The sequence below is a fragment of the Pseudomonas sp. Irchel s3f19 genome, assembly GCF_900187555.1.
GTDB classification, from domain to species: domain Bacteria; phylum Pseudomonadota; class Gammaproteobacteria; order Pseudomonadales; family Pseudomonadaceae; genus Aquipseudomonas; species Aquipseudomonas capeferrum.
The window spans coordinates 57,158-112,092 of the sequence record NZ_FYDW01000016.1 but is presented as its reverse complement, the minus strand read 5'-3'; the positions used below and the strand labels follow the sequence as shown (position 1 = coordinate 112,092).

Here is a 54,935-nt window from a genome sequence, read left to right as displayed (position 1 = left end):
CCGCAGCCAGGCCGAAATCCAGGCCCAGGCCGAGCGCCTGGCACCGGAACTCAAGGCCCGCCTCGACGCACAGTGGGCCGTCAGCGTGGAGCCAGCATTGGGCATGATCGGCAGTGGCAGCCAGCCGGTTGCACGCCTGCCCAGCGCCGCGCTGTGCCTGCGCCCGCGGGTGTCGAAGAAGCTGCGCGGGCGTAGCCTGCATGTGTTGGAGCGGGCCTTGCGCAACCTTCCGGTACCGGTGCTCGGGCGCATCGACGACGATGCACTGTGGCTCGACCTGCGCCAGCTGGACGACGAAGCCCAGTGGTTGGCGCAACTGCCGGCCCTGCAGTTGGGGCCGGTGCAGTGATCGTTGGCACCGCCGGCCATATCGACCACGGCAAGACCGCGCTGCTGCAGGCCCTGACCGGGCAGGCGGGTGACCATCGCCAGGAAGAGCGCGAGCGCGGCATGACCATCGATCTCGGCTACCGCTATGCAGCCCTGGCCGAAGGTGCGCCGCTGACCGGCTTCATCGACGTGCCCGGCCACGAGCGTTTTATCCACAACATGCTCGCCGGTGCCCACGGCATCGACCTGGTGTTGCTGGTGGTGGCCGCGGACGACGGCGTCATGCCGCAGACCCGCGAGCACCTGGCGATCATTCAATTGCTGGGCATCCCCCAGGCACTGGTGGCGGTCAGCAAGTGCGACCGGGTAGCGCCCGCGCGGGTGGCGGAGGTGCAAGCGCAGGTTGCCGCGCTGCTGGCGCCGGGGCCGTATGCGGGCGCGCCGCAATTTGCCCTTTCCAGCGTCACGGGCGAGGGGGTAGCGGCGTTGCGCCAGGCGCTGCTGCAGGCTCAAGGGCGCGTGCGGCAGCGCAGTGTGCGCGGTGGTTTTCGCCTGGCCATCGACCGTGCCTTCGCCGTCTCCGGTGCCGGCGTGGTGGTCACCGGCACGGCATTGGCCGGCCAGGTCCGTGCCGGCGATACCTTGCTGTTGGGCAAAGCGGGCAAACCCGTGCGCGTGCGTGGCCTGCATGCGCAGAGCCAAGCGGCGCTGGTGGCCGAAGCGGGCCAGCGGGTGGCGTTGAACATCGCGGCCGAGCGGCTGGCGGTCGAGCAGGTACACCGGGGTGACTGGCTGGTGCCCGAGTGGCTGCATGCGCCCAGTGTCCGGGTGGATATCGAGCTCACGCTGCTTGCCGGCGAGCCCCGCCCGTTCGAGCATTTCAGCGCCGTGCACGTCCACTTGGGCACCCAGGATGTGACTGCCCGCGTGGCATTGCTCGAAGGCGAAGTACTGCAGGCAGGCCAGCGCATGTTTGCCCAGTTGCTACTCAACGCGCCGCTGCAGGCTGTGCATGGCGATCGGCTGGTGCTGCGCGATCAGCGCGCCCAGCGCACGCTAGGGGGCGGGTGGGTACTCGACCCGTTTGCGCCCAGCCGGCAGCGTCGCAGCGAGCCCCGGCTGCGCCAGTTGCAGGTGCTGCGTGATACCGAGGATCTGGAGCAGGCGTTACCGGCCTTGCTTGCCACCGCTGCCGGAGGGCTTGACCCGCAGCGGCTGGAGCGGCAGTTCAACCGCCTGCGGGCCAGCTGGCAGTTGCCGGCGGAGGTGCAGGTGATTGCCACGCGCCAGGGGCAGTTGTTGTTTGCCGATGCCCAGTGGTGCGCCCTCAAGCAGCAACTGCTGGCGCAGCTGGCGCTGTTTCACCAGCAGGAGCCCGACCAGCTCGGCCCGGACCGCGACCGCTTGCGACGCTTTGCGGCCTTGCCGCTGGAGCGCCCGGCGTTTGTGAGCATGCTGGATGAACTGCTCGATGAGGGGCAGGTTTCCAGCAGCGGGCCTTGGTTGCATCTGCCCGATCACAAGGTGCAGTTGAGCGAGGCCGACAACGCATTGTGGGCAAGGCTGGAGCCATGTTTGCTGAAGGGGCAATTCGACCCACCGTGGGTCAGGGCCTTGGCCAATGAAGCGGGCTGCGCCGAAGCGGATGTACGCCTGCTGTTGCGCAAGCTGGCAAGGCTCGGGCTGGTGCACCAGGTGGTACGCGACCTGTTCTACCCGGCGGCGACGATCCAGCGCATGGCCGCGTTGCTGCTTGGCCAGGCGAATGAAGCGCCGATAGTGCAGGTGGCGGCGTTTCGCGATATGTTGGGCATCGGTCGCAAACGCAGTGTCCAGATTCTGGAATATTTCGACCGCATCGGCCTGACCCGCAGGGTGGCCGACCAGCGTTACATCCGCGCCGACAGCGCCCTGGCCCAGCAGCAGGCCAGGCACTGAGTTCAAGGAAGGCAATCGCGCCCGGTGGCGCGGCCGGGCTTCAAACCCGGTTGGGGACGGCAGCCGTTCCCGGGCAGGTTCGACTCCCGCTGCCTTCCGCCACTTTATTCTGACTGTTCGGGGCTCTTCGCGGAGCAACCCCTCTCGCCGCACAGATCCAGCGCAAACCACTGCTCTGCCGCTGCAGCATCCAGCCCCGCCCCCAGCAGCGCAAACATCTTGCCCAACGCCGCTTCACGGGTCATGCCGCCGCCGCTTACCAGGCCTGCGCCACGCAGGCGGTTGCCCGCCGCATAGGTATCGAACACCACCGACCCTTCCGGGCACTGGCTTATCGCAACCAGCATCACACCCCGCTGACGGGCCGCCTGCAGCGCATCAAGCAAGGCTTGGTCATCCGATGGCCCCGTGCCGCTGCCATAGCACTCCAGCAACAGCCCCTGCACGCCGCTGTCGAGCAGCGCCCGCAAATGCCCGGCCTGCAAGCCAGGAAACACCGGCATCAGCGCCAGGTTGACCGGCTGACGTGGGTGCTTGTAGCCAAGCTCGGCAGGCAGGGCAGTGGCACGCTCACCGTCGCGATGACGCGGCAGCGCGGCAAAGGCATCAAAGGCCTCGCTGCGCAGCTTCGACGCCCGGCAGCCATGCAGCAACTGGCCGTGGAAGTACAGCTGCACGCCCTCTTCAAGGCCTTGCTCGCACTGGCGCAGCGCGCCGCACAGGTTGTCCCAGGCATCACTGCCCGGCACGCCGGCTGGCAGCATCGAGCCGGTCAGCAATACCGGCACCGGCAAGCCAAGCAGCAGGAACGACAACGCCGCCGCGCTGTAGGCCAGGGTGTCGGTGCCATGCAGCACCAGCACGCCATCGTGGCCGGCAACGTCCACCGCTTCGACGATGGCATCGCGCATGGCCAGCCAGTTTTGCTGCTGCATGTTGGCGCTGTCGAGCAGCGGGTTCATTTCCTGCAATGTCCACTGCAGCTGGGGGGCATCGGCCATTTGCGCGAAGTGCTCGCGCATCCGCGCATCGAAGCCGCCCGCTGGCGCCAGGCCTTCAGGGGTTTCGAGCATGCCGATGGTGCCGCCGGTGTACAGGACGAGAAGATTCTTTACTGCGCGCATGGAGAACATCCGTAGCGGTGAGCGGAGAAAGAAGAGCCGCCCGCGGGTGGGGCGGCTGGGCAGGGGAGAGTATCAGCGCTGCGGCTGGGCTTGGCCAACGGCTTTGTCAGTGGCTGTTTCCACCTGCGGGTTGGCAGGCCAGGCGTCGCGGTCCAGGTCCAGGTCGGCGAACTTGGCAGAATCGAACACCGGCTGCTTGATGCCCGCTTTGCGCTGGTCGTCGTAGTCGCGCATCACCCGCAGGCCGACCTTGAACAGCAGGGCCAGGGCCACCAGGTTGACGAAGGCCAGGCACGTCATGGTGATGTCGGCGAAGGCGAACACGGTCGACAGGTCCTGCACCGAACCCCACACCACCAACGCCAGTACCAAGGCACGGAACACCAGCAGTACCACGCGGTTGCGGCTGAGGAACTGCAGGCTGTTCTCGCCCAGGTAGTAGTTGTAGAGGATGCAGGTGAACACGAACAGCGACAGCGCCACGCTGACGAACAGGCGGCCCCAGTCACCAACCACGGCGGCCAGCGAGTTCTGGGTCAGGACGATGCCATCACCTTCGAAGCCCGGTGTGTAGAAGCCCGACAGCAGAATCAGCAGCGCGGTGCAGGTGCAGATCACGAAGGTGTCGAGGAACACGCTGAACGCCTGGACCACGCCCTGGGCGCCAGGGTGTTTAACGGCGGCCACTGCGGCAACGTTCGGTGCACTGCCCAGGCCCGCTTCGTTGGCGAATACGCCACGCTTCACGCCCATGACGATGGCGCTGCCGAGCAGGCCGGCGAATGCGGGGTCAAGGCCGAAGGCGCTCTTGAAGATGGTTTCCAGCATGGCAGGCACGTGTTCGATCTGGGTGCCGATCACGTACAGGGTCACGCCGATGTAGGCCAGGGTCTTGATCGGTACCAGCAGGTCCGACACAGCGGCGATACGCTTGATGCCGCCGATGAACACCACGGCCAGCAGCACCGCCAGGGCGATACCGGTGTGGCTCGGCGCGAAGCCGAAGGCGTTTTCCAGCGAGTGGGTCACGGTGTACGACTGCAAGCCCATGAAGGCGAAGCCATAAGTGACCAGCAGCAGGATGGAGAACACCACGGCCATGCTTTTCAGTTTCAGGCCGTGCTGAATGTAGTAAGCCGGGCCACCACGGTACAGGCCATCGCCATCGGCGCGCTTGTACACCTGGGCCAGGGTACATTCGAAGAAGCTGCTGGACATGCCCACCAGTGCGGTGACCCACATCCAGAACACGGCACCCGGGCCGCCAAGGGTCACGGCGATACCGACACCGGCGATGTTACCGGCGCCAACGCGGCCGGCCAGGCTCAGCATCAGGGCCTGGAACGAACTCAGCTGGCCTGCCTGGCCGCGCAGCGATTCCTTGAACACACTGAACATGTGCACGAAATGACGGAACTGCACGAACCGCGAACGGATGGTGAAGTAGCTGCCGAGTCCGACGATCAGCACGATGAGTAGTTTCCCCGAGAGGAAATCGTTGAGTGCTTCGAGCATTGTGAAATGACCTCGATTCTTATTCTTCGTGTGGAAAGACAGCGGGCGGCAGGCGCGCCGCTATGCGTTGGGGCGCATGGTTGGCTATGACAAGAGTGGTTACAATTTCGCATTTTGTTCTGAGTTGATGCGACTTGATGCTACACTTGCGCCATTCGCGTCACCTGGAAGCCCCTGCATGAGCGAGCATTTCGCTACCAACCTCAAACTGGCCTGCAGCCACTACCGCTCTATCTCGGAAGTTTGCCGGCAGCTGTCGATCAACCGTGCCCAGTTCAACAAGTACCTGAGCGGCCAGAGCCGTCCGACGGCGTTCAACCTCAAGCGCATCGGCGATTTCTTCGGCGTCGAGGATTACGAACTGAACGTACCCCCCGAGCAGTTCTCCCGGCTGATCGGTGCGCGGGTGTCGGCCGTGGCCGACCAGCCCAGCGACCCTATCAGTGAATTGTTCCGGCCCTTGCACGAGCACGCCGGCAACCTGTCGCGCTACTGCGGTTACTACTTCGAGTACTCCAACTGCATGTCGGTACCGGGCTCGGTGCTGCTGTCGCTGGTGCACCTGCGCGAAGAGCGCGGCCGCTTCCTGTTCGAGCGCCAGGAGCGTCAGGAGCGCAGCAGCGCCACCGACCTGCACGCCGAGGTACGTTGCCGCTACCTGGGCGCGGCGTTTCAGTTGCAAGACCGAATGTTCCTGATCGACTACGAGTCGTTGACCCTCAACGAGATGAGCCAGACCATCCTCATCCCCAGTTTCAAGAGCCGCATCACCCGCCTGAACGGCCTCAAGACCGGTGTCTCCAGCGGCGACCGGCGCAACCCGGCCTGCACCCGCGTGGTGTGGGAGTACCTGGGCGAAGAGATCAACCGCATCAATGCCTATCGCCAGGTCAAGCTGTACCGGCCGGATGACCCGCGCATCGATGACGACGTGCGCGAACGGTTGAGCGTGGGGCCGTTGAGTAATGGGTTGTTCGAGATCGAATAGGTTTTGGCAAGGGCAGGGGATGGCGTCAGGGCAGCCACCCACCCGTGTTGGACTTCCCGGGCAGGAAACCGCAAAATGACCCCTTTCCCTCAATCAACCTCTCCGGATCTGCTGACTCTATGCGTATGCGCCTAATGCTGTTGGGTGGTGGCAATGCCCTCGGGCAAGCGCTGATTCGTCTCGGGGCTGAAGAGGACATCGCATTCCTGGCACCGCGCCCGCCGGAAAACGGCTGGGACCCGGCCAGCCTCACTCAGCTGCTCGACGATCACCGCCCCAATGCCTTGGTCAACCTGGCCTATTACTTCGACTGGTTCCAGGCCGAGTCGGTCAGCGAACAGCGCCTGGCCCAGCAGGAGCGGGCGGTGGAGCGGCTGGCAGAGTTGTGCCAGCACCACCAGATCACCTTGGTGCAGCCTTCGAGCTACCGGGTTTTCGATGGCTCGCGGGCCACGGCCTACAGCGAGAAGGACGAGCCGGTGCCGCTGGGCCTGCGTGGCCAGGCACTCTGGCGTATCGAGCAGAGCGTGCGTGCGGCGTGCCCGCAACATGTGCTGCTGCGCTTTGGCTGGCTGCTCGACGAGAGCGTCGACGGTACGCTCGGGCGCTTCCTGACCCGTGCCGAGCAACCCCAGGAGTTGCTGCTGGCCGATGACCGGCGCGGCAACCCGACGCCGGTCGACGATGCGGCCCGGGTGATCCTGTCGGTGCTCAAGCAGCTCGATTGCAGTGCACCGCTGTGGGGCACCTACCATTACGCTGGCAACGAGGCGACCACGCCGCTGGCGCTTGGGCAGGCAATTCTTGCCGAGGCCGGCCAGTACCGTCAGCTGGCGGTGCAGGCCCCCACGCCGCAGGCCCATGCCGCACGGCCGGATGCCAGCGAAGAGCCACAGCACGCAGTGCTGGCCTGCAAGAAAATCCTTCACACCTTCGGTATCAAGCCGCGCGCCTGGCGCGCTGGCCTGCCACCTCTACTGGACCGTTTCTACCGCCATGGCTGACGCCCCCATCCTGATCACCGGCGGTGCCGGCTTCATAGGCTCTCACCTGTGCGATGCGCTGTTGGACAAGGGTTACGCCGTACGCATTCTCGACGACCTGTCCACCGGCAGGCGGGACAACCTGCAGATCGCGCACCCGCGCCTGGAACTGATCGAAGGCGATGTCGCCGATGCCGGCCTGGTCACGCGTGCGGCCGCGGGCTGCAGCGCAGTGGTGCACCTGGCGGCAGTGGCGTCGGTGCAGGCCTCGGTCGAAGACCCGGTAAAGACGCATCAGAGCAATTTCATTGGCACCCTCAATGTCTGCGAAGCCATGCGCGTGCACGGTGTGCGCCGGGTACTGTTCGCGTCCAGTGCTGCGGTGTACGGCAACAACGGCGAAGGCGAGTCGATAGCCGAAGACACGCCCAAGGCACCGCTGACGCCTTATGCTGTGGATAAGCTGGCCAGTGAGCAGTACCTGGATTTCTACCGCCGTCAGCACGGCCTGGAGCCGGTGGTTTTCCGCTTCTTCAATATTTTCGGCCCGCGCCAGGACCCTTCCTCGCCGTATTCCGGCGTGATCAGCATCTTCAGCGAGCGCGCCACCCAAGGGCTGCCGATCACGGTGTTCGGTGATGGCGAGCAGACCCGCGATTTCCTCTATGTCGGGGACCTGGTGCAAGTGATGATCCAGGCGCTGGAGCAGCAGCAGGTCGAGGAGGGGGCGGTGAATATCGGGCTGAACCAGGCCACGTCGCTCAACCAACTGCTGGCGGCGCTGGAGAAGGTGATCGGCAGCCTGCCTGCGATCAGCTATGGCGCGGCGCGCTCGGGCGATATCCGCCACTCACGGGCGGATAATCAGCGCTTGCTGGCGCGCTTCGACTTCCCGCAGGCAACGCCGTTGGTCGAAGGTTTGTCCCGGCTGCTCGGCAAGGCCTGAAAGCCGCCTGACGCTGTGGGAAGGTGGTCACGGAGTTATCCGTGGCGCACCAACCTGCGCTGGCAATCTTCCGGCCGCAACACCCGGCCATCCTCAGTGCGCACTTGCAGCGGGGCGATCGCCTGCCCTGTGGCCTGCTCCAGCAGTGCTGAGCGCGCCTCACCCGCTTCGAACAAAAAGCGCTCACCCCACTGGCGCAAGGCAATCACCAGCGGAAACACCGAACGGCCCTTCTCGGTCAGCACGTATTCCTTGTAGGCACTCCCATCCGATGCCGGCTGCAGCTGCAGCAAGCCACTCTCGACCAGCAACTTCAGGCGTGACGCCAGGATGTTCTTGGCCAGCCCCAGGTTCTTCTGAAACTCGCTGAAGCGGCCTAAACCATCGAAGGCATCGCGCAAGATCATCAGCGCCCAGCGGTCACCGAGCACTTCGAGGGCTCGGGCTACCGGGCATTGTGCGTTTGTTTCGTTAAGCATCAGCGAAGACTCTTCGGTTGTTCTGGTTGCAGATTAAAACCACATTTGCTAGAAAGCCACATGTGGTTTTAATTTGAAACCAGTTCGTAGGGATACGCCATGCACGCCTCAAGCACTTCACCCCCTCGTCTGACCCAAGCGATGACCCTGTTGCTGGCGCTCACCTGTGCCATGGCCGTGGCCACCGTGTACGTCGCCCAGCCACTGCTTGAGTCGATGGCATTGGACCTTGGGGTAGGGCAGCAGCGCATCGGCTGGGTGGTGGGTGCTACCCAGGCGGGTTATGCGCTGGGCTTGCTGCTGATCGTGCCGTTAGGCGACCTCATCGACCGCAAGCGCCTGATCATCGGCCAATTGCTGGTTTCGGCGCTGGCGTTGGTGGCGGTCGGCATGGCTTGGGGCTGGGCGGTGCTGCTGGTGGCGCTGGCCATGGTCGGGCTGATGGCGGTCATGGTGCAGGTGATGGTGGCGCATGCCGCGACCCTGGCCACCCCCGCGCAACAGGGGCAGGCGGTGGGCACCGTCACCAGCGGGGTGGTGCTGGGCATTCTGTTGGCGCGCCTGGTGTCTGGCGTGGTCGCCGACGTGGCCGGCTGGCGCGTCGTCTATTTTGCCGCAGCCGGGGTGCTGGTGCTGATGGCCGGGCTGCTCTGGAACGGCATGCCTGGCACCCGGCCTGCGGCGCAGCGGTCCAGTTACCTGGCGCTGATCGGCTCGCTGTTTGCTTTGTTCAGACAAGACCCGCTGCTGCGCCAGCGAGGGTTGTATGGATTATTGATCTTCGCCGCCTTCAGCGTGCTGTGGAGCGCCATGGTGCTGCCGCTGAGTGCGTCACCCCTGGCGCTCAACCATACCCAGATCGGGCTGTTTGGCCTGGCGGGTGTGGCGGGGGCCTTGGCCGCTGCCCGGGCCGGTCGCCTGGCCGACCAAGGGCGGGGCGATCGCACCACCGGTCTGGCCTTGGGCGTGCTGACGCTGTCGTGGCTGCCGACGGCGTTCGTCGAGCACTCGCTAGTGGCGTTTCTGCTGGGCGTGGTATTGCTCGATTTCGCTGTGCAGGCGGTGCATGTCACCAACCAGAGCCTGTTGTTGGCCGGGCGCAGCGCCCTGGCGAGCCGGCTGATTGGCGCCTACATGTGCTGTTATTCGCTGGGTAGCGGCCTGGGTGCGGTACTGGCGACCTGGGTCTATGCCCGTTGGGGATGGGCTGCGGTGTGCGGGTTGGGGGCGGGGATCAGTGCCACAGCGCTGGGCTGCTGGCTGGTGTCGAGCACCGGGAGCGCGGCCGTGGCCGCCCTCCCGGCCCGGGATCAGAACTTGTAGCCAAGGCCGACCATGTACACCCACGGGTCAACGTCGACGTCGACCTTGGTCTTGCTGTAGCCCAGTGCGGTCGGGCCGTTGACACTGGCCTTGGTGTCGATGTCGACGTACCAGACAGAGGCGTTGACCAGCAGGTTGTCGGTCAGCATGTAGTCCATGCCCAACTGGCCAGCGATGCCCACCGAATCCTGCAGTTTCAGGTTGCTGAAGCCCTGTTGCTTGCGTGCGCTGCTCAGGTCTTCATCGAAGAACAGGGTGTAGTTGATGCCCACGCCGGCATACGGCTGGAACCTGGAGTTGGGTTCCATCGGGTAGTACTGCAGCGACAGAGTCGGTGGCAGTTGCTTGATGTCGGCCAGCTTGCCGTCCAGGCCGCCGCCCAGGCCCTTGACGCCGACGGTGTGCTTGAACGGGGTGGCCGCCAGCAACTCCAGGCCGATGTGGTCGGTGAGCATGTAGGCGAAGGTCAGGCCCAGCTGGGTGTCGCTGTCCAGGGTCGCCTTGGTGCCCGACACCTTGTTGCCATCGAACTTCAGGTCGCCGCTGCTTTCGTTCGGCGCGGTAGTGATGGCGCCGGCGCGCAGAATCATATCGCCCGCCTGGTAGGCGTGGGCGGCAGGGGCGGCAAGGGCGAGGGCCACAAGCGAGGCGCCAAGCAAGGACTTGTTCATGGAAGCTCCCAGAGGACATTAATAATCGAGTAGTCCAATGGTACGGAGGCGTCTAAACAGAAAGTTTGATCCAGCTCAAAGAAGCGTCGTAACGAATTCGAAACAGTTCTCACTTCAGCTCATAAGCGTATATTTTCTCGGCTTCCATCTGGTATCCGGCGTCGGCCAGCTCGCTGCTGGAGGCTCTGACCTGCAGTTTTCCCTCGATCCAGTAGGGCTGATAGAGGTCTTCGACGCGCACGCCCATCTCGCTGAAAATATGCACGATCTGATTCGACGGCGGCGGGGGCACGTGGATGCAGGCGCCGTAGTAGGGCACTAGCAGAAACTCGGTGGTGCGGCCTTCCTCGCTGACTTCCAGCGGCACGATGTAGCCGGGCAGTTTGATCTGCTGGCCGTCCAGGCTTTGCACCACCGGTGCATTCGGCGCCTGCTGGTGGGCGGCGGGGGCCGACTCGGCAGACAGGGCGTCGCTCAGTTGTGACAGGTCGTGCAGTGGCGCCAGCTGCGGCGGGATGACGGGTGCGCCTTCGGGGATCAATGCGGGCCAGTCGAGTTCGCGAGGGTCGGTGGCCCAGGCAGGTAACGCCAGCGTGAGCAGCACAAGCAGGACGATCTGCACGGCGTGCACTGGCCGCTTCGCGGGTATACCCGCGAAGCAGGCGGTGAGGTTTGAGGTCATGACGGTTCTCAAAGGTGAATCGACAAGCCATCGGCCAGCGACTGCCGGTAGGCACGCCAGGCCGGCACGCTGCCCATCAGCAATGCTGCGCCGAGGATGATAGCCAACAGCGTCCACTCGTGCGCACTGGGCATGGCCAGTGGCAGGAACAAGCCGTAGTTGGCCTGCACATAGCCCTGCGCCCCGGCGATGCCAGCGTACAACAGCCCCAGCCCGGCCACGGTCCCCACCACTGCCAGCGACAGCGCCTCGAGTACCAGCAGCCCTGCGATATGCCAGGGGCGGGCACCTACCGAACGCAAGATCGCCATCTCCCGACGGCGTTCGTTGAGGCTGGTAAGAATGGCCGTGAGCATGCCGATCAACCCGGTCAGCACCACGAACAGCGAAACCACGAACAGCGCCTGCTCTGCGGTACCCATCAGGCTCCACAGTTCTTGCAGGGCAACCCCGGGCAAAATCGCCAGCAAGGGTTCGTTGCGGTACTCGTTGATTTCCCGTTGCAGGCTGAAGGTGGCGATCTTGCTGTTCAGGCCGAGCATGAATGCGGTGATGGCGGCGGGTTGCAGGTCCATGGTACGGGCCTGTTCGGCGCTGATGCGCCCCGCGCCACGGGCCGGCACGCCGTTGTGCCAGTCGATGTGAATGGCCTCCATGCCGCCCAGGCTGATGTGCAGGGTGCGGTCGACCGGGGTGCCGGTGCGTTTCAGCACACCGACCACGGTGAAGGGTTTGTCGTCGTGTTTGACCAGGCTGATGGCCGCCACGCCATGCGCCAGCACCAGCTTGTCGCCGAGCCGGTAGTGCAGCGCCTCGGCCACCTCGGCGCCGAGCACCACTTCGAACGGGTCATCGGCGAACGCACGGCCCTGGCTCAGTTCCAGGTGCTGCCTGCGGCCATACTGGTAATGGCTGAAATAGTCGCCGGTGGTGCCCATCACGCGATAGCCGCGGTGCGAGTCGCCGAGCGAAATGGGGATCGCCCACTTTACCCGTGGGTCTTGGGCATAGTGCTGGTAGCTGTCCCAACGGATGTTGTTGGTGGCGTTGCCGATACGAAACACCGAATACAACAGCAGGTTCACCGACCCCGAGCGGGCGCCGACAATCAAGTCGGTGCCGCTGATGGTGCTGGCGAAGCTGGCGCGGGCCTCGGTGCGCACCCGCTCCACGGCCAACAGCAGGCACACCGATAAGGCGATGGCGAAGGCGGTAAGGAAGGCGGTGAAACGGCGGTTGGCCAGGCTGGCCAGGGCAAGACGAAGCAGGTACATCAGGCCTCCCGGGGCTTGGCGGCGCGGTTGAGTTCGGCCAGGGACAGGTGCCGGTCGAACAGGGGGGCCAGGCTCTGGTCATGGCTGACGAACAACAGGCTGGCGCCGGCCGCGCGGCACTCGTCGAACAACAGGCGGATGAACGCTTCGCGGGTGTCGGCATCGAGGGCCGAGGTCGGTTCGTCGGCGATCACCAGTTCGGGCTGGCCGATCAGCGCCCGTGCGGCGGCAACCCGTTGCTGCTGGCCGATCGACAGGCTGTCGGCGCGGCGGGCTATAAGGGCCGGGTCACCCAGGCCCAGGTGGGCAAGCAGCGTGGCGGCAGCGTTATCGACGCTGCCATGGCGCTCGGCCGCCCGTGTGGCTCGGCTACGCGAGAAGCGGCAGGGCAATTCGACGTTCTCGCGCACCGAAAGAAACGGCAGCAGGTTGAACTGCTGGAAGATGTAACCGGTGTGGTCGACCCGGAAGCGATCGCGCGCGCCCTGGCCGAGGCTGCCGAGGTCGTGGCCAAGCAGGCGAATGCTGCCCTGGTTAGGCAGGTTCACCCCGCCCAGCAGGCCCAGCAGGGTGGTCTTGCCACTGCCGCTTGGGCCTTTGAGAAACAGCGCCTCGCCGGCCGCCAGATGAAAGGCGGGAATATCCAGCAGGGCCGGCTGACCTGGCCAGGCGAAGACCAGGTCATGCAGTTCGATCAGCGGCTGGCCCATTCAGAACGCGACCGCAGCCTTGGCAGGCGTTGCTTCCACGCCTTTCTGGCCTGTTGGGCCGATCAGTTGTACGTTGATCTTCTGGGTTGCCGGGAAGGCTTTGAACAGGGGGGCGAGGTCGATCTGGGTGAGCGTGTCCGGGTTCGCGCAGGTCAGTTGATAATGCGCACCGATGTCGCTGTGTTGGTGGCCGTGCTCATGTTCGTCGCCATCGTCGTCGGCTTTCGGCGCGTCGCCGAACAGGGGGCTTTCCAGCGCTTGTGCATCGTCCTTGCAGCCGGCAGCCGCGGCCAGCCCGAACAGTTGCAAGGGGTGTTCGAGTTGCTGGCGCACGGCGGCCACCTTGGCCTTGTCGGCATCGCTGCTGGCGGCATGTTCAAAGCCGACCAGGTTCATGGCCGGGCTGTCCAGCTCCAGCTCCAGGGTACTGCCATCCAGCACGGCATTGAGCTTGGCCACGCCGTGCTCGTGGGCGCCGAGGGTGCCATGGGCGTGATCATGGTCATGGTCATCGTGGGCATGCGCTATGGAAAGGGGCAGCAGGGCGAAGGGCAAGGCGAGCAGCAGGCGACGCATGGAAGGCTCCAGGAGCAGGCTGGGAATGATTTGGTAATGTTATAACAACTTTTCTCTGCGCCGCCAGCCTGTGTGGTGCAGGTTTCATGTTGCTGTAGCATGGCCACATTGACCTGTGCTCAAGGAAAAGATCGTGCGAATTCGCGGAAAGATTGGAGATTGGCCGGTGGATTTGTCCATCGAGTTGGAGCCGGCAGAATGGGCGCAGTTGGGCGGACAGCTCGCAGTGCCAGCGGTGCCCCGAGAAACGCCTGACGAAGTGACGGGCGCGCCGCGCCAGGACGACCGCATCTGGGCCGCAGCGCAAGCGTTGCTGCGCCAGGCGGGGCAACTCAATGGCCCGCAACTGCTGGACCGTCTTGAAGCACTGGGCGAAAGCCCGGCGCAGGCCAAACGGCTGTTGGTCCGTCTGCGCCATTGCGCGCAGGTCAAGGTGACGAGTGGTGCAGATGCCCCCGTGTTTACCTGGCTTGGTTAGCCCGCAGCTCGACCCGCCTCGGACCTGGTAAATCTGCCAGTAGTTGCATCGCTGCTTGTGTTCTTAGAATAGGCCTCGCCCGTTCAGGAGCATCGGCAGATGAGCGATGAAATGCGGTCTCAGTACGATTTGTTCGGCTGGAAAGTACGGCTTGATTTCTACTCCAGGCCAGTCAATTACAGTTATGCGGTGTGGCATCAAGGCGTGGGTGACACGCGCCCTGAAGACACCGAAGCCTTTGACTTCGAGCGCGTCATCAGCCCGGGTACAAGCTGGGAGCATTGCACGGGATTGCTCGGCCTGCCTTGGCTCGAGTTTCAACCCTATCCTCATGAACGGCCCATCCTCATTCGCCGGAGGCTGGCCAGGTTCGTGCGTACTTCCATACGCAGGGATCTTGGCGAAGTCATCCGCAAAGTCAGCGAGCTCATAGCCGTAGAGGCGGGCGAACCCTACTATTTGCATCAGCAGTTCCACTTCGATGCGTTTGTCGGCACGCTGGATGCCGAGAAGGTCCTCAGGCTCCAGGTGGCCAAGGGATCGACTTTTGCTTTGGGTTATCTCGACTCCTTGAAGCGCGACGAAGAAGCCGCAGAGGGTTTTCGCGCGCGATTTGAAGCGTTACCGGACGAGCGTCGGGTCATCAGGATGCGCCGGCTGTCCATCGAACCTGGGAGTGACTGGCTGATCAAGCCACTGTATTTTGCCATTCGCATGGTGCCTGAACGGAGCCGATGGGACCCCTTCACCATGGCCTGCAACCTCTATATGACCTACCAGGCAGAGCCTGGCGGCCGCATTCCGGTGGACGGTGCCTGGGTGCTCGGCGAAGAGGGTCATGTTGCCCAGGCACTCGTGGATGACCGTATCATCCCCAGCGTCGCACCGCCCAGCCGGCACTTCATGGGGCTTGCCAGCCTGCTCTACCCGGAAGGCGGGATCAGAAGTCTCAGCGTTGGCAGGTCCGCGCCCGTGAGCTTCGTTTGGTACAAGGACCGGTTTTTCAGTCCACCAGCGGCCGTCAACTCGGAGGGCATGTATCACGCCGAGCCGTTGATCAAAGTCGTGGATGGTGTGCGCAGCCGGACCCATGTGGCGCTGACGCCGCAAACGCTGCCCGGTGTGTCATGGCAGCTTGGCGAATCTTCCAAGGGGCGTTACGAGCCTGATCGTTCGGGCTGCTGGTACTGCCCGCCGGCAGATCCTCAACCTGAATACGATCAGGATGGCAAGACGCAGAAACCCTGTGCACTCAAAGCCAGTCTTGGCGAGCTATTGACCATCGATGTGCTGGAAAGCCGTTACTACGGGCGTGTTTTTCAATCCACCTTCGTGATTGTCAACGCGTTCCCTACGCATTTTTTCAGGGTGCGCAACCACAACGGGCGTGTATCGCTAAGGTTGTACTACATCGGCATCGGGGGCGCTCAGGTAGAGGTCGACCCCCAGGTGATAGAGTGGCAAGTGGTCGCCGGGGATGGTCGCATGGCCCAGGATGGGACGTTCACCCCAGGCCACAGCAGTACATTCTCGGTGGTTCAGGCCATTGAGCCGGATGAACGACAGCGTTACTGGTATTGGGCTTTCATCGTGATCCCTGTCCCACTGATGGATGTCGACACCTTCGTCGCCATGAGCGACTCACGATAGCAGTGGCTTGTCGCTTCAATACATCGCGGCGAAAAGCTTGCGCCGATACGCACCGACCAAGGGGTGATCACCGCCCAGTAATTCGAAGACCTGCAGCAGCGTCTTGTGTGGCAGACCATTCTCGTACCCGCGGTTGCGCTGGAACAGCTTGAGCAGGCTTTCCAATGCTGGCTCGTACTGCTGACGCGCCAGCTGTTGAATGCACAGTTGGTAAGTGGCTTCATCATCCAGCGGATTCTGCGCCAGGCGGCTCTTGAGGTCGGCAACTTCCGGCAGGCTGGCGGCCTGGCGCAGGAAGGTCAGTTGCGCCTTGGCACCGGCCAGGGCAGCCTTGTGCTCGTCGGTCTTGACCGCATCCAGCACGACCTCGGCTTCACCCAACTCACCGCGTTCGGCCAGGCAACGGGCGTACAGGATCAGCGCCTCGGCATTGCTGTTGTCTTCGCCAAGCAGCGCCTGCAGCAGCGCTTCGGCTTCGGCAAAACGGCTCTCGGCGAACAGCGCCTTGGCCTGTTCCAGTGGCGAAGCGGTAGGGGCGGCCGGCATTTGCACGTGCGGTTCGAGCAGTGCGCGGATCGCCGACTCCGGCTGCGCACCGGCAAAACCATCGACCGGCTGGCCGTCCTTGAACAGCACCACGGTCGGCAGGCTGCGGATGCCGAACTGGGCGACCACCTGCTGTTCTACGTCGCAGTTGATCTTGGCCAGCAGCAGCTCGCCCTGGTAACCCTCGGCGATCTTCGCCAGCAAGGGCATCAGCGCCTTGCACGGGGCGCACCACTCGGCCCAGAAGTCCACCAGCACCGGCTTGTGGAAAGAGTTCTCGATGACCAGTTGCTGGAAGGTGGCATCGGTGGCGTCGAAAATGTACGGCGTGTCTTGGCTCATCGCGACTCTCGCAAACTCGTGAATGGCACCACTATAAAGGCTCGCGGCTAGCGTGGTACAGGCTGACCCGGCGGAATTCGTGGGGCTCGGCCAGGTCTGGGAGGGTCAGTGCGTCGAGCACGCCCAATTGCCGGTACAGCGGGTGGCAGAAGTCGCGAACCCGTGAGTCCGCCACCAGGGCCTGGCGACCACGGCCGAGGAAGGCGTCGAGCAGGGGCAGGTTGGCGCGGTCATACAGCACATCGGCGACCAGGATCAAGTCGAAGCGGTCGTCCTCGGCGAAGAAATCGCTGCTGTAACCCAGCGCCACCCCGTTCAGCGCGGCGTTGGCGCAGCAGGCGTCGAGGGCCAGCGGGTCGAGGTCGCAGGCCACCACTTCCAGGGCGCCAGCGCGGGCTGCGGCAATGCCGGCGATACCGCTGCCGGCGCCAAAATCGAGCACGCGCTTGCCGGCCACCCAGTGCGGGTGTGCAGCCAAGTAACGGGCCATGGCCAGGCCGCTGGCCCAGCAGAAGCTCCAGTAGGGTGGCTCTTCGAGGATGCGCCGGGTTTCTTCGCTGCTGAATGCGCGGTCCATGTTCTGGTCGTCGATCAGCCAGAGCTTCAGTTCGCATTCAGGCAGCTCGCTGGCCACCAGGCGCGCTTCGCCGATCAGGCCGCTGAGGGCCTGTTGCAGTGCCAGGGGTGCCACTTACGGTGCCTTCTCGAAGCGCAGCGGCCCGGTGGCCTGGGTCTGTGCCTGGGTAATGCGTACCGGCGGAAGGTGCATGATCAGCTGGCCAGAGCGGCTGGCACGGCCACGCAGCTCTACCCGGGCACCGGCCGGAAAAGCCTCGGGGTTGAAGCGCAACTGGTAAGGCAGCGCCTGCCCGGTGCCGCTCAGGTTGCTGCTGGCCAGCAGGCGTTGCGGGCGGTCGCGTTCGTCGATGACCAGCAGGGCCAGCTCCACATCGGCCCCGGCCGGGACTTCCAGCAAGGTACCGCTCAGTTCGCGCTGGTAGGCGGGCAGCGGGCCAAGGGGCTGGGTTTTCTTGGCCGATTTTGCTGGCGCGGGCGCCTGGGCCTGTTCGGGCTTGGGCCGGTCGCTACCGCAAGCGGCAAGCAAGGCGGCGCAGCACAGCACGACGAGCGCTCGATGGTGCATTGGGTCATCCTTCAGGGGCAGATTTCCCTGGATGTTAACCCCTTTGGCTTGTCTTGCCAGTGGGATGCGCTACCATGGCCCTCCCTTTTTTTGTTGCCTGCCACCATGCACTGTCCCTTTTGCGGTGCCAACGACACCAAGGTCATCGACTCTCGTCTTGTCGCCGAGGGCGAGCAAGTGCGCCGCCGTCGCGAGTGCGTCGCCTGCGGCGAACGTTTCACCACCTTCGAAACTGCCGAACTGGTGCTGCCGCGGCTGATCAAGCAAGACGGCACGCGCCAGCCCTTCGACGAAGACAAGTTGCGTGCAGGCATGCAACGGGCACTGGAAAAACGCCCGGTCAGCGTCGAACGCCTGGAAGCGGCGCTGGCGCACATCAAGAGCCGCCTGCGCGCCACCGGCGAGCGCGAGGTCAAGTCGCTGGTGGTGGGTGAACTGGTGATGGCCGAGCTGCGCAAACTCGACGAAGTGGCGTATATCCGCTTTGCCTCGGTGTACCGACGCTTCCAGGACCTCGACGAATTCCGCGAAGAAATCGACCGCCTGGCCCGTGAGCCAGCCAAAGAGTGAGCATGCCCAGCCAGACCGCGATTCTCGACGCCCACTACATGGCCCGTGCCCTGGAACTGGCTCGCAAGGGTGTCTACAGCACCCACCCCAACCCGCGCGTGGGCTGTGTGATCGTGCGCGATGGCGAGGTGGTGGGCGAGGGCTGGCACGTGCGCGCCGGTGAGCCGCATGCCGAGGTGCATGCCCTGCGCCAGGCCGGTGAGCGTGCCCGCGGCGCCTGCGCCTATGTCACCCTCGAACCCTGCAGCCACCATGGCCGCACGCCGCCGTGCGCCGAAGCTCTGGTCAAGGCCGGCGTGGCCCGCGTGGTGGCGGCGATGCAGGACCCCAACCCACAGGTAGCGGGGCAGGGGCTGCGGCGCCTGGCAGCGGTGGGTATCGAGGTCCACAGCGGCGTGCTGGAAGCCGAGGCTCGGGCCCTCAACCCAGGCTTTCTCAAGCGCATGGAGCACGGCCTGCCGTTCGTCAGGGCCAAGCTGGCCATGAGCCTGGACGGCCGCACCGCCATGGCCAGCGGCGAAAGCCAATGGATCACCGGCCCCGCCGCCCGTGCTGCGGTGCAGCGCCTGCGCGCCCGTTCAAGTGTGGTGCTCACCAGCGCCGCCAGCGTGCTGACCGATAACGCACGCATGACCGTGCGTGGCGCAGAGCTTGGCCTGGATGATGAAACCCGTGCCCTGGCATTGAGCCGCCCACCGCTGCGCGTGCTGATCGATGGCCGCCTGCGGTTGGCGCTGGATGCGCCGTTCTTCCTGGCTGGCCCGGCCCTGGTGGTGACGGCTGCCGCAGCAGATGCGCGGTACGCCGAGGCGGGCCACGAGCTGCTGAGCCTGCCAGGCGCCGATGGCCAGGTCGACCTGCCCGCGTTGATGCGTGTGCTGGCCCAGCGTGGCGTCAACGAGATTCTGCTGGAAGCCGGCGCAGGCCTTGCCGGTGCGTTCGCCCGGCAAGGCCTGATCGACGAGTACCAGTTGTTCGTCGCCGGTACCTTCCTGGGCTCCCAGGCCCGCCCGCTGCTGGAGTGGCCCCTGGCAACGATGAGCGAAGCGCCGCGACTGAAAATTACCGAAATGCGCGCGGTGGGCGATGACTGGCGGGTCACGGCCATCCCCCTGCCGGCGCCCGGCGTATAATGCCAGGCTTGCCCTGCGCAACCCGTTCTTGAGGAAGACCCCATGTTCACCGGCATCATCGAATCCATCGGCACTGTCCGCAGCCTGACCCCCAAAGGTGGCGACGTGCGCGTCTACGTCGAGACCGGCAAGCTCGACCTGGGTGACGTCAAGCTCGGCGACAGCATCGCCGTCAACGGCGTATGCCTGACCGCCGTCGAACTGCCGGGCGATGGCTTCTGGGCCGACGTCAGCGTCGAAACCCTCAAGCGCACCGCCTTCATCGACCTCAAGAGCGGCAGCAAGGTCAACCTGGAAAAGGCCCTGACCCCCACCACCCGCCTGGGCGGCCACCTGGTCAGCGGCCACGTCGACGGTGTCGGCGAAATCATCTCGCGCAGCGATAACGCCCGCGCTATCCAGTTCTGCGTGCGTGCACCCAAGGAGCTGGCCAAGTACATCGCCCACAAGGGTTCGATCACCGTCGACGGCACCAGCCTGACGGTCAATGAGGTCAATGGCGCCGAGTTCGAGCTGACCATTGTCCCGCACACCCTGTCCGAAACCATCATGGCCGACTACCGCGCAGGGCGTCGGGTAAACCTTGAGGTCGACCTGCTGGCCCGTTACCTGGAGCGTCTGCTGCTGGGCGACAAGGCTGGCGAACCGAGCAAGGGCAGTGGCATTACCGAAAGCTTCCTGGCCGCCAACGGCTTCTTGAAATCCTGATTGAGAAGGGGGTGCCGAGTGGCGCTCAACAGCATCGAAGAACTGGTCGAAGACATCCGCCAGGGCAAAATGGTCATCCTCATGGATGACGAAGACCGCGAGAACGAAGGCGACATCATCATGGCGGCCGAGTGCTGCCTGCCTGAGCACATCAACTTCATGGCCAAGCATGCCCGTGGCCTGATCTGCATGCCGATGACCCGCGAGCGCTGCGAAACGCTCAAGCTGCCGCTGATGGCGCCGCGTAACGGGTCCGGCTTCGGCACCAAGTTCACCGTGTCGATCGAGGCTGCCGAAGGTGTCACCACCGGCATTTCCGCTGCCGACCGCGCACGTACCGTGCAAGCTGCCGCTGCCAAGGACGCCAAGGCCGAGGACATCGTCAGCCCGGGCCACATCTTCCCGCTGATGGCCCAGCCGGGCGGCACCCTGGCCCGCGCCGGCCACACCGAGGCCGCTTGCGACCTGGCGCGCATGGCCGGCTTCGAGCCGAGCGGCGTGATCTGCGAAGTGATGAACGATGACGGCACCATGTCGCGCCGCGCCGAGCTGGAAGTGTTCGCCGCCGAGCACGGCCTGAAGATCGGCACCATCGCCGACCTGATCCACTACCGCATGATCCACGAGCGCACCGTACAACGCGTCTCCGAGCAGCCGGTGGAGAGCGAGCTGGGCGAGTTCAACCTGGTCACCTACCGCGATGCGGTGGAAGGCGACGTGCACATGGCCCTGACCCTGGGCAATATCTGCGCCGAAGAGCCGACCCTGGTGCGCGTGCACAACATGGACCCGCTGCGCGACCTGCTGCTGGTCAAGCAACCGGGCCGCTGGAGCCTGCGCGCCGCCATGGCTGCCGTGGCCGAAGCTGGCAGCGGCGTGGTACTGCTGCTGGGCCACCCGCTGGACGGCGACGTGCTGCTGGCGCACATCCGCGAAAGCGCGGGCGATGCACCGACCAAGGTACCGACCACCTACAGCACCGTGGGTGCCGGTTCGCAGATCCTACGCGACCTCGGTGTGCGCAAGATGCGCCTGATGAGTTCGCCGATGAAGTTCAATGCGATATCCGGATTCGATCTGGAAGTTGTAGAATACGTGCCCTCCGAGTGACTTGAGGCGGCATTGACGCCCTCTACTCGAGTCCAGACCCCTGCCGAGGCCGCTTGTATGCGGCCTCGCTCTTGAACATGAGAACATCGGAATGACCCTGAAGACCATCGAAGGTACCTTCATCGCCCCCAAAGGTCGCTATGCTTTGGTGGTTGGCCGCTTCAACAGCTTCGTCGTCGAAAGCCTGGTAAGCGGTGCCGTTGATGCCCTGGTACGCCACGGTGTCAGCGAAAGCGACATCACCATCATCCGTGCCCCGGGCGCGTTCGAAATCCCGCTGGTAGCACAGAAGGTCGCCCAGCAAGGCGCGTACGACGCGATCATCGCCCTGGGCGCCGTGATCCGCGGTGGTACCCCGCACTTCGAGTACGTGGCGGGCGAATGCACCAAGGGCCTGGCCCAGGTGTCCATGGAGTTCGGTGTTCCGGTGGCCTTCGGCGTTCTGACCGTCGACTCCATCGAACAGGCCATCGAGCGTTCCGGCACCAAGGCTGGCAACAAAGGTGCTGAAGCTGCCCTGTCCGCTCTGGAAATGGTCAGCCTGCTGGCGCAGTTGGAGGCCAAGTGATTAGCGACGAAAGCGATCGTTTCAACCCGCGCGATCCAAAACCTGCGGATGCCGGCAAGCCCTCGAAAAGCGCCAAGCGCCGCGAAGCCCGTAAGCTCGCGACTCAGGCGCTGTACCAGTGGCACATGGCGCGTCAGTCGGTAAACGAGATCGAAGCGCAGTTCCGGGTCGATAACGATTTCACCGATGTCGATGGCGCCTACTTCCGCGAGATCCTGCATGGGGTCCCGGCCAAGAAGGACGAGATCGACGCGGCCCTGAAGCCTTGCCTGGCGCTGGCGCTGGAAGAGCTCGACCCTGTCGAACTGGCTGTGCTGCGGTTGTCCACCTGGGAACTGATGATGCGCGTCGATGTACCGTATCGCGTGGTGATCAACGAAGGTATCGAGCTGGCCAAGGTCTTCGGTGCCACCGACGGCCACAAGTTCGTCAACGGCGTGCTGGACAAGCTCGCCCCTTCGCTGCGCGAAGCGGAAGCCAAGGCGAACAAGCGCTGATCCCGGCGCTGGCCGACCATGGGTGAGTTCGAGCTGATCAGCCATTACTTCGCCGCCGCGCCCTGTGCGCAAGATGGTGAAGGTGTGGCCCTGGGCATCGGTGACGATTGCGCGCTGCTGGATTTGCCTGCGGGCGAGCAACTGGCGGTGTCCACCGACACCCTGGTGGCCGGCGTGCACTTCCCTGCGGTCTGCGACCCCTTGTTGCTTGGCCAGCGCTCGCTGGCCGTGGCCGCCAGTGACCTGGCGGCGATGGGCGCCACCCCCATCGGCTTCACCCTTGCCCTGACCTTGCCCGATGTCAGCGCCGACTGGCTGCAAGCCTACGCTGACGGCCTTAACCGTATGGCCCGGCGTTGCCAGCTGAGCCTGATTGGCGGTGACACCACCCGCGGCCCCTTGAGTATCACCATGACCGTGTTTGGCCGCGTGCCGGCCGGGCAGGCGTTGCGCCGTGGTGGTGCTCGCCCGGGTGACCTTCTGTGCGTGGGGGGTGAGCTGGGCAACGCCGCCGGCGCCTTGCCGTTGGTCCTGGGCCAGCGCCAGGCCGAGGCCGCACTCGCCCAGCCGCTGATCGATCACTACTGGTCGCCTTCGCCGCAGTTCGCCCTGGGGCAGCTGTTGCGCGGGCGAGCCAGCGCGGCACTGGACATCTCCGACGGCCTGCTGGCCGACTGCGGGCATATTGCCAAGGCTTCCCGCGTGGCGCTCGAGGTGAACCTGGAGCAGGTGCCGATGTCATCCGCTCTGCAGGGTTTGCTCGGCCATGAGGCCGCCGTGCAGGCGGCCCTGACCGGTGGCGACGACTATGTGCTGGCGTTCACTTTGCCGCCGGCGCAGCTTTTATCCCTGCAGGCGCAAGGCCTGGCGGCGTTTCATGTCATCGGGCGCGTGCTCGAGGGCCAAGGCGTCAGCCTGCGTGACCGGCAGGGCCAGGACATCACCCCGCGGCAACGCGGCTATCAACATTTTAGGGAGACACCGTGACCGATCACCCCAATCAGGTGCCTGCGGAGTTCGTTCCGCCCTCGGTCTGGCGCAACCCCTGGCACTTCATCGCCTTCGGCTTCGGCTCCGGCACCTTGCCCAAGGCGCCGGGCACCTGGGGCTCGCTGGTGGCCATACCGTTCATCCCGCTGTGGCAGATGCTGCCAGACTGGGGTTACTGGCTGCTGCTGGGCGTGACCATGCTGTTCGGTTTCTGGTTGTGCGGCAAAGTCGCCAATGACTTGCGCGTGCATGACCATGAGGGCATTGTCTGGGACGAGATGGTGGGCATGTGGATCACCCTCTGGCTGGTGCCGGAAGGCTGGCAATGGTTGCTGGCGGGGTTCCTGATGTTCCGCTTCTTCGACATCCTCAAACCATGGCCGATTCGCTGGATCGACCGCCATGTGCATGGCGGGGTCGGGATCATGCTCGACGATGTCCTGGCCGGCGTGTTCGCCTGGCTGGGTATGCAGGTTCTGGTGTGGGCGGTTGCCTGAGACAGGGAGCGCGTAGATGGCCATAAGGACTGTGCTGTTGGCAATGCTGCTGGGCTTTGCTCCCTGGGTGGGGGCGGCCGAAGGTGTGCTGAAGCAGGTCCATCTGGTCAGCGAAGAATGGCTCGACTACACCAACGCCGACGGTAGCGGGGTTGCCTGGGATGTACTGCGCAAGGTGTTCGAGCCTGCCGGGGTCAAGGTCGTTACCCAGAGCGCGCCTTACAGCCGTGCGGTGGGGCTGGTCAAACGGGGCGAGGCCGATGCCTGGGTCGGCTCCTACAAGGACGAGGCTGACGACAACCTCTACCCGCGTTGGCACTTCGACATGGACCATATCTACGCCCTGGGGCTGGTCGCCAAGCCTGTGCCCACACCCAGCACGGTCGGCCGGTATCGCCTGGCCTGGGTGCGCGGCTACGACTACGCCAGCTATCTGCCCAATGCGCACAACTTCCGCGAAATCCAGCGCCGCGAGGGCATTCTGCCGATGCTCGAACATGACCGAGTGGACTTCTACATCGATGCGCTGACCGAAGTCGACTACGTGCTGGGCCAGGCTTCCGAGCCTGCGCGTTTTCGTAAAACCCATGTCGCCGAGCTACCGCTGTACCTGGCATTTGCCCACAACGAAAAGTCCAAGGCGCTGCGCGACCTGTTCGACAAGCGCATGGCCGAGCTGGTGCGCAGCGGTGAATTGAAGCCGATTTTCGAGCACTGGAAACAGCCGTATCCGTTCACCACCGACAGCCAGCCGCAGTGAGCGCTACCCGCTCCCATACAGGTTCGGCGTCTTGAGGGCGGGCCTCTGCTAAGCATCGAACTTTTCGATCTTAAGCGACGGTATTCAGCCAGCGCACAGGTGCCGACCTGCTGATACAATCGCCGCAACAGAAATTTCCTACTTATGCCAGGAGCACAACGTGCCCGTCGTCTTTGTTGCCGCCTCTAAACTCCCGACGCCCTTTGCGACCTTCACCATGCATGGCTTTCTCGACGAAGCCACCGGCCGTGAGCATGTGGTGCTCAGCCTGGGTGATATCGCGGACGGCGAGCCGGTGCTGGGGCGCCTGCATTCCGAGTGCCTGACCGGCGATGCCCTGTTCAGCCAGCGCTGTGACTGCGGCTCGCAACTGGAAGCTGCCCTGCAGGCTATCGCCCGTGAAGGCCGTGGCGTGCTGCTGTACCTGCGCCAGGAAGGCCGCGGCATTGGCCTGTTGAACAAGATCCGCGCCTACGAACTGCAGGACGGCGGCGCCGATACCGTCGAAGCCAACGAACGCCTGGGCTTTGCCGCCGACCAGCGCGACTATGCCATCTGCCTGCCGATGCTCGAGCACCTGGGGGTGAAGGCCCTGCGCCTGATGACCAACAACCCGCGCAAGGTCAAGGCCCTGACCGACATGAACATCGTCGTCGCTGAACGTGTGCCGCTGCATACCGGGCACAACCCGCACAACCGTTACTACCTGGCCACCAAGGCCGGCAAGCTCGGCCACATGCTGGGCAACGAACACCAGGGCGAGGTGCCCCAGGCGTGACCCGCGCCGAGGTCAAGCGGCGCCTGGCCCTGGCCTGGTGGCAATACCTGGCGATAGGCCTAATGCCGCTGCCGGTGATGGCCTGGGCTTTTGGTGGCGGTGATCCATTGATCCCGGTGCTGGCCATGCCGTTGTTCATCGCCGGTGCGGCGACCATGTTCCTCAGCCTGCCGCGCTTTGGCGCTTACAAGCGTGCCTTGATCAGTACCGCCAAGGTGCTCGGCAGCAGCGAGGAGCCGGCAGCCTGGATCGAGCTGGCGCGGGTGCGGCGCCTGGCCATGCTGTATGCCTGCTTCCCTGCCTGGGTCGCCGCGCTGTCGGTGCTGGTGGGGCTGGAGGCGGTGCCGCAGATTCTTCTGGCACTGTCCACGGTGGTCGTGCTCTACCTGTACCGCATTCCTCGTCAGCTGGGCTGATGCGCGTCTTCCTCTGGCTGCTGGCGCTGTGCGCCTGTGCCGCCAGCGCGGCTGAGCCGCTGCGGGTGGTCAGCCTGGCGCCTTCGATGAGCGAGATCATGCTCGAGCTGCAGGCCGATGACCTGTTGGTCGGCATGCTCGACGGCGGCGAGCGCCCGCCAGCGCTGCAGGATGTGCCTTCTGTGGGCCGTCTGGGGCAACTGAACATGGAGCGCCTGCTCAGCTTGAAGCCTGACTTGCTGCTGCTGTGGCCGGGCAGTGTCGCGCCAGCGCAGCGTGATCAGCTCAAGCGCCTGGGCATCGCCGCGTTCAGCGCCGAGCCCCATAGCATTGACCAATTGATCGATCAGATCGAAGCCATCGCCCAGCGCGTCGGCCGTGACCAGCAGGGCCGGCATTATGCGCAAACCTTGCGCGACAGGCTGCGGCACCTGCGTCAGCAGTATCGGCGTGAGCAGCCGCTGCGGGTGTTCTATCAAGTCTGGGACAAGCCGTTGTACACCCTGGGTGGCCGGCAGGTGGTCAGCGATGCCCTGGCCGTGTGCGGCGCACGCAATGTTTTCGCCGATCTGAGCCAGCCGGCGCCCCAGGTGAGCGTGGAATCTGTATTGCAGCAGGACCCCCAGGTGATTCTGGCGGGTGACCAGGCGCAGCTGGCAAGTTGGGAGGCTTGGCCACGTCTGAGTGCTGTGGCTGGGGATCGTCTGTTGGTGGTGCCGGACAAGGGCTTGGAGCGGCCCAGCGGGCAGATGATCGAGGCCACCGCGCGCCTGTGTGCGTTGCTCGACGCTAGAGCGCCGGCGTCCAGGTGACGCTCAGCAACACGGTGCGGCCTTCCTCGCGGTAACCGTGGCTGGCGCCCTCGTAGCTGTACCGGGCACGGCTGTGGCTGTGGTCCAGCAGGTTGTCCAGCTTCGCTTCCAGTTTCAGCTCATCCGTTGCTGCCCAGCTACCCCGCAGGCCGAGCAGGCCGAAGCCGGCGAGCTGGTTGCGGTTGGCTTCGTCATCGTAGCTGCTGCTGACGGCTTGCCAGCTCCCGCCCACGCTGAACGGCCCGAATGCGCGGTCCAGGTCCAGGCTCACGGTACGGCGGGCACGGCGGGCGAGGGTATGGCCGCTGTCGCGGTCACGTGGGTCGATCAGCGCCAGCCCCAGCTGGCTGCGCCACGCGCCCCATTGCTGATCGAGTGACAGTTCAAACCCGTTGACCCGCGCCGAGGCGACATTGCGTGGGATCGAGTCCTGGCCAAAGATGATCGCATCGCGCAGGTCGGTGCGGTACAGCGAGGTCTCCAGCCGGCTGTCGGCGGCAAGCTGGCTGCGCCATTGCAACTCGTAGCTTCGGGAATGCTCCGGGTTCAGGTCGGGGTTGCTGAACTGTGGGTAATACAGGTCATTGAATGTCGGTGCCCGGAAGCCTTCGCTGTAGGACAGCAGCACATCATTGTGCGCGTTCAAGGGCACGGTAAGGCTACCGCTCCAGGTGGTCTGGCCGCCGAACTGCTGGTTCTGGTCGCGGCGCACCCCCAGTTCGGTGGAGAACCGCTCGCCCTTGTACCGATGCTGAATGAAGGCGGCGCGGTTCCAGCGACTGTCCTTGTTGAAATCGGTGTTGGCGTGCACGCGGTCTTCGTACCAATCGCCGCCGATCAACAGGTTGTGCTGCTCACCCAGGGCCAGGTCGTTTTGCCAGGTAACCTGATCGCGATAGGTGTTGAACACGGAGTGCTCATCGCTGAGCTTGTCGCGTTTGTCGTCACGGTTTTCGCTGTGGGCAAGCTCCAGGCGTGAATGCCAGGTGTTGTTGAGCTGGGCGTCGAAGTAAGTGCCCAGGCTGCTGACGCTGAAGTCGGTGTAGGGTTTTTGCTCATAAGAGAGGTTAGTGGTTTGATCAAAGCGTCCGTACGGATTGTCGTATTCACTGCGCCCGCGGCTGTCGAGCAGGTTCAGGCCGGCCTCGAAGCGTTCGCCGAAGGTGTGGCTGAGGCTCAGGTTGAGTGACTTGTTGCGGTACGCATCATGATCGCCGTCGCTGGCAAAGGAGGGGCCGGTGGCGTCAATGCCGGCAGTCTCGTCCAGGCTGGCGCCCAGGTTGAAACGGGTGGCGTCGTCGCCACCGGACAGGCCCAGGCTGCGCTGCCAGGTCTGGTTGCTGCCGGCGGCCAGGCGCAGGCGTGGCTGCAGCCCGGGGCCGCTACTGCGGCGGGTGAAGATCTGGATCACGCCACCCATGGCGTCGCTGCCGTATACCGCCGAGCGGGAGCCGCGCAGCACCTCGACACGCTCTATCTGGTCAACGTCGAGAAACTGTAGGCCACTGTCGCCAGAGGTGGCGTTGGCGATGCGCACGCCATCCACCAGTACCAGGCTCTGCGCCGCCTTGGTGCCGCGGATGAAAATGCCGGGCACGCTGCCGCGCCCGCCGGTGGGGGCCACTTGCACGCCTGGGACACGGGCCAGCAGGTCGGTGACGCTGGTGGGTTGCAGGCGGTCGATGTCGGCGCGGGTGAAGATGGTATTGGCGGCGCTGGTGGCGGTGCGAGACTCGACCTGGCGGTTGGCGCTGATCAGGACGTCGGGCAGTTTCAGGGCGTTGTCGCGTTCAGCGGCCAGGAGCGGAAGTGGCAGGCACAGGAGGGTGGCGGTGAAGCTCGGGATTTTCATGGGCAGTTCCAGACTATTCGCGGGACAAGCCCGCTCCCACAGGTTTGTCACTGTTCTCGAGAAGAGTGATGTACTTGTGGGAGCGGGCTTGTCCCGCGAATGGGCCGCAAAGCGGCCCCAAGGATTACAGCCCGAGCTTGGCCATCCGAGCCTTGACCGAAGCCTCGATCCCAGCCACATCCAGCCCACACTCAGCCAGCATCTGCGCAGGCTTGGCATGCTCGACATAAAGGTCTGGCAGCCCCAGGTGCAGCAGCGGCTTGGTCACCGCCTGGCTGGCCAGGAACTCGCCCACGGCAGCCCCCGCACCGCCCATGATGGCGTTCTCTTCGATGGTTACCAGCAGCTCATGGTTGGCAGCCAGTTCGAGTACCAGTGCCTCGTCCAGCGGCTTGACGAAGCGCATGTCGACCACTGTGGCATTGATCTGCTCGGCAGCCTGCAAGGCCTCGCTCAGTTGCACGCCGAACACCAGCAAGGCGACCTTCTCACCCTGGCGGCGGATGACGCCCTTGCCGATCTCCAAGGGTTCAAGGTCGCTGCTGATCGGCGCGTTGGGGCCCGTACCGCGTGGGTAGCGCACCGCCGCCGGGCCGTTGTACAGATGGCCGGTGGTGAGCATCTTGCGCAGCTCGTTCTCGTCGCTCGGGGTCATCACCAGCATGCCGGGGATGCAGCGCAGGTACGACAGGTCGTAGCTGCCGGCGTGGGTCGGGCCGTCTTCGCCGACCAGGCCGGCGCGGTCGATGGCGAACAGCACATCGAGGTTCTGCACCGCCACGTCGTGGATCAACTGGTCATAGGCGCGCTGCAGGAACGTCGAATAGATCGCTACCACCGGCTTGCTGCCTTCGCAGGCCATGCCTGCAGCCAGGGTCACCGCGTGCTGCTCGGCAATTGCCACGTCGAAGTAGCGCTCCGGGTAGCGTTCGCTGAAGTCGACCAGGTCAGAGCCTTCCTTCATCGCCGGGGTGATGCCGACCAGGCGCTTGTCGCTGGCGGCCATGTCGCACAGCCACTGGCCGAACACAGCGGAATACTTGGGCCCGCTGGGCTTCTTCGGCGCGGCGGGCTTGTCGGCAGGTTCGAGCTTGGTGATGGCGTGGTAGCCGATCGGGTCGACTTCGGCCGGGGCGAAGCCCTTGCCCTTTTTGGTCACCACGTGCAGGAACTGCGGGCCCTTGAGGTCACGCATGTTGCGCAGGGTGGCGATCATGGTCGGCAGGTCGTGGCCGTCGATCGGGCCGATGTAGTTCCAGCCCAGTTCTTCGAACAGGGTGCCTGGGACCAGCATGCCTTTGGCGTATTCCTCGGTGCGGCGGGCGATTTCCCAGGCGCCAGGCAGGCGCGAGAGCACCTTCTTGCTGCCCTCGCGCATGCTTGCGTAGGTGCGGCTGGAGAGGATCTTGGCCAGGTAGTTGGACAGGCCGCCGACATTGCGCGAAATCGACATGTCGTTGTCGTTGAGGATCACCAGCATGTCGGCGTTGACTTCCTGGGCGTGGTTCAACGCCTCGAAAGCCATGCCGGCGGTCAGGGCGCCGTCGCCGATCACCGCGATCGACTTGCGTGCACTGTTCTGCAGGCGGGCGGCGATGGCCATGCCCAGCGCTGCGCTGATCGAGGTGCTGGAGTGGCCGACGCCGAAGGTGTCGTATTCACTCTCGCTGCGACGCGGGAAGGCGGCGATGCCGTCCTTCTGGCGCAGGCTGAGCATGCGCTGGCGGCGGCCGGTGAGGATCTTGTGCGGGTAGGCCTGGTGGCCGACGTCCCATACCAGCCGGTCGTCCGGGGTGTCGAAGACGTAGTGCAGGGCGATCGTCAGCTCGATGACGCCCAGGCCGGCGCCAAAATGCCCACCGGTCTGACCCACGGTGTAGAGCAGTTCCTGGCGCAACTCGTCGGCCAGGGTCTCCAGGTCGGCTTCGGCCAGCCGGCGCAGGCCGGCAGGCGTGTCAGCGCGGTCGAGCAACGGCGTGACCGGGCGTTCGCGGGGGATCTCTTGAAACGTCGTGGGCATCAGGCGAGTCGTTATAGGTGTGAAGACGCGGCAGTTTACCCCATTGTGGGAAAAGTGCCCATTCGACCACGGGTTGTGCGGGATTGGCGTCGGTGTTTAGTTGCGGCGTTCGACGATATAGCGTGCCAGCGCCCGCAGGGGCTCGGCATTTTCCCCAAACCCTTGCAATGCGACCAGCGCCTGGTCGCGCAGTTCGATGGCATAGGCCTTGGCGGCTTCCAGGCCCAACAGGGCCGGGTAGGTCGGTTTGTCACGTGCGATGTCGGCGCCCTGGCGCTTGCCCAGGGTGGCGGTGTCGCTTTCTACGTCGAGGATGTCGTCCTGCACCTGGAACGCCAGGCCGATGGCCTGTGCGTAGGTCTGCAAGGCATCCAGTTGCGCCTGTTCGGCGCGGGCGCTGGCCAGGGCGCCGAGGCGCACGCTGGCTTCGATCAGCGCACCGGTCTTGTGCCGGTGCATGAATTCCAGGGCTTGCTGGTCCAGTTTGATACCCACCGACCCCAGGTCGATGGCCTGGCCGCCGACCATGCCCGCCGGGCCGGCAGCCTTGGCCAGGGCCTGGACCATGGCCAGGCGCAGGGTGTCGGACTGCGGGCTGAGGCGCGTGTCGAGCAGGGCGCTGAAGGCCAGGCTCTGCAGGCCATCACCGGCCAGGATGGCGCAGGCTTCGTCGAAGGCTTTGTGGGTGGTGGGCTGGCCGCGGCGCAGGTCGTCGTCGTCCATCGCCGGCAGGTCGTCATGCACCAGCGAGTACGCGTGAATCAGCTCGACCGCGCAGGCCGCGCCATTGGCCTGTTCGGCAGGCGCACCCAACGCTTCGCAGGCCGCGTAGGCGAGCAGCGGGCGCACACGCTTGCCGCCGTTCATCACGCTGTAGCGCATGGCGGCATAGAGCCGCTCGAGCTCTTTGGTTGGCGCTTCGAACAGGGGTTCGAGGGCGGCGTCGACGCGGGCCTGGCAGTTGGCCTGGTAGCTGTTGATCATGCTTGCGGCTCGGCGTCGAAGGGTTGGGCTGCCAGCTCGCCGTCGCGTTCCAGAAGAATCTGCACCTTCTGTTCGGCCTGGGCCAGTGCGCCCTGGCAATCGCGGGTCAGGGCGATACCTTGCTCGAAGGCGGCCAGCGAATCTTCCAGCGACAACTCGCCGTTCTCCAGGCGCTCGACCAGGGCTTGCAGGTCTGCGAGGGATTGCTCGAAATCGAGGGAGGCTTTTTTGCGGGCCATGGCGGCTGTCTCGGTGGCGTTCTTAACGGCGCGACACTAGCAGAGCAGGGCAAGGGGAGCAAACTTGTGAACGTCAGTCAGGCTTTGGGGCCGCAGCGCGGCCCCGCCGGTTTATCAGGCAATCTCGGCTTCGCGGGCCACCATCGCCTCGCGATACTGCGCCAGCTCTTCAATGGTCAGCACCGGCAAATTGTACTGCCGCGCATACACCGCCACCTGCTCCCCGCGGGCCATGCTGCCATCGGGGTTCATCAGCTCGCACAGCACCGCTGCCGGCCGCAGCCCGGCCAGGCGCGCCAGGTCTACCGAACCCTCGGTATGGCCACGACGGGTCAGCACCCCGCCGTTGCGCGCACGCAGCGGGAACACGTGCCCAGGGCTGACGATATGGCGTTGCTCGGCTGTCGAGCTCAGCGCCGCCGCGATGGTGGTAATCCGGTCGTGCGCCGAAACGCCGGTGGTGATGCCTTCGGCCGCTTCGATGGTGACGGTGAAGCCGGTGCCGTGGCGCGCCTGGTTGTTCTGCACCATCGGCGCCAGCTGCAGTGCGTCCACGGTGGCTTCGTCCAGGCACAGGCAGACGATGCCGCTGCAGTCGCGAATCATCATGGCCATGGTTTGCAACGAGATGTTTTCGGCGGCGGCGATGATGTCCGCTTCGTCCTCGCGGTCGTCGTCGTCCAGCAGCAGCACGGGGCGCCCGGCCTGGAAGGCGGCGATGGCGGCAGAAAGGTTGGGGAATTGCTTTTGCAGCATAGGTGACATGAAACGCTCCTCGTGAATGATCGATGAACGTCTCGGGGCGAACAAAACGCGCGCGCAGAGGCGCCCGAATGGCCCCTGCCTGACGCCTTCTTTCATCCGGACTATGACCGTCGGCTCTGGAGTCTCACCAGATCTGCTGACCCCCGGCATGGCCGGGGCGCTCGCGGGCTCATCTTTCGATTTACCGCCGGTGGGGACTTGCACCCCGCCCTGAAGACCGGCCAAGCATACAGCACAGTGCCACCCTGCTGGCAACCCGCGCGACTAAGACCTTAGGCGACCTTCGGCGGTGAAACTGAAGCAACAGAAGGGCTCCATTGCCCTCAGAGCCCGTGGTGATCCTCTAGGCGAGGGCTTGCCCCGCGAAGGAGGCCGGAACAAGTTTACCGAGACATCTCGTCGATCAATTTCTTCAGCGAGGCCGGCAACATCGGCCCATGCCCCAATCCGTCAAACCGTTCGAACCGCACCTGCAAACCCTGCACGTCGGCCAGGTCCGCTGCCAGCGCCTGCGCCGGCTGCTCCCCATCGCTTTTCATAGATGCACGCGGGCTCGAAGGCTCGTCGCCACCACGCATCAGCAGCAACCTCGGGCGGTGATCACCCAAGCGCTGTTGCAGCCCCTGGGCTTCGCCAACAATCACCCCATCACGCCACCACAACGACGGGCTGGCCGCTGCATAGTCACTGAACTCGGCCGGCCGGGTAAACAGCGCATGCAGCACCGCCAGGCCACCATAGGAATGCCCCCACAATGTTTGCCGCTGCAGGTCGATCGGCGCCACGGCGGCCACCCTCGGCCGCATGCGCTGGCTCAGCAGGTCGAAGAATGCATCCACGCCGCCGCTGGGCTGGCCGGTCAGCGGGTCACGCTGCTGCACCTGCCCGGGTACCGACGGGGTGTAGTCATAGGTCCGCCCAGCTCGGTCGATACGCTGATCGGTCTGGTAACCCACGGCCACCAGCAACGGCGCCTGGCCGGCGGCGAGCTTGCTCAGCTGTGCGCTGTCCAGCGCGCCCAGCGCGGCATTGCCGTCGAGCATCCACAGCACCGGGTAGCCTGCGGCGGGGGCTGGGCGGTCCGGTTTGCCGACCCACAGGCGGTAATGGCGCTGGCCGTCGGCCGAGTCCAGGTCCAGCTGGCTGAAGCGGTAGGCCAGGTCCTGGCGCTGCAGCAGTGAAGTGTCCATCTTCTGCTCGCGTTCCGGCTTCGCCAAAGCGGCGGGCGCAGCCAGGGCCAGCGCCATGGCCAGGTACAGGGGCATCTTGCTCATCGGGGAATCTCGCTCGGTCGTATAGGGTGGTCAACGGCTGATAAACACCTGCCGGCCGGTCTGGCGAACCTGCAGCATGTAGGTTTGCGCCAGCATGGCCAAGGCCAGTGGCAAGTCATCGACCGGGAACGTGCCAGACACCCGCAGCTCGCCCAGGGCAGGGTCGCATTCAAGGTGCTGGTCGGTGTAGCGCGTCAGTTCTTGCGTCCACTGGCGCAGCGGCATGTCGTCGGCCACCAGCAGCCCGTTACGCCAAGCCAGGGTGGTTTCCCGCACCGCCTCGATGCTGCCCAGGTGCTCACGGCTGAAGCGCACTTGTTGCCCGGCCTGGATGATGTGCTCGCCTGGCGCCACGCTGGCGCGCTCAGGGCGTACCTGCACAGCACCTTCATAAACGGCGACCACGGTTTCATCGGCCAGTTGGCGCACGCTGAACCGCGTGCCCAGGGCAAGCAACTGGCCCTGTTGGGTTCGCGCCAGGAGTGGGCGGGGGTCGGCAGCGGTAACGATGTACAGCTCGCCCCGGCGCAGGTGCAGCAAGCGTTGCGCGCTATCGAACAGCACGTCCACCGCGCTGTCGCTGTTGAGGGTGATCTGCGTGCCGTCGGCCAGCCGTGCGTGCTGGCGCTCGCCCAGCGACGTCCGGTAGTCGCCGGCCTGCGAGCGCCATGCCCACCAACTGAGGGGGGCGGCGCCCATCAGCAGGAGCAGCCCGCGCAGCACGGCGCGCCTGCCCGTCGGGCGGTCCAAGGTCTGCTTGGCCAGCGTGGGCGGCACGCTGCCCAGGCGCGTGAGCAGGTGCTGCGCCCGTTTCCACGCGCGCTCGTGGTCGGCACTGGCAAGCCGCCAGCGCTCCAGCTCGCGCTGTTGGGCCGGCAGCAACGGCCCCTCCTGCATCAGCATCAGCCAGGAGGCCGCCTGGGCAAGCACCTGCTGGGGGATGGCAGCGTCAAGCGTGGTAGTGCCGCTATTCATCGGGCATCTGCGTCAGGCAGGTGAGGTAGGCCTCGTGGATGTACTTCTTGACGGTCGGCAATGCGATGTTCAGGGCTACGGCGATGTCCTTCTGCTTCATGCCGTCCAGCGTCGCCATCAGAAACGCCTGCCTGACCCGTGGGCGCAAGGTGTCGAGCAGCGCATCGATCTCGTGCAAGGTTTCCAGGATCACGCTTTGCAGCTCAGGCGAAGGGTGCTCGGGTTCTGGCAGCAGCAGCAGGGCTTCGAGCCAGGCGCGTTCCAGCGACTGCCGGCGGCGCCAACTGACCAGTACGCAATTGGCGATGCGGGTCAGGTAGGCGCGTGGCTGGCGGATCGGTTCGGCCCGCGCGCCCTCTCGGCTGGTCAGCACCCGCAAGAAGATATCGTGCGCCAGATCATCGGCCACGCCGCGCCCCCACGACCTCAGCCGGTAGGCGAGCCAGTTGCGTAACCAGGCGTGATTCTCGATGTACAGCGTCTCGACGCTGCACGGCTCGGTACTGTTCGGCGGGGAAAAGGGCGCATTCATCGTCGGTTGAATCGGTACATGACGGTCGCAAATGAAAACCATTATCACTAGAATTGCTCAGATCACAAGGCCGAATCGGTAAATTCAGCCGGTGCTCATGCCCCCATATCCTTTTTTCGATCTCGTGCGACAGAGGAGGTAACAGCCCGCAGCCAGTGGTGGGCGCAAACCCTACGAGCGAGATAAGCATGCTCCCAGTACGTTGTCCTTCACCTGCTCCGCGCCCTCGACTTTGCCTGGCGCCCATCACGTTTGCCCTGCGTTGCACGATGATCGGCTGCTGCGGCGCCGGCCTGTTGAACAGCAGCCTGGCCCTGGCACAGAACACCGGCACGGCTGCGCTCGCCGCCACCCGCCTGGACGATGCCACACCGCGTGATTACAACATTGCCCCGGGCCCGCTGGGCGCAGCCCTGGGCAGCTTCACCAGCCAGTCCGGGCTACTGCTGTCCTACGACCCTGAGTTGACCCGTGGGCGTACGGCGCCGGCCTTGAAGGGCCGGTATACAGTCAGCGAGGGTATCCAGCGGTTGCTGGCCAACGCCGGGTTGCAACTGGTGCCGAGCTCGACCGGGAGCTACGTGCTGATCGCCCAGCGTGCTGCGCCGAATGCGGCGGCCGAGTTATCGCCGACGATGGTCGAGGCCGCCGCCCAGGGGCTAGAGGCGGATACCTACAGGGCGCCACGCTCTTCGGTGCACCTGAACAGCGAACAGATCGACCGCTTCGGCCGTGTTTCCGCAGGCGATCTGCTCAACGGCGTGCCCGGCGTGCAGGTCGGTGATACGCGCAATGGCGGTGCCCTGGACGTCAACATCCGCGGTATCCAGGGGCAGAGCCGGGTGGCAGTCAAGGTCGATGGTTCGGAGCAGGCCCTGGACGTCTATCGCGGTTATGGCGGCACCCAGCAACGCAGTTACATCGACCCCGACCTGATCAGCAGCCTGACCGTGAACAAAGGCCCGTCGACCAAGTCTGGGGCGATTGGCGGCACGGTTGAAATGCAGACCATCGGCGTGCAGGACATTCTGGTCGACGGCAACCAGGTCGGCGTGCGCCTCAAGGGCGACCTCTGGGACAACGGCGTAGCCCCCGCTCATCGCAGCGCCAGCGCCAAGGATGAAAACCTCACCGCGCCACCCCGCGACAACCGCGCCAGCCTGTTCGGCTCCGAGGCTGAATCTGGCAGTGCCGCGTTTGCCTTCACCAGCGAGCGCCTGGACGTGGTGGCGGCATATGCGCACCGCAATCAAGGTAACTATTTCTCCGGCAAGAAGGGCCAGGATCGCTACCGCATCTATAACCAGTACGGCAGTGAACAGCCCAGCGTGGCGAGCACCTACAACGCGGGCGAGGAAGTGCTCAACTCTTCCTCGAAAACCGACTCGTACCTGCTCAAGGCCACCTGGCGCATCGCCGACGATCACACCTTGGACTTGGGCTACCGCCGCTACGATGGGCGCAGCGCCGAAATCATGCCTTCTGACATCTACCGCTACGGTACTGCGGGTATCTACCAGTTCCCCCTGGGCGAGGTGAAGATCGATACCTACACCACGCGCTATCACTACCTGCCTGCCGGCAACCCGTGGGTCGACCTGACCAGCAACCTGTGGATGACCGACGCCAAGACCAGCACGTTGAGTTCGTCATGGACTGCACCGGTTTCCCAGCTGTTTCGTACGGACCGCAGCTGGACACGCCAGGACAACCGCCGTATCGGCGGCGACCTGAACAACGTCTCCAAATTCCAGACCGCCCATGGCGACTTCACACTGGACCTGGGCGGCGCGTTCCAGCTTGAAGACCTGCAACCGCAGAAGAATGTGCTGATCACCCAGCACGACATCGATGCCAACCGCACCCTGCGCGATGCATCCAGGCAGGAGTTCAGCTTCAACGGCAAGCTCGAGTACCAGCCGATCGAGCAACTGACCCTGTGGGGTGGTGGCCGGTACAGCCACTTCCGCACCAAGGACAACACCGTGCTGGCCAGCGCCCGGCGTGAGGATCGCGAGGTGCGCTATATCTCGGCGAGCGGCCCCAAGGGCTGGGGCAGCATGACCTGGTTCCCCGACCAGAACGGCCAGTACACCGACGCCACCGACCCGCGCCTGAACAACGGCATCGTCTTCGGCAACAGCAACGAGCCGTTCAACGGCGTGCGCTTCAACGACTTCGGTGCGACCCGCGTGGAGGTCAACCCAGAAGGCATCAGCAGCGTGGTCACAGGCTACGACCACACCCCGCAGGGCAGCAGTAGCGGCGGCGGCTTCGCGCCGGCTTTCGGCATCAATGTCGAGCTGATACCCGACACGTTCTTCTACGTCACCTACACCCAAGGCCTGCGCCTGCCTTCACTGTTCGAGACCAGCCAGGGCACCCAGCAAGTCACCCCCGGCAAAAGCCTCAAGCCCGAGCGCTCGCAGAGCTGGGAAATCGGCGTCAGCGCCTTGCGCGACAACCTCTTTACCGCGCACGACTCGGCGGCGATCAAACTGGCCTTCTTCGACAACCACATCAAGAATTACATCACCCGCTACTACGACCCAAGCCCAGGTTTGTGGGGCCAGATGACCTTCAGCAACACCGACAGCTTCAGCACCCGTGGCCTTGAGCTGCAATCGCACTACGATGCCGGCCGCGTGTTCACCGACCTGTCGGCCACTTACTACCTCAAGACCGAAACCTGCGACGCGGCGTTTGCCAGCAAATTGCGCGCCACGGCCAACCCCTACCAGAAGACCCAGGACACGCCCAACTGCACCCCGGGCAGCTTCATGGGCTCCTACACCAACACCCAAAACCCGCCGCGCTTCTCAGGCAACCTGACCACCGGCCTGCGCTTCTTCGACGAGGCGTTGACGCTGGGCGGGCGCGTGACCTACACCTCCGGCCCCACCAGCACCCTCGACAAACCCTGGCAGTCCGGCGCCACCACGCCGCAGGTCGAGTACCGCTCGGTGGCACTGTTCGATCTGTTCCTCAAGTACAAGTTGCTGGAGAACACCGAGGTGAATGTTTCGCTGCAGAACCTGACCGATCGCTATTACCTGGATCCGCTGGCGCAGAGCTTCATGCCGGCACCGGGGCGCACGGTGCGGATGGGGATGGTGGCGCGGTTCTGAAGGAAGGTGAGGGCGATGGCGCAGCGGGTTTTGCCATCGTCCTGCATTTTCTGCAGGCATTAAAAAGCCGGCTTGTGGCCGGCTTCTCGGGGACGCTTCCGACTAATTTATGGTAAGCCGCAACCGCCTTAACTGTGTGGTCACAAGGACCTGATAGAGATGGCAAACGCCCGTATGGGGTGTCGCCGAGCCCTCTGGACCGCGGCTTGCGCCGGTCGGGGCTAAATGTGCCGCGTAGCATACAAGGGCTCGCGCAGGATGCCCAGCAAAAAATGGCACAGTCTGTTTCAGCCGGGGCGCTGCCGGCGGAAATGCGACCAGTGGAAGACCCAGCCGATAATCTCCAGGCCCTGTGCCTGGCGTTGGGCGCGGGTGTAGCGCTCGACGGCGTAGTTGCGCCGGTCGTGGCTGTGCAGGTACAGGGTGCCATGCTGGCCGAGGCTGAGGTTGTTTACCCTGAGCGTGCCATTGTGCAGCAGGGCGTAGGTTTCGCCCTCGATCACCTTGGTCATGCCCAGGTCCACAGCCAAGGTAGCCTCCTGCGGGATCAGCGGGGCCATGTTGGCGGCAGGCATGGCCAGGCAGATCGCCTGGTCTGCAGCAACGCCCAAGGTCTTCAGTGCCTTGCAGGGCAGGCGCAGGTGTTTGCTGGCAACCGGGGCAAGCCGGCCGTTATGCAATTCATGCAGGGGCACTTGCAGCATCCGGCCGCCGTGGGCCGACAGCGGGGAGGGCGGGGTGTCGTGGGTGGGCGGTGGTGGGCCGCTGCGCAAGATCGGGTTGGGGTGCTTGGGGCCTTCACCACTGCGCAGCCAGCGGCGGTGTACACAAAACAGGTCGGCCATTTCGTCGAGACGCGCCAACGGAACACCGCGCTTGAACCAGTTGTTGACGTGCTGGGGTGTGACGCTGCGCTGGGCGGCGAAATCGGAAGGGGTCAAGCCACATTCGTGAAGCAGGGCTTTGAGGCGGTCACCGGATGTGTTCATGGCCGCGAGTGTAGCGGCCGTGTGCCAGTGCGGATATGAACCGGGTGTTGATGCGCTTTGTGCGAAAAGTGCTTGGTTGTAGGGCGTTGGAGTAGGGCGGCGTAGGACTTTTTACTGGTCGGGCCATCGTGAGCGCATAAAAAAACCCCGCCTGGGCGGGGTTTTTCAGCAATCGGTATCAGCCCTTGTAGGCAGCAACCGATTTGGTGATTGCGGCGCGGGCGGCGTCGGCGCCATCCCAGCCTTCGATCTTGACCCACTTGCCCTTCTCGAGATCTTTGTAGTTCGCGAAGAAGTGCTCGATCTGCTGGATCAGCAGGGCCGGCAGGTCGGTGTATTCCTTGACGTCGACATACAGCTGGGACAGCTTGTCGTGCGGAACAGCGATGACCTTGGCGTCGCCGCCGCCGTCGTCGGTCATGTTCAGGATGCCGACCGGGCGGGCGCGGATGACCGAACCTGGGGCAACCGGGTACGGGGTCACGACCAGCACGTCCAGCGGATCACCGTCGTCGGCCAGGGTGTTCGGGATAAAGCCATAGTTGGCTGGGTAGAACATCGGGGTAGCCATGAAACGGTCGACGAACAGGGTGTCGCTGTCCTTGTCGATTTCGTATTTGATCGGCGCGTGGTTGGCCGGGATCTCGATGGCGACGTAGATGTCGTTCGGCAGGTCTTTGCCCGCCGGAATCTTGCTGTAGCTCATTGGGCAGTGCCCCCGTGTTTGACCAAAAAGTGGCGGCGATTATAGGCACATTCCGCCAGGGCATGCCACGCCTGCCCTGATGTGCGGCCGCGTCAGGCGTGGCTTTCGCGGTAAGCGGGGTGTTCGGCCTGCAACCGGCCAAGACGCGCCAAAGGGTCCTGGCGGTAGAACAGCGACAGTTGCTGGTACACCTGTGGGTAGGCCTGCTGCAGCAGGTCGGGGGCGCTGAAGAAATATTCGCTGGTGACGGCAAAGAATTCCGCCGGGTTTTCCGCCGCGTACGGGTCGATGGCGGTTTCGGCGTCGGGGTTGAGATCCAGCTGGCGATTGAGGTCGTCATAGGCCTGTTGCATGGCACTCGCCCATTCATCCACCGGCATGCCGCTGTGCAGCGGCGGCAGGCCGTTGGCATCGCCGTTGAGCATGTCGAGCTTGTGCGCCAGCTCATGGATGACCAGGTTGTAGGCCTCCCACCCACCGCTGGCCAGCACACCGTTCCAGGCCAGAATCACCGGGCCCTGTTGCCAGGCTTCGCCGCTGTGCTCGCCGTCCCACACGTGCTCCACGCCGCTGGCGTCGCGGTGGCGCTGGGGGCTTTTGAAGTCGTCGGGGTAGAGAATGATCTCGTGAAAGCCCTGGTACCAGTTCAGCTCGCCCAGGTGCAGCAAAGGCAACTGGGCCTGGGCCGCCAGGAACAGGCGCTGTTCGTCGCTTGGCTCGACACCGGGCAGGGTGGTCAGGTGCTTTTCGTGCAGAAACAGGATGCAGGCTTCGCGCAACCAGTGGTCTTCTTCAGCGCTGATGCCGTCGAGTAACGGCAAGTGCTCGCGAACGGCCTGCCATTGCTCGGGGGCGATCGGGTAGCGCGCCAGGGTACGCTGGCGCCGCCAGGCGCTGAAAGACCACATGGCGGTGGTCAGTGCGCCTTGGCTGTACGGCCCAGGCGACCGCGCAGCAGGCCGAGCACCATCGGTACCAGCGACAGGAAGATGATGCCGACCACCATCAACGACAGATGCTGCTTGATGAACGGCACGTTGCCGAAGAAGTAACCCAAGGTCACCAGGCCACCTACCCACAGCAGCGAACCGGCGACGCTGAAGCCCAGGAAACGCGGGTAGTGCATGTGGGCGATGCCGGCGACGAACGGCGCGAAGGTGCGCAAGATCGGCAGGAAGCGCGCCAGGGTCACGGTCTTGCCGCCATGGCGCTCATAGAATTCGTGGGTGCGCTGCAGGTAGTCGCGGCGGAATATTTTCGAGTTAGGGTTGTTGAACAACCGCTCGCCGGCCGTTCGGCCAATCACGTAATTGGTACTGTCACCCAGGATTGCCGCGGCCATCAGCAGGCCCGCCAGCAGCACCGGGTCCATGCCGCCACCGGCCGCCACGGCGCCGGCGATGAACAGCAGCGAATCGCCCGGCAGGAACGGCATCACCACCAGGCCGGTTTCGCAGAAGATCACGGTGAACAGGATGGCGTAGATCCAGGGACCGTAATTGGTGACCAGCAGATCGAGGTAAGCATCGAGATGCAGGATAAGGTCCAGCGGGTTGAAATCCATGTACAGCACCTGTGTTCTTGGGCGTAGGCTCAGTTACCTGGGGATGGGTAAACTTTCACACATGACAAGTGGGCCATTATACGGCGAAGTGAGGATCATGCCCGGGGAGTTTGTAGCGGGGGGTTACCGGAGGCGGCATGGCCTGCACTGACCGCTTCGCGGCTGAACCCGCGAAGCGGCCGGAACAGGTCAATCCGGCTGGATCGGCAGGATGTAGCTCTCGAACTCGGTGTCCTTGCGAAACCCGATGGACGCGTAGGTCTTGCGCGCCGCCTCGTTATTGGCGCTGGTCGAAACCCGCATGCGTACGGCATTGGTCTGTTTGGCCATCTTCTTCGCTTCGCGCATCAGGTGATCGGCCACCAACATGCGCCGCGAGTCCTCGGCCACGTAGATGTCGTTGAGGATCCACACGCGCTTGAGCGACAGCGACGAAAAGCTCGGGTACAGCTGGCAGAAGCCCAGCAGCTTGCTATCGTCGTCATCGGGCAGTGCCAGATAGATCACCGACTCATCGCGTCTCAGGCGTTTTTCCAGAAAGCTGCGCGAGCTGTCCGGGTAGGGCAATTGCCCATAGAACTCGCGGTATTTGACGAACAGCGGGGTCAGCAGGTCGAGGTGTTCCAGGGTTGCCTTGATGATACGCATGTGCGGCCCTCAGGATCCATTTGGGGAAACAGCGGTTTGCAAGTCGCGCTCGACAGCATGCTGCCCAATGCGGGCGAGAAGCGCAATCCGCCTTCCGTGACATGATTTTTACTCTTTTCCGAGTAGGAAGTTTCCTTTTTGGCTGGCGGGGGTATCGCTGTCGAGGCTATGGACCTCGGCTTCGTCCTTCAGATTCACCCCGGAAAGCTGCCGGCGACAGGCCTCACGCATCAAATACAGCAGGCGGTGGGCCGCCATGCCGTAGCTCAGGCCTTCCAGGCGCACGTTGGAGATGCAATTGCGGTAGGCGTCAGTCAGGCCGACCCGTGGTGCGTAGGTGAAATACAGGCCGAGGCTGTCGGGCGAGCTCAACCCCGGGCGTTCGCCGATCAGCATCACGGTCATGCGTGCGCCGAGCAACTCGCCCACCTCGTCCGCCACCGCCACCCGGCCCTGCTCCACCAGCACCACCGGGGCGCTGGTCCAGCCGTCGGCTGCGGCCTGTTCCTCGAAGCGGGTCAAAAAAGGCAAGGTGTGACGGTGCACGGCCAGGGCCGAGAGGCCGTCGGCGACCACGATGGCCAGGTCGACACCGCCCGGGTTGGCCTCGGCATGCTGACGCAGGGCCGCAATCGAGTCTTCGTTCAGCCGTCGCCCCAGGTCGGGGCGTTGCAGGTACTGGTCGCGGTCGCTCGCGGCGCTGTGCACCACCAGGCTGTCGCGCCCGCGCTCAGTAAGTTGGGCCGTCAGCCCCGCATGGTCGAACGGCAGGTGCACGGCATCGCGGGCTTGGGCGTGGGCGAACTGGAAGTCCAGTTGTGCACCGGTCGGCAGGCTGGTGCCGGCGCGGCCCAGGGCGATACGGGCCGGGGTCAGCGTGCGCAGGGCCAGCCAGGGGTTGTCGGGGGTTGCTGTGCGATGGTCCATGGTCATCCCTATGCAAGCTGTGCCAAGGCCTGGCGGAATGCCGGCGGCAGGTTTTCACCGAAGCGCACCCGGCCATCGGCCTGGGTGAAGATGCCGGTACGCGCCAGCCACGCCTCGAATTCCGGGCCGGGCTTGAGGCCCAGGGTCTGGCGCGCATACAGCGCGTCATGGAACGAGGTGGTCTGGTAATTGAGCATGATGTCGTCAGAGCCTGGGATGCCCATGATGAAGTTGATACCGGCCACGCCCAGCAGGGTCAGCAGGGTGTCCATGTCGTCCTGGTCGGCTTCGGCGTGGTTGGTGTAGCAGATGTCGCAGCCCATGGGCACGCCAAGCAGCTTGCCGCAGAAATGGTCCTCGAGGCCGGCACGGATGATCTGCTTGCCGTTGTACAGGTACTCAGGGCCGATGAAGCCGACCACGGTGTTGACCAGAAACGGCTTGAAATGCCGGGCCACGGCGTAGGCGCGGGTCTCGCAGGTCTGTTGGTCGACGCCATGGTGGGCGTTGGCCGACAGGGCGCTGCCCTGGCCGGTTTCGAAGTACATGAGGTTTTGCCCGAGGGTGCCGCGCTTGAGCGACAGGCCCGCTTCGTAGCCTTCCTGCAACACGTTGAGGTTGATGCCAAAGCCGGCGTTGGCTGCTTCGGTGCCGGCGATCGACTGGAACACCAGGTCCAGCGGTACGCCCCGGTTGATCGCTTCGATCGAGGTGGTGACGTGGGTCAGCACGCAGGCCTGGGTGGGGATGTCGTAGCGCTGGATGATGGCGTCGAGCATCTCCAGCAGGGCGCAGATCGAGGCGATGCTGTCGGTGGCCGGGTTGATGCCGATCATGGCGTCGCCGTTGCCGTACAACAGGCCGTCGAGAATGCTGGCGGCAATCCCGGCTGGCTCGTCGGTTGGGTGATTGGGCTGCAGGCGGGTCGACAGGCGCCCACGCAGGCCCATGGTGCCGCGAAAACGAGTGACCACGCGGATTTTCTGCGCCACCAGGATCAGGTCCTGAACGCGCATGATCTTCGACACCGCCGCCGCCATCTCCGGTGTCAGGCCCGGTGCCAGCGCACGCAGGCTGTCTTCGTCGGCCTCCTCGCTGAGCAGCCAGTCGCGCAGGCCGCCTACGGTCAGGTGGCTGACCGGCGCGAAGGCCTGGGCGTCGTGGGTGTCGATGATCAGGCGGGTGACCTCGTCCGCTTCGTAGGGGATCAGCGCCTCGTTCAGAAAGTGCGTGAGCGGGATGTTGGCCAAGGCCATCTGCGCGGCGACCCGCTCGCCGTCATTGCTGGCGGCGACACCCGCGAGGAAATCCCCCGAACGTGCGGGGCTGGCCTTGGCCATCACGTCCTTGAGGCTGTCGAAGCGGTAGACCAGGTGGCCTACCGTGTGCACGAAACTTGCCATACAGATTCTCCAGAGCGCCGCGGGGCTGGCCCGCGGCGGGTGTCGGCGATCAGTGCAAAGCCTCTTCGGCCTTCTGGATCGCGGCGAATTCCTCTTCCGGTGTGCCCGCTACCAGGTGGTGGCGGCTGTAGAAAGCAAAGTAGGCAATTAATACTCCATAGATCACCGCAGCGCCAATCACAACCCGTGGGTCGACCAGGAAGCCCGCCACCACGGCGATGCACGCCAATACCAGGGCGACGCCGGAGGTGAAGATGCCGCCCGGCGTGCGATACGGCCGTTCCATTTTCGGCCGGCGGATACGCAGGGTGATGTGCGCAGCCATCATCAGTACGTAGGACAGCGTTGCGCCGAACACCGCGACCAGGATCAACAGGTCACCCTGGCCGGTCAGCGACAGGCCGAAACCGATGAGGCCGGGGATGATCAGCGCCAGTACCGGTGCCTTGCTCTTGTTGGTCTGGGAAAGTTTGCGCGGCAGGTAGCCCGCACGCGACAGCGCGAAGATCTGCCGTGAATAGGCATAGATGATCGAGAAGAAGCTGGCGATCAGGCCTGCCAGGCCCACCAGGTTGACGAAGCTGCCCATCCAGGTGGAGCCGCCATAGGCTTTGGACAGTGCCTCGACCAGCGGGTTGCCTGAGGCCTTGAGTGCTTCGGAACCCGCAGCGCCAGGGCCGACCACCAGAATCAGCAGGGCGAAGGCCAGCAATACCAGCATCGCGCCGATCAGGCCGCGTGGCAGGTCGCGTTTCGGGTTCTTGGTCTCTTCGGCGGCCAGTGGTACACCTTCGACAGCGAGGAAGAACCAGATCGCATAGGGGATCGCGGCCCACACGCCGACATAGCCGAACGGCAGGAAGCTGCTGGCGCCTGCGGCGTCCGTCTTGGCGATGTCGAACAGGTTGGCTGCATCAAAATGGGGCACCATGCTCACCAGGAACACGGCCAGGGCAATGGCGGCGATGGCGGTGATGATGAACATCAGTTTCAGCGCTTCACCCACCCCGAAGATGTGGATGCCGATGAACACGATGTAAAAGGCCAGGTAGATGACCCAGCCGCCGATGCCGAACAGCGATTCACAATAGGCGCCGATGAACACGGCGATCGCTGCAGGGGCAATGGCGTATTCGATGAGGATGGCCGTACCGGTGAGAAACCCGCCCCAAGGGCCGAAGGCGCTGCGGGCGAAGCCGTAGCCACCGCCTGCGGTGGGGATCATCGACGACAGTTCGGCCAGCGAGAAGCACATGCACAGGTACATGGTGGCCATCAGCAGGGTGGCGAGGAACATGCCGCCCCAGCCGCCTTGGGCCAGGCCGAAGTTCCACCCGGCGTAGTCGCCGGAGATCACATAGGCGACCCCAAGGCCGACCAGCAACACCCAGCCGGCGGCGCCTTTTTTCAGTTCACGTTGCTGGAAATAGTCTGAACCGACCTTTTCGAAGTCGACGGAAGAGCCTGCCGGCGCATTGCCGGAATGATCGCTGGGCATAGTTTCACCTGTTGTTTTTCTTGGTGGCCGGAGGGGTTCCGGCCGATGGTGATGGGTACTGCAGAAAGCGAGCCATGGAGCTACAAGCCGCAAGCTACAAGGCTCAAGAAAAAGCAGTTGGGTGCTGTACCCGCTGTTTCTTGCAGCTTGTAGCTTGCAACTTGAAGCTGTTTTTCTAGAAGAAGCCCAGCGGGTTGATGTCGTAGCTCACTAGCAGGTTCTTGGTCTGCTGGTAGTGATCGAGCATCATCTTGTGGGTCTCGCGGCCAACGCCGGACTTCTTGTAACCGCCGAACGCGGCATGCGCCGGGTACAGGTGGTAGCAGTTGGTCCACACGCGGCCGGCCTTGATGCCGCGGCCCATGCGGTAGGCGCGGTTGATGTCGCGGGTCCACACGCCGGCACCGAGGCCGAACTCGGTGTCGTTGGCAATCGCCAGTGCTTCGGCTTCGTCCTTGAAGGTGGTGACGCTGACCACCGGGCCGAAGATTTCCTCCTGGAACACCCGCATGCGGTTGTTGCCCTTGAGCAGGGTCGGCTGGATGTAGTAACCAGTCGATAGCGCGCCTTCGAGTTTTTCCACCTTGCCGCCGGTCAGCAGCTCGGCGCCTTCTTCCTTGGCGATTTCCAGGTACGACAGGATCTTCTCGAACTGTTGCTGCGATGCCTGGGCGCCGACCATGGTGTCGGTGTCCAGCGGGTCGCCGCGCTTGATCTGCAGGACCTTCTTCATCACCACTTCCATGAACTGCGGGTAGATCGACTCCTGCACCAGCGCACGCGACGGGCAGGTGCACACTTCGCCCTGGTTGAAGAACGCCAGCACCATGCCCTCGGCGGCCTTGTCGATGAAGCTTGGCTCGGCCTGCATGATGTCTTCGAAGTACACGTTAGGCGACTTGCCGCCCAGTTCGACGGTGGACGGGATGATGTTCTCGGCAGCGCATTTCATGATGTGCGAGCCGACCGGGGTCGAGCCGGTAAAGGCGATTTTGGCGATACGTTTGCTGGTAGCCAACGCTTCGCCCGCTTCGCGGCCATAACCCTGGACCACGTTGAGCACGCCTTTGGGCAGCAGGTCGCCGATCAGTTCCATCAGTACGGTGATACCCAGCGGCGTCTGCTCGGCGGGTTTGAGCACCACGCAGTTGCCTGCGGCCAGGGCCGGGGCGAGTTTCCAGGCGGCCATCAGCAGCGGGAAGTTCCACGGGATGATCTGCCCGACCACGCCCAGTGGCTCGTGAATGTGATAGGAGACAGTGCCTTCGTTGATCTCGGCGGCGCCGCCTTCCTGGGCGCGGATGCAGCCGGCGAAGTAACGGAAGTGATCGACCGCCAGCGGGATGTCGGCATTGAGGGTTTCGCGGACCGGCTTGCCGTTGTCCCAGGTTTCGGTAATGGCCAGCACTTCAAGGTTCTGTTCGATGCGGTCGGCGATCTTCAGCAGAACATTGGAACGGTCCTGGACCGAGGTGCGGCCCCAGGCGTCGGCGGCGGCGTGGGCGGCATCCAGGGCCTTGTCGATGTCTTCGGCAGTGGAGCGGGGAAACTCTGCGATCAGCTTGCCATTCACCGGGGAGGTGTTTTCGAAGTACTGCCCCTTGACCGGTGCTACGAACTCACCACCGATGTAGTTGCCGTAGCGGCTCTTGAAGGAAACCTTCGCGCCTTCGGTACCGGGATGTGCGTAACGCATGGTGTGTCTCCTGGCTATTGTGTTTGTTAGGGAGTTGAGAAGCGTAGAGCAAAGGTTGGGCCAGTGTTTTGAGGACCATCAAAATCAACCACTTGGGGCGGTTTTGTGAAACACGCCGGCCACCCGCTGCGCCAGGGCTGGCACGGCCCGGGTGACACTTTGTACCGTTTGCGACACGCAGCGGTACGCTGCATTGCAAAGCCCCGCCGGGTGGAGGATGCTGGCTGAACGCTCTATCTGCGGAGAACGACAACAAATGCAGAGCAACCACCTGAGTCGCCATGCCCAGCAAGTGCACACCATTGCCCATGGTGAAGCTGGGGAGGGCGGCAGTGACCCGGCCATCGCGCGTTCCTGGCTGCGCTGTCTTGAGGAGCACCACCTCGACCCGACGCTGATCGAAGCCCCTGTGGTGCTCGAGCACGGGCGCCTGCTGGAAAGCCGCGAGCGCCTGCGCCAGGTGCTGAAAATTGCCGACAGCGAGATGAACAGCCTGCATCAGCAGCTCTCTGGCGCCGGCCATGCGGTGCTGCTGACCGATGCCCGCGGGGTGATCCTCAACTGTGTCAGCGCACCCACCGAGCGGCGTATCTTCGAGCGGGCGGGGTTGTGGCTGGGCGCAGATTGGAGCGAGGCGCGCGAAGGCACCAACGGCATCGGTACCTGCCTGGTCGAGCGCCAGGCACTGACCATTCATCAGCACGAGCATTTTCGTGGCCGCCACACTGGCCTGACCTGCTCGGCAAGCCCCGTGTTCGACCCGCATGGCGATCTGTTGGCGGTGCTCGACGTGTCGTCGGCGCGGCCAGATGTCTCGCGTCAGAGCCAGTTCCACACCATGGCCCTGGTCAACCTGTCGGCCAAGATGATCGAGAGCTGTTACTTCCTGCGTCATTTCGAACAGCAATGGTTGCTGCGTTTTCATCTGCACGCCGAGTCGGTCGGCTTGTTCAGCGAGGGCTTGCTGGCCTTCGAGGCTGATGGGCGAATCTGCGCGGCCAACCAGAGCGCGCTCAACCTGCTGGGTACCGTGCGCGGGGGCGTGCTGGGCAAACCGGTGGAGCGTTTTTTTGCCTGCAGCCATGACGAACTGTTCAGCCGCGCCGTACCCGGCGGCAGTACCGTCTGGCCGTTGCACACGCGTGACGGCCGCCAGGTGTTCGCCAGCCTGCGTGGCCAGGCGCGCACGCCGGTGTGGTCGGTGCCGCGCGGCCAACCTCGGCCCCCGCGCGAAGCAGAACCCGGCATCTGCCTGCTCGACCCTGCGCTGCAAAACGACTTTCGCCGCTGTGTGCGGGTGTTCGAGCGTGATGTGCCGCTGCTGCTGCGCGGCGAGACCGGTTGCGGCAAGGAGGCCTTCGCGCAGGCGGTGCACCAGGCCAGCCAGCGAAGCGGCAAACCGTTCGTGGCGGTCAACTGCGCCTCTATTCCGGAGAGCCTGATCGAGAGCGAGCTGTTCGGTTATCGCGGTGGCAGCTTTACCGGCGCGCGCAAGGAAGGCATGCGCGGCAAGCTGTTGCAGGCCGATGGCGGCACGTTGCTGCTGGACGAGATCGGTGACATGCCGCTGGCCTTGCAGACGCGGCTGTTGCGGGTACTGGAAGAGCGCCAGGTGGTACCGATTGGCGGCGAGCCCCAGGCCGTGGACGTGCGCATCGTCAGTGCGACCCACCGCGACCTGCTGGAGCGGGTGGCGCAGGGCACGTTCCGCGAGGACCTGTATTACCGCCTCAATGGCCTGGAAGTGGCCCTGCCGGCGGTGCGCGAGCGCAGTGACAAGGGCCAGTTGCTGGACTTTCTGCTGCATCAGGAAGCGCAGGGGCAGCCCGTGCAGCTCGAGCCTGATGCACGGCACGCGTTGCTGCAGTTCCCGTGGCCCGGCAACGTGCGGCAGATGCGCAACACACTGCGCACCCTGGTAGCGCTCTGCGACAACGGCCGCATCGAATCTGCCGACCTACCGACCATCTTTCACAACACCGTCCCCCCATCTTCCGCGACTACTGCATACCCCGATCGCAACCCAAGCCCGCCGCTACAAGACGCCGAGCGCCAAGCCCTGCTGACGGTACTGGAGGCAAACCGCTGGCACTTGACCCGCGTCGCCGAGCATCTGGGCATCAGCCGCAATACCTTGTATCGAAAACTGCGCAAACACGGCATAGCACGGGCTGGCTGAGCGAAACAGCGGGTGCGATTTCCTGCGCCCTGGGCTACCCTGCCTCGATGTTTTGCGAGGTCGACCATGCATATTCACATTCTCGGTATTTGCGGCACGTTCATGGGTTCCCTGGCGGTGCTGGCCAAAGCGCTTGGCCACCGCGTCACCGGCTCCGACGCCAATGTCTATCCCCCGATGAGTACCCAGCTCGAAGCCCAGGGCATCGAGCTGACCCAAGGCTATGACCCGGCTCAGCTAGACCCGGCACCCGACCTGGTAGTGGTCGGCAACGCCATGTCGCGGGGCAACCCGGCGGTGGAGTACGTGCTGAACAAGGGCCTGCCCTACGTCTCTGGCCCGCAGTGGCTGGCCGACCACGTGCTGCAGGGCCGCTGGGTACTGGCCGTTGCCGGTACCCATGGCAAGACCACCACCAGCAGCATGTTGGCCTGGGTGCTGGAGCACGCCGGCATGAGCCCGGGGTTCCTGATTGGCGGTGTGCCGCAGAACTTCTCGGTGTCGGCGCGCCTGGGCGACACCCCGTTCTTCGTGGTCGAGGCCGATGAGTACGACAGTGCGTTCTTCGATAAACGTTCGAAGTTCGTCCACTACCACCCGCGCACGGCCATCCTCAACAACCTTGAGTTCGATCACGCAGACATCTTCCCTGACCTTGCGTCCATCGAGCGGCAGTTCCACCACCTTGTGCGCACTATCCCGAGTGAAGGCCTGGTGATTCACCCCACCACCGAGCAGGCGCTGGAACGCGTCATCGGCATGGGCTGCTGGACCCCGGTACAAACCACCGGTGAAGGCGGGCAGTGGCAGGCGCGCCTGCTCAGTGCCGATGGTTCGCGCTTTGAAGTGTTGTTCGAGGGCGAGGCCCAGGGCGTGGTCGATTGGCCATTGACCGGGCAGCACAACGTCGCCAACGCCTTGGCCACCCTGGCCGCCGCGCGCCATGTAGGTGTGGTGCCAGCCATGGGCATCGCCGGGCTGAGCGCCTTCAAGAGCGTCAAGCGGCGCATGGAGACGGTCGCCGAGGTGCAGGGCGTGACCATCTATGACGATTTCGCCCACCACCCGACCGCCATCGCCACCACCCTCGACGGCCTGCGCAAGCGTGTGGGCGAAGCGCCGGTGATCGCGGTGATCGAGCCGCGCTCCAACTCGATGAAGCTGGGCGCCCACCGTGACGGCCTGCCGGAAAGCGTCAACGACGCCGACCAGGTGATCTGGTACGCCCCGGCCAACCTGGGCTGGGACCTGGCCGCCACGGCAGCGCAGTGCAAGGTGCCGAGCGTGGTTGCCGACAGCCTGGAGGCGATCATCGAGCGCATCAAAGGCCAGGCCCGCCCCGGCACCCACGTGGTGATCATGAGCAACGGCGGCTTCGGCGGCCTGCACGGCAAGTTGGCCGAGGCGCTCAAATGAGCGGGCCGCAGCGCATCACCCTGGCCATGACGGGCGCCTCTGGCGCTCAATATGGCCTGCGCCTGCTCGACTGCCTGGTGCGTGAGGACCGCGAGGTGCACTTTCTCATTTCCAAGGCCGCGCAGTTGGTGATGTCTACCGAAACCGACGTGTTGCTGCCGCCCAAGCCCCAGGCGATGCAGGCATTTCTGACCGAGTACACCGGCGCTGCCGATGGGCAGATCCGCGTGTATGGCAAGGAAGACTGGATGTCGCCGGTGGCTTCGGGCTCCGGCGCGCCGGCGGCGATGGTGGTGGTGCCATGCTCTACCGGCACCTTGTCGGCGATTGCCACCGGTGCTTGCAACAACCTGATCGAGCGTGCCGCCGACGTCACCCTCAAAGAGCGCCGTCAGTTGATTCTGGTACCGCGCGAGGCGCCGTTCTCGACCATTCACCTGGAGAACATGCTGAAGCTCTCGCAGATGGGCGCGGTCATTCTGCCGGCGGCCCCGGGCTTCTACCATCAGCCACAGACCATCGACGACCTGATCGATTTCGTCGTAGCGCGCATTCTCAACCTGCTGGACATCCCCCAGGACATGCTGCCGCGTTGGGGCGAGCATCACTTTGGGGCGGATGATTGAAACGCGCACTCTCTGGGCTGGTGGCGCTGACGCTGCTGAGTGGATGTGCCACGGTGCGCACGCTGGATGCCAACAAGCCGGGCGCACCGGTGGTGTACGCCGGCACCCGGCTGGACCTGTATGTGATGAATGGCGGGTGCTGCCCGAAGGATCACTTCGGGGCTGAGGCCCCGGGATACCCAGGGTTGGACCTGCCCGGCAGTATGTTGCTGGATACCCTGCTGCTGCCGTTATCACTGCTGACGGCAGCGGGGGTCGGCTTCCAGGCTACCGGCGGCCTTTGATTGCCTACGCTATATCTTGCCCAGCCGGCGCAGTTCATCCGACTCGATGACCCGCACCCCGTCTTCTTCTTCCAGCGCCAAGCGCCATAGCGCCCGTGCCAGTGTGCAAGCCTCGATACCCCGGTACTTGCCAGGTATCAGCTTGGAAAACGGCGAAATCAGCTGTTCGCCGAGCCGAGGCTCGATGCGGTCCCCTAGCAGCAGCGAGGGCCGGACGATGGTCAGTTGCGGCCAGTCCTGGGCCTTGAGCGCTTCTTCCATTTCGCCCTTGACCCGGTTATAGAAGATCGATGACTTAGGGTCGGCGCCGAGTGCGCTGACCACCAGCAGATGCCGCGCACCCAGCTCGCGGGCACGTTTGCTGAAGGCCACTACCATGTCCAGGTCCACGGCGCGGAACGCCGACTCGGAGCCAGCCTGCTTGAGTGTGGTCCCCAGGCAGCAATAAGCGATATCCACCCGCCCCGCCAGCTGCGGTAGGAACACCGCCGGGTCACCCACTGGGTTTTCCAGGTGTGGGTGTTCGGCCAGTGGCCGGCGCGTAGGCGCCAGTACCCGGCTGATGGTCGGCTCGTTGAGCAGGCGGTCGAGCAGGTGTTCACCCGTCAGACCCGTGGCACCGGCAAGCAGGACATGCTGAGGCGTCAAATACATGATGTCTCTCCCTTGTTACACACAAGCTTAGTGGTTGGCCGGCTTTTTTGCCTGCTCCTCCACGGTGGCCTGTGCAGCATTGCGTAACGCTTCTTCGGCCTGTTGCCGTCTTAGGTGCTGCCAGTGTGCCAGTACGGCTGGCGGCGCCCAAAGCTGCGGTTCCGAGGCCTCGAAACCTTCCTTTTGTTCTCTTTCGGCAACGCTGGCGCGCGCCAGTTCAAACGCTTGTTTCAGGTCGTCGGTCTGGTTCAGCGCTTCGGCGAACAGGGCATCACCAAAGTAGGTGAAATCCGCTTCTTCCGAGCAGCCGAAAGACACCCGGTCGGCGCGGGCGGCGGTGATGATCACCGTGCGATCATCCTTGAGCGGGGCGATATAGCCCCCTGAATAGCAGGCGGAAATGACGATTATCTTGTCGCGATCTTTCAGCGGTGCCAGGGCACTGGCCAGCTCGTCGGCGGGCAGGTCGGCCAGTTGCAGGCGCGGCTGGTCGAGCACCAGTTGGTGGTCCTGGCTGCCGTGGCTGGTGAGGTAGATGAACACCAGGTCCTCGGGGCCGCTGCGCTCGGCCAAGGTGCGGGCGGCGCGGGTGAGGTTCTCGCGGGTGGCCATGGGGCGGCTGGCCATATGGTCGCGGTGGTTGACCAGCGTGACCTGGCCGCGGGCGCCAAAGCGGACCTTGAGCATGTTGCTGACATAGTCGGCTTCGCGCAGAAACACGCTTTGCTGGCCGTCGCCGGCCACTACCAGGCTGTACAACTGGATCGCCGGCGCGGTGTGCGGTACCCGCGCCAGCGCGTCTTCGAGCAGGTGGCCCTGGTTGAGCAGGGCCAGGTCCAGCGGGTCGGGCAACAGCGCGCCCTTTTCGTCGCGCACGCGTACGCCGTTGACCCAGGTGCCGCCCTCGACTTTGCCGTTGGCCAGGGTCAGTCGGCCGTAGCCGTGGTAGGCATCGTTTTCGAAGCCACCGGTGTACTTGCTGCCGTCAGCCAGCTGCAGGCTGCCCTGGCCAGACAGGTGCCAGTCGACGAAACCGCCCTTGTAGTGGCTGCCATCACTGCCGAGCAGTTCGCCCTCGCCAATCAATGAGCCGTCCTTGAACGCGCCGATCCAGACGTCACCGTCGGCGCTTTCATAGCGCCCGCGGCCTTCCAGGCGGTTGTCCTTGAACTCGCCGATGTACTGTTCGCCGTCGACGCTGTCGTAGGTGCCGCTGCCTTGCAGCAGGCCATCGACGAAACGGCCGCTGAACTGGTTGCCGCTGGCATCGCTGCGCACCCCGGCACCGTTCGGTTTGCCTTTGGCGAAAAGGCCCTGGTAGCGGCTGCCGTCGGCCAGCTCCAGCTCGCCCGCGCCTTCGTACTGATCGTCCTTGAACTGGCCGCGGTAGGTCTGGTCGGCTTGCTTGAGGGTGCCTTCACCGTCGCGCCGGCCGTGCTTGAAAGTACCGGCATAGTGGCTGCCCGGCGTGGTCAGGTCACCCAGGCCCTGGAACAGGCCCTCGGCGAACTGGCCCCGGTAGACTTCACCGTTCTGGCCGTGCCACTCGCCCTGGCCATGCCACTGGCCATCCTTGAAGCCGCCGGCGTACCAGCTGCCGTTGGGGTAGTCGATGCGCCCCTCGCCCTGCAGCAGGCCGTCAACCACCTCACCCCGGTAGCGCCCGCCGTCGGGCAGGCGTGCGTCCGGAGGCAATAGCGATTCGCCATCTCCGCACGCGGCAAGCAACAGGACCAAGGTGATGGGGAGCAATGGACGCATGGTGGAGACCGGGCAATAGGTCTGCCGAGTATGACCCAGAATGGGGGGTTGAGACAGTGAACGAGTGGGGGCGGACGGTGCATGCCTTGATTGTTTCGGCGCCTATGAGACCGAGCGCCGCGCGGGCGGCGCTCGATCTCATAGGCGCTGCACATCTAAGGCGAACACCTGCACGCCCCCCCATCAATGCCCCTGCAAAAACGCCCCCATCCTCCGATTCACCGCCTCGGCCGCCTCCATCTGCACCATGTGGCCAGCATCTGGCAGCACCAATACT

General features: G+C 64.5%; 56 protein-coding genes, 1 tRNA gene and 1 riboswitch (2 of these 58 running past the window's edge). Of the genes, 26 read left to right on the top strand and 31 right to left on the bottom strand.

From position 1 onward, the window contains the following. The 3 genes from selA to CKW22_RS24870 all read left to right on the top strand — a co-directional run. Positions 1 to 349: the 3' portion of an L-seryl-tRNA(Sec) selenium transferase gene (selA, locus tag CKW22_RS24880; protein WP_095065407.1), read on the top strand. 1,079 nt of this gene lie to the left of the window's left edge; the window shows 349 of its 1,428 coding nt (coding positions 1,080-1,428); its start codon lies off the left edge, out of view; the stop codon is at positions 347 to 349. Next, complete coding sequence (gene selB / locus CKW22_RS24875) at positions 346 to 2,268, top strand: selenocysteine-specific translation elongation factor (RefSeq protein WP_095065413.1); 1,923 nt, start codon at positions 346 to 348, stop codon at positions 2,266 to 2,268. Before selA ends, selB begins: the two co-directional genes overlap by 4 nt. A gap of 6 nt (positions 2,269 to 2,274) precedes the next feature. Beyond that, positions 2,275 to 2,370 (top strand) — tRNA-Sec (locus tag CKW22_RS24870). 2 nt (positions 2,371 to 2,372) lie between these two features. Here CKW22_RS24870 and CKW22_RS24865 read toward each other — a convergent pair. Next, positions 2,373 to 3,392, bottom strand: a complete 1,020-nt coding sequence (locus CKW22_RS24865; protein ID WP_050506191.1) for an asparaginase — start codon at positions 3,390 to 3,392, stop codon at positions 2,373 to 2,375. A gap of 72 nt (positions 3,393 to 3,464) precedes the next feature. Next, positions 3,465 to 4,907 (bottom strand): sodium:alanine symporter family protein, encoded by a 1,443-nt coding sequence (locus CKW22_RS24860; protein ID WP_033703469.1) that lies wholly within the window; start codon positions 4,905 to 4,907, stop codon positions 3,465 to 3,467. A gap of 178 nt (positions 4,908 to 5,085) precedes the next feature. Here CKW22_RS24860 and CKW22_RS24855 point away from each other — a divergent pair, with 178 nt between their 5' ends. The 3 genes from CKW22_RS24855 (at position 5,086) to CKW22_RS24845 (ending at position 7,824) form a co-directional block, all read left to right on the top strand. Further along, the gene (locus tag CKW22_RS24855; protein ID WP_033703468.1) at positions 5,086 to 5,895 is read left to right on the top strand and encodes a helix-turn-helix transcriptional regulator; all 810 of its coding nucleotides are present in this window, start codon (positions 5,086 to 5,088) and stop codon (positions 5,893 to 5,895) included. Positions 5,896 to 6,014: 119 nt separating this feature from the next. Continuing rightward, positions 6,015 to 6,899: a sugar nucleotide-binding protein gene (locus CKW22_RS24850; protein WP_033703467.1), complete on the top strand. Its 885-nt coding sequence runs from the start codon at positions 6,015 to 6,017 to the stop codon at positions 6,897 to 6,899. After that, positions 6,892 to 7,824 carry an NAD-dependent epimerase/dehydratase family protein gene (locus tag CKW22_RS24845; RefSeq protein WP_033703465.1) on the top strand — a complete coding sequence of 311 codons (933 nt, stop codon included), beginning with the start codon at positions 6,892 to 6,894 and terminating at the stop codon, positions 7,822 to 7,824. The genes CKW22_RS24850 and CKW22_RS24845 overlap by 8 nt, the downstream gene beginning before the upstream one ends. Before the next feature lie 35 nt (positions 7,825 to 7,859). Here the strand turns inward: CKW22_RS24845 and CKW22_RS24840 are convergent, their stop codons facing one another. Beyond that, positions 7,860 to 8,303, bottom strand: a complete 444-nt coding sequence (locus CKW22_RS24840; RefSeq protein ID WP_095065405.1) for a helix-turn-helix domain-containing protein — start codon at positions 8,301 to 8,303, stop codon at positions 7,860 to 7,862. A 99-nt stretch (positions 8,304 to 8,402) separates the two neighbouring features. Here CKW22_RS24840 and CKW22_RS24835 point away from each other — a divergent pair, with 99 nt between their 5' ends. Beyond that, positions 8,403 to 9,626, top strand: coding sequence for an MFS transporter (locus tag CKW22_RS24835; protein WP_095065403.1), 1,224 nt, complete (start codon positions 8,403 to 8,405; stop codon positions 9,624 to 9,626). Here the strand turns inward: CKW22_RS24835 and CKW22_RS24830 are convergent. The 5 genes from CKW22_RS24830 to CKW22_RS24810 form a co-directional block, all read right to left on the bottom strand. Then, a complete protein-coding gene (locus CKW22_RS24830; RefSeq protein ID WP_014589498.1) occupies positions 9,614 to 10,297 on the bottom strand; it encodes an OmpW family protein in 684 nt (227 codons plus the stop codon). The two genes, CKW22_RS24835 and CKW22_RS24830, sit on opposite strands and share 13 nt — an antisense overlap. Positions 10,298 to 10,406: 109 nt before the next feature. Further along, positions 10,407 to 10,979 (bottom strand): DUF3299 domain-containing protein, encoded by a 573-nt coding sequence (locus tag CKW22_RS24825; protein ID WP_033703461.1) that lies wholly within the window; start codon positions 10,977 to 10,979, stop codon positions 10,407 to 10,409. Positions 10,980 to 10,987: 8 nt separating this feature from the next. After that, positions 10,988 to 12,253, bottom strand: coding sequence for an ABC transporter permease (locus tag CKW22_RS24820; RefSeq protein ID WP_033703459.1), 1,266 nt, complete (start codon positions 12,251 to 12,253; stop codon positions 10,988 to 10,990). Continuing rightward, positions 12,253 to 12,963, bottom strand: a complete 711-nt coding sequence (locus CKW22_RS24815) for an ATP-binding cassette domain-containing protein (RefSeq protein ID WP_047583472.1) — start codon at positions 12,961 to 12,963, stop codon at positions 12,253 to 12,255. The genes CKW22_RS24820 and CKW22_RS24815 overlap by 1 nt, the downstream gene beginning before the upstream one ends. Next, a complete protein-coding gene (locus tag CKW22_RS24810) occupies positions 12,964 to 13,539 on the bottom strand; it encodes a DUF2796 domain-containing protein (RefSeq protein ID WP_047583473.1) in 576 nt (191 codons plus the stop codon). A gap of 133 nt (positions 13,540 to 13,672) precedes the next feature. On the opposite strand from CKW22_RS24810, the gene CKW22_RS24805 reads away from it, so the two are divergent. After that, positions 13,673 to 14,017 (top strand): hypothetical protein, encoded by a 345-nt coding sequence (locus CKW22_RS24805; protein WP_033703455.1) that lies wholly within the window; start codon positions 13,673 to 13,675, stop codon positions 14,015 to 14,017. Between the two features lie 99 nt (positions 14,018 to 14,116). Beyond that, complete coding sequence (locus CKW22_RS24800; protein ID WP_033703454.1) at positions 14,117 to 15,667, top strand: hypothetical protein; 1,551 nt, start codon at positions 14,117 to 14,119, stop codon at positions 15,665 to 15,667. Positions 15,668 to 15,682: 15 nt separating this feature from the next. On the opposite strand, the gene trxA is transcribed toward CKW22_RS24800, so the two are convergent. From trxA to CKW22_RS24785, 3 genes are read right to left on the bottom strand one after another with little or no spacing between them, the layout of a single operon-like run. Then, positions 15,683 to 16,555: a thioredoxin gene (trxA, locus tag CKW22_RS24795; protein WP_033703453.1), complete on the bottom strand. Its 873-nt coding sequence runs from the start codon at positions 16,553 to 16,555 to the stop codon at positions 15,683 to 15,685. 31 nt (positions 16,556 to 16,586) lie between these two features. Next, positions 16,587 to 17,246, bottom strand: coding sequence for a methyltransferase (locus CKW22_RS24790; protein ID WP_095065401.1), 660 nt, complete (start codon positions 17,244 to 17,246; stop codon positions 16,587 to 16,589). Beyond that, positions 17,247 to 17,699, bottom strand: coding sequence for a YbaY family lipoprotein (locus tag CKW22_RS24785; RefSeq protein ID WP_033703450.1), 453 nt, complete (start codon positions 17,697 to 17,699; stop codon positions 17,247 to 17,249). Between the two features lie 105 nt (positions 17,700 to 17,804). Here CKW22_RS24785 and nrdR point away from each other — a divergent pair, with 105 nt between their 5' ends. From nrdR to CKW22_RS24725, 12 genes are all read left to right on the top strand, one after another. Then, the gene (gene nrdR, locus CKW22_RS24780) at positions 17,805 to 18,269 is read left to right on the top strand and encodes a transcriptional regulator NrdR (protein WP_016393425.1); all 465 of its coding nucleotides are present in this window, start codon (positions 17,805 to 17,807) and stop codon (positions 18,267 to 18,269) included. Between the two features lie 2 nt (positions 18,270 to 18,271). Continuing rightward, entirely contained in the window at positions 18,272 to 19,402 is a 1,131-nt protein-coding gene (ribD, locus tag CKW22_RS24775; RefSeq protein WP_095065398.1) for a bifunctional diaminohydroxyphosphoribosylaminopyrimidine deaminase/5-amino-6-(5-phosphoribosylamino)uracil reductase RibD, read from the top strand. Between the two features lie 42 nt (positions 19,403 to 19,444). Beyond that, entirely contained in the window at positions 19,445 to 20,110 is a 666-nt protein-coding gene (locus tag CKW22_RS24770) for a riboflavin synthase (protein ID WP_095065396.1), read from the top strand. Between the two features lie 18 nt (positions 20,111 to 20,128). Further along, positions 20,129 to 21,220: a bifunctional 3,4-dihydroxy-2-butanone-4-phosphate synthase/GTP cyclohydrolase II gene (gene ribBA, locus CKW22_RS24765; protein WP_033703446.1), complete on the top strand. Its 1,092-nt coding sequence runs from the start codon at positions 20,129 to 20,131 to the stop codon at positions 21,218 to 21,220. A 91-nt stretch (positions 21,221 to 21,311) separates the two neighbouring features. After that, positions 21,312 to 21,788, top strand: coding sequence for a 6,7-dimethyl-8-ribityllumazine synthase (gene ribE / locus CKW22_RS24760; RefSeq protein ID WP_003255395.1), 477 nt, complete (start codon positions 21,312 to 21,314; stop codon positions 21,786 to 21,788). Next, entirely contained in the window at positions 21,785 to 22,285 is a 501-nt protein-coding gene (nusB, locus tag CKW22_RS24755) for a transcription antitermination factor NusB (protein WP_033703445.1), read from the top strand. The genes ribE and nusB overlap by 4 nt, the downstream gene beginning before the upstream one ends. 18 nt (positions 22,286 to 22,303) lie before the next feature. Beyond that, positions 22,304 to 23,272, top strand: coding sequence for a thiamine-phosphate kinase (thiL, locus tag CKW22_RS24750; protein ID WP_095065393.1), 969 nt, complete (start codon positions 22,304 to 22,306; stop codon positions 23,270 to 23,272). Next, positions 23,269 to 23,772, top strand: coding sequence for a phosphatidylglycerophosphatase A (locus CKW22_RS24745; RefSeq protein ID WP_033703443.1), 504 nt, complete (start codon positions 23,269 to 23,271; stop codon positions 23,770 to 23,772). Before thiL ends, CKW22_RS24745 begins: the two co-directional genes overlap by 4 nt. Positions 23,773 to 23,788: 16 nt before the next feature. Continuing rightward, positions 23,789 to 24,532 carry an ABC transporter substrate-binding protein gene (locus tag CKW22_RS24740; RefSeq protein WP_095065391.1) on the top strand — a complete coding sequence of 248 codons (744 nt, stop codon included), beginning with the start codon at positions 23,789 to 23,791 and terminating at the stop codon, positions 24,530 to 24,532. A gap of 160 nt (positions 24,533 to 24,692) precedes the next feature. Next, complete coding sequence (gene ribA, locus CKW22_RS24735; RefSeq protein WP_033703440.1) at positions 24,693 to 25,310, top strand: GTP cyclohydrolase II; 618 nt, start codon at positions 24,693 to 24,695, stop codon at positions 25,308 to 25,310. Beyond that, a complete protein-coding gene (locus tag CKW22_RS24730; protein ID WP_033703439.1) occupies positions 25,307 to 25,726 on the top strand; it encodes a hypothetical protein in 420 nt (139 codons plus the stop codon). Before ribA ends, CKW22_RS24730 begins: the two co-directional genes overlap by 4 nt. Next, entirely contained in the window at positions 25,726 to 26,538 is an 813-nt protein-coding gene (locus tag CKW22_RS24725) for a cobalamin-binding protein (protein WP_033703438.1), read from the top strand. Before CKW22_RS24730 ends, CKW22_RS24725 begins: the two co-directional genes overlap by 1 nt. Here CKW22_RS24725 and CKW22_RS24720 read toward each other — a convergent pair. From CKW22_RS24720 to CKW22_RS24685, 8 genes are all read right to left on the bottom strand, one after another. Continuing rightward, positions 26,516 to 28,390: a TonB-dependent receptor domain-containing protein gene (locus CKW22_RS24720; protein ID WP_033703437.1), complete on the bottom strand. Its 1,875-nt coding sequence runs from the start codon at positions 28,388 to 28,390 to the stop codon at positions 26,516 to 26,518. The genes CKW22_RS24725 and CKW22_RS24720 overlap by 23 nt on opposite strands. Before the next feature lie 124 nt (positions 28,391 to 28,514). After that, positions 28,515 to 30,410 carry a 1-deoxy-D-xylulose-5-phosphate synthase gene (gene dxs, locus CKW22_RS24715; RefSeq protein WP_033703435.1) on the bottom strand — a complete coding sequence of 632 codons (1,896 nt, stop codon included), beginning with the start codon at positions 30,408 to 30,410 and terminating at the stop codon, positions 28,515 to 28,517. Between the two features lie 96 nt (positions 30,411 to 30,506). Beyond that, the gene (gene ispA / locus CKW22_RS24710; protein ID WP_033703434.1) at positions 30,507 to 31,394 is read right to left on the bottom strand and encodes a (2E,6E)-farnesyl diphosphate synthase; all 888 of its coding nucleotides are present in this window, start codon (positions 31,392 to 31,394) and stop codon (positions 30,507 to 30,509) included. After that, positions 31,391 to 31,633, bottom strand: a complete 243-nt coding sequence (locus CKW22_RS24705; protein WP_033703432.1) for an exodeoxyribonuclease VII small subunit — start codon at positions 31,631 to 31,633, stop codon at positions 31,391 to 31,393. Before CKW22_RS24705 ends, ispA begins: the two co-directional genes overlap by 4 nt. A gap of 114 nt (positions 31,634 to 31,747) precedes the next feature. Further along, the gene (ribB, locus tag CKW22_RS24700; protein ID WP_047583482.1) at positions 31,748 to 32,398 is read right to left on the bottom strand and encodes a 3,4-dihydroxy-2-butanone-4-phosphate synthase; all 651 of its coding nucleotides are present in this window, start codon (positions 32,396 to 32,398) and stop codon (positions 31,748 to 31,750) included. A gap of 80 nt (positions 32,399 to 32,478) precedes the next feature. Beyond that, a riboswitch (FMN riboswitch) is annotated at positions 32,479 to 32,620 on the bottom strand. 161 nt (positions 32,621 to 32,781) lie between these two features. Beyond that, positions 32,782 to 33,672, bottom strand: a complete 891-nt coding sequence (locus CKW22_RS24695; RefSeq protein WP_033703430.1) for an alpha/beta hydrolase — start codon at positions 33,670 to 33,672, stop codon at positions 32,782 to 32,784. 30 nt (positions 33,673 to 33,702) lie between these two features. Further along, complete coding sequence (locus tag CKW22_RS24690) at positions 33,703 to 34,647, bottom strand: FecR domain-containing protein (RefSeq protein WP_047583484.1); 945 nt, start codon at positions 34,645 to 34,647, stop codon at positions 33,703 to 33,705. After that, positions 34,640 to 35,179 carry a sigma-70 family RNA polymerase sigma factor gene (locus CKW22_RS24685; protein WP_033703427.1) on the bottom strand — a complete coding sequence of 180 codons (540 nt, stop codon included), beginning with the start codon at positions 35,177 to 35,179 and terminating at the stop codon, positions 34,640 to 34,642. Before CKW22_RS24685 ends, CKW22_RS24690 begins: the two co-directional genes overlap by 8 nt. A 188-nt stretch (positions 35,180 to 35,367) precedes the next feature. Between CKW22_RS24685 and CKW22_RS24680 the strand changes: the two genes are divergently transcribed. Continuing rightward, positions 35,368 to 38,307 carry a TonB-dependent receptor gene (locus CKW22_RS24680; RefSeq protein ID WP_256577335.1) on the top strand — a complete coding sequence of 980 codons (2,940 nt, stop codon included), beginning with the start codon at positions 35,368 to 35,370 and terminating at the stop codon, positions 38,305 to 38,307. Between the two features lie 287 nt (positions 38,308 to 38,594). Here CKW22_RS24680 and CKW22_RS24675 read toward each other — a convergent pair whose 3' ends face one another. The 9 genes from CKW22_RS24675 to CKW22_RS24635 form a co-directional block, all read right to left on the bottom strand. Beyond that, positions 38,595 to 39,296 (bottom strand): XRE family transcriptional regulator, encoded by a 702-nt coding sequence (locus CKW22_RS24675; RefSeq protein WP_033703420.1) that lies wholly within the window; start codon positions 39,294 to 39,296, stop codon positions 38,595 to 38,597. 178 nt (positions 39,297 to 39,474) lie between these two features. Next, on the bottom strand, positions 39,475 to 40,002 hold the full coding sequence (gene ppa / locus CKW22_RS24670) for an inorganic diphosphatase (RefSeq protein ID WP_016497835.1): 528 nt from the start codon (positions 40,000 to 40,002) through the stop codon (positions 39,475 to 39,477). 92 nt (positions 40,003 to 40,094) lie between these two features. Beyond that, entirely contained in the window at positions 40,095 to 40,910 is an 816-nt protein-coding gene (locus tag CKW22_RS24665) for a zinc-dependent peptidase (protein ID WP_033703418.1), read from the bottom strand. A gap of 8 nt (positions 40,911 to 40,918) precedes the next feature. Then, complete coding sequence (locus CKW22_RS24660; RefSeq protein ID WP_033703417.1) at positions 40,919 to 41,566, bottom strand: DedA family protein; 648 nt, start codon at positions 41,564 to 41,566, stop codon at positions 40,919 to 40,921. Positions 41,567 to 41,755: 189 nt separating this feature from the next. Further along, positions 41,756 to 42,214, bottom strand: coding sequence for a GNAT family N-acetyltransferase (locus CKW22_RS24655; RefSeq protein ID WP_033703415.1), 459 nt, complete (start codon positions 42,212 to 42,214; stop codon positions 41,756 to 41,758). Positions 42,215 to 42,322: 108 nt separating this feature from the next. Beyond that, positions 42,323 to 43,141: an ethanolamine ammonia-lyase subunit EutC gene (eutC, locus tag CKW22_RS24650; protein ID WP_033703509.1), complete on the bottom strand. Its 819-nt coding sequence runs from the start codon at positions 43,139 to 43,141 to the stop codon at positions 42,323 to 42,325. Between the two features lie 8 nt (positions 43,142 to 43,149). Beyond that, positions 43,150 to 44,544, bottom strand: coding sequence for an ethanolamine ammonia-lyase subunit EutB (locus tag CKW22_RS24645; protein WP_033703413.1), 1,395 nt, complete (start codon positions 44,542 to 44,544; stop codon positions 43,150 to 43,152). A gap of 49 nt (positions 44,545 to 44,593) precedes the next feature. Further along, positions 44,594 to 46,042 carry an ethanolamine permease gene (gene eat / locus CKW22_RS24640; protein ID WP_033703412.1) on the bottom strand — a complete coding sequence of 483 codons (1,449 nt, stop codon included), beginning with the start codon at positions 46,040 to 46,042 and terminating at the stop codon, positions 44,594 to 44,596. A 175-nt stretch (positions 46,043 to 46,217) separates the two neighbouring features. Continuing rightward, positions 46,218 to 47,738, bottom strand: a complete 1,521-nt coding sequence (locus tag CKW22_RS24635) for an aldehyde dehydrogenase family protein (protein WP_033703411.1) — start codon at positions 47,736 to 47,738, stop codon at positions 46,218 to 46,220. Between the two features lie 256 nt (positions 47,739 to 47,994). On the opposite strand from CKW22_RS24635, the gene CKW22_RS24630 reads away from it, so the two are divergent. From CKW22_RS24630 to CKW22_RS24615, 4 genes are all read left to right on the top strand, one after another. Further along, positions 47,995 to 49,917: a sigma-54-dependent Fis family transcriptional regulator gene (locus tag CKW22_RS24630; protein ID WP_095065387.1), complete on the top strand. Its 1,923-nt coding sequence runs from the start codon at positions 47,995 to 47,997 to the stop codon at positions 49,915 to 49,917. Positions 49,918 to 49,983: 66 nt separating this feature from the next. Continuing rightward, positions 49,984 to 51,333, top strand: a complete 1,350-nt coding sequence (mpl, locus tag CKW22_RS24625) for a UDP-N-acetylmuramate:L-alanyl-gamma-D-glutamyl-meso-diaminopimelate ligase (RefSeq protein WP_047583487.1) — start codon at positions 49,984 to 49,986, stop codon at positions 51,331 to 51,333. Next, positions 51,330 to 51,959, top strand: coding sequence for a flavin prenyltransferase UbiX (ubiX, locus tag CKW22_RS24620; RefSeq protein ID WP_033703408.1), 630 nt, complete (start codon positions 51,330 to 51,332; stop codon positions 51,957 to 51,959). Before mpl ends, ubiX begins: the two co-directional genes overlap by 4 nt. After that, positions 51,956 to 52,243, top strand: coding sequence for a YceK/YidQ family lipoprotein (locus CKW22_RS24615; RefSeq protein ID WP_033703407.1), 288 nt, complete (start codon positions 51,956 to 51,958; stop codon positions 52,241 to 52,243). Before ubiX ends, CKW22_RS24615 begins: the two co-directional genes overlap by 4 nt. Before the next feature lie 9 nt (positions 52,244 to 52,252). On the opposite strand, the gene CKW22_RS24610 is transcribed toward CKW22_RS24615, so the two are convergent. The 3 genes from CKW22_RS24610 to CKW22_RS24600 form a co-directional block, all read right to left on the bottom strand. Then, positions 52,253 to 52,897: an oxidoreductase gene (locus CKW22_RS24610; protein WP_033703405.1), complete on the bottom strand. Its 645-nt coding sequence runs from the start codon at positions 52,895 to 52,897 to the stop codon at positions 52,253 to 52,255. Between the two features lie 27 nt (positions 52,898 to 52,924). Beyond that, the gene (locus tag CKW22_RS24605) at positions 52,925 to 54,658 is read right to left on the bottom strand and encodes a C13 family peptidase (RefSeq protein ID WP_033703404.1); all 1,734 of its coding nucleotides are present in this window, start codon (positions 54,656 to 54,658) and stop codon (positions 52,925 to 52,927) included. A gap of 183 nt (positions 54,659 to 54,841) precedes the next feature. After that, positions 54,842 to 54,935, bottom strand: partial view of an acetoin dehydrogenase dihydrolipoyllysine-residue acetyltransferase subunit gene (locus CKW22_RS24600; RefSeq protein WP_095065385.1) — the 3' end only. It continues 1,013 nt past the right edge of the window; the window shows 94 of its 1,107 coding nt (coding positions 1,014-1,107); its start codon lies off the right edge, out of view — the gene reads right to left on this strand; it ends in the stop codon at positions 54,842 to 54,844.

Excerpts from the sequence above, each read along its gene's own strand:
- CKW22_RS24865 (WP_050506191.1), bottom strand. The coding sequence starts at position 3,392 with ATGCGCGCAGTAAAGAATCTTCTCGTCCTGTACACCGGCGGCACCATC.
- CKW22_RS24860 (WP_033703469.1), bottom strand. The coding sequence starts at position 4,907 with ATGCTCGAAGCACTCAACGATTTCCTCTCGGGGAAACTACTCATCGTG.
- CKW22_RS24855 (WP_033703468.1), top strand. The coding sequence starts at position 5,086 with ATGAGCGAGCATTTCGCTACCAACCTCAAACTGGCCTGCAGCCACTAC.
- CKW22_RS24850 (WP_033703467.1), top strand. The coding sequence starts at position 6,015 with ATGCGTATGCGCCTAATGCTGTTGGGTGGTGGCAATGCCCTCGGGCAA.
- CKW22_RS24845 (WP_033703465.1), top strand. The coding sequence starts at position 6,892 with ATGGCTGACGCCCCCATCCTGATCACCGGCGGTGCCGGCTTCATAGGC.
- CKW22_RS24840 (WP_095065405.1), bottom strand. The coding sequence starts at position 8,303 with ATGCTTAACGAAACAAACGCACAATGCCCGGTAGCCCGAGCCCTCGAA.
- CKW22_RS24835 (WP_095065403.1), top strand. The coding sequence starts at position 8,403 with ATGCACGCCTCAAGCACTTCACCCCCTCGTCTGACCCAAGCGATGACC.
- CKW22_RS24830 (WP_014589498.1), bottom strand. The coding sequence starts at position 10,297 with ATGAACAAGTCCTTGCTTGGCGCCTCGCTTGTGGCCCTCGCCCTTGCC.
- CKW22_RS24825 (WP_033703461.1), bottom strand. The coding sequence starts at position 10,979 with ATGACCTCAAACCTCACCGCCTGCTTCGCGGGTATACCCGCGAAGCGG.
- CKW22_RS24820 (WP_033703459.1), bottom strand. The coding sequence starts at position 12,253 with ATGTACCTGCTTCGTCTTGCCCTGGCCAGCCTGGCCAACCGCCGTTTC.
- CKW22_RS24815 (WP_047583472.1), bottom strand. The coding sequence starts at position 12,963 with ATGGGCCAGCCGCTGATCGAACTGCATGACCTGGTCTTCGCCTGGCCA.
- CKW22_RS24810 (WP_047583473.1), bottom strand. The coding sequence starts at position 13,539 with ATGCGTCGCCTGCTGCTCGCCTTGCCCTTCGCCCTGCTGCCCCTTTCC.
- CKW22_RS24800 (WP_033703454.1), top strand. The coding sequence starts at position 14,117 with ATGAGCGATGAAATGCGGTCTCAGTACGATTTGTTCGGCTGGAAAGTA.
- trxA (WP_033703453.1), bottom strand. The coding sequence starts at position 16,555 with ATGAGCCAAGACACGCCGTACATTTTCGACGCCACCGATGCCACCTTC.
- CKW22_RS24785 (WP_033703450.1), bottom strand. The coding sequence starts at position 17,699 with ATGCACCATCGAGCGCTCGTCGTGCTGTGCTGCGCCGCCTTGCTTGCC.
- nrdR (WP_016393425.1), top strand. The coding sequence starts at position 17,805 with ATGCACTGTCCCTTTTGCGGTGCCAACGACACCAAGGTCATCGACTCT.
- ribD (WP_095065398.1), top strand. The coding sequence starts at position 18,272 with ATGCCCAGCCAGACCGCGATTCTCGACGCCCACTACATGGCCCGTGCC.
- CKW22_RS24770 (WP_095065396.1), top strand. The coding sequence starts at position 19,445 with ATGTTCACCGGCATCATCGAATCCATCGGCACTGTCCGCAGCCTGACC.
- ribE (WP_003255395.1), top strand. The coding sequence starts at position 21,312 with ATGACCCTGAAGACCATCGAAGGTACCTTCATCGCCCCCAAAGGTCGC.
- thiL (WP_095065393.1), top strand. The coding sequence starts at position 22,304 with ATGGGTGAGTTCGAGCTGATCAGCCATTACTTCGCCGCCGCGCCCTGT.
- CKW22_RS24740 (WP_095065391.1), top strand. The coding sequence starts at position 23,789 with ATGGCCATAAGGACTGTGCTGTTGGCAATGCTGCTGGGCTTTGCTCCC.
- CKW22_RS24725 (WP_033703438.1), top strand. The coding sequence starts at position 25,726 with ATGCGCGTCTTCCTCTGGCTGCTGGCGCTGTGCGCCTGTGCCGCCAGC.
- CKW22_RS24720 (WP_033703437.1), bottom strand. The coding sequence starts at position 28,390 with ATGAAAATCCCGAGCTTCACCGCCACCCTCCTGTGCCTGCCACTTCCG.
- dxs (WP_033703435.1), bottom strand. The coding sequence starts at position 30,410 with ATGCCCACGACGTTTCAAGAGATCCCCCGCGAACGCCCGGTCACGCCG.
- ispA (WP_033703434.1), bottom strand. The coding sequence starts at position 31,394 with ATGATCAACAGCTACCAGGCCAACTGCCAGGCCCGCGTCGACGCCGCC.
- CKW22_RS24705 (WP_033703432.1), bottom strand. The coding sequence starts at position 31,633 with ATGGCCCGCAAAAAAGCCTCCCTCGATTTCGAGCAATCCCTCGCAGAC.
- ribB (WP_047583482.1), bottom strand. The coding sequence starts at position 32,398 with ATGTCACCTATGCTGCAAAAGCAATTCCCCAACCTTTCTGCCGCCATC.
- CKW22_RS24695 (WP_033703430.1), bottom strand. The coding sequence starts at position 33,672 with ATGAGCAAGATGCCCCTGTACCTGGCCATGGCGCTGGCCCTGGCTGCG.
- CKW22_RS24690 (WP_047583484.1), bottom strand. The coding sequence starts at position 34,647 with ATGAATAGCGGCACTACCACGCTTGACGCTGCCATCCCCCAGCAGGTG.
- CKW22_RS24685 (WP_033703427.1), bottom strand. The coding sequence starts at position 35,179 with ATGAATGCGCCCTTTTCCCCGCCGAACAGTACCGAGCCGTGCAGCGTC.
- CKW22_RS24680 (WP_256577335.1), top strand. The coding sequence starts at position 35,368 with ATGCTCCCAGTACGTTGTCCTTCACCTGCTCCGCGCCCTCGACTTTGC.
- CKW22_RS24675 (WP_033703420.1), bottom strand. The coding sequence starts at position 39,296 with ATGAACACATCCGGTGACCGCCTCAAAGCCCTGCTTCACGAATGTGGC.
- ppa (WP_016497835.1), bottom strand. The coding sequence starts at position 40,002 with ATGAGCTACAGCAAGATTCCGGCGGGCAAAGACCTGCCGAACGACATC.
- CKW22_RS24665 (WP_033703418.1), bottom strand. The coding sequence starts at position 40,910 with ATGTGGTCTTTCAGCGCCTGGCGGCGCCAGCGTACCCTGGCGCGCTAC.
- CKW22_RS24660 (WP_033703417.1), bottom strand. The coding sequence starts at position 41,566 with ATGGATTTCAACCCGCTGGACCTTATCCTGCATCTCGATGCTTACCTC.
- CKW22_RS24655 (WP_033703415.1), bottom strand. The coding sequence starts at position 42,214 with ATGCGTATCATCAAGGCAACCCTGGAACACCTCGACCTGCTGACCCCG.
- eutC (WP_033703509.1), bottom strand. The coding sequence starts at position 43,141 with ATGGACCATCGCACAGCAACCCCCGACAACCCCTGGCTGGCCCTGCGC.
- CKW22_RS24645 (WP_033703413.1), bottom strand. The coding sequence starts at position 44,544 with ATGGCAAGTTTCGTGCACACGGTAGGCCACCTGGTCTACCGCTTCGAC.
- eat (WP_033703412.1), bottom strand. The coding sequence starts at position 46,042 with ATGCCCAGCGATCATTCCGGCAATGCGCCGGCAGGCTCTTCCGTCGAC.
- CKW22_RS24635 (WP_033703411.1), bottom strand. The coding sequence starts at position 47,738 with ATGCGTTACGCACATCCCGGTACCGAAGGCGCGAAGGTTTCCTTCAAG.
- CKW22_RS24630 (WP_095065387.1), top strand. The coding sequence starts at position 47,995 with ATGCAGAGCAACCACCTGAGTCGCCATGCCCAGCAAGTGCACACCATT.
- mpl (WP_047583487.1), top strand. The coding sequence starts at position 49,984 with ATGCATATTCACATTCTCGGTATTTGCGGCACGTTCATGGGTTCCCTG.
- ubiX (WP_033703408.1), top strand. The coding sequence starts at position 51,330 with ATGAGCGGGCCGCAGCGCATCACCCTGGCCATGACGGGCGCCTCTGGC.
- CKW22_RS24610 (WP_033703405.1), bottom strand. The coding sequence starts at position 52,897 with ATGTATTTGACGCCTCAGCATGTCCTGCTTGCCGGTGCCACGGGTCTG.
- CKW22_RS24605 (WP_033703404.1), bottom strand. The coding sequence starts at position 54,658 with ATGCGTCCATTGCTCCCCATCACCTTGGTCCTGTTGCTTGCCGCGTGC.